The organism is Rufibacter sp. JT3400010, assembly GCF_054956755.1.
Window position 1 is genome coordinate 57,672 of the sequence record NZ_JBUDXA010000020.1, and the last position, 49,070, is coordinate 106,741.

The window sequence follows — 49,070 nt, forward strand, 5'->3', positions numbered from 1 at the left end:
TTATCTCATATTGCCCCTCAACGGTTACCCGGCCTTGCAGTTTGATGGTGGCGTTTCGGTTTATTTCATAGCCCTGTTCCACTAACAGCTCCAGGTTCTCTTCTGGGAAATAGCGGTGTTTAAGTAAATAACCCAATAAACAGCCATTGGCGCTTCCAGTAGCGGCATCTTCAATGACTTGCCCATTCTCTAAAGCCAACATGCGGGCGTTCAGTTGGTGGTCTGGCGAATAGGTTTCTGGGCAGAAGAAGTAAAGGGCTACGGAAAGACCATCGGGGCGTTGTTCTTTGTAGAGGCCGTGTTGCTGAAGAAAGGCCAGAAGCTTTTCGGGCTGCACTTGTAGGCGCTGCATATCGGCTAATTTCTGCAATGGAACTATCAGAAACGGCAATCCCGTAGAAACCTCCTGCACCGGAAACGAAGGATGAAGCGTGTCCAGGGCAACTCCTATTAGATCAGCCATGCTTTGTTTCGGAAGCGGATTGCCGAAGGAAGGGTTGATTTGCCGCATCATCAGAAAATGGGGCCGGTTGTGTAGGTAAGTAAACGACACGGGAATCTGCCCAACTTTCACCTGTAGGCTCAGTTCGGGTACCGGTTCCTGCAACAGGAATTGTTGGATCACAAAGGCGGTTCCCAAGGTGGGGTGTCCGGCGAAAGGCACCTCATATTCTACCGTGAAGATTCTGGTAGGAAAGGCCTGATCTTGCGGGGTATCTGCTAAAATAAACGAAGATTCGGCGAAGCCGATTTCCTGCGCTATCTGCTGCATTTGCTGTGTAGACAACTGCTGGGCCTGTAGAAATACCGCCAGTTGGTTTCCCTTGTAAGGAGCATCGGCGAACACATCTACAATGTAATAAGGGATTGTTTGCATGGCCGGAAGTTAGCAAGTATCTGGCAGAAGAAATACAAAAACGGCCACTGTCCACCAGAAACAATGTTTTAACAGCCTTTTACGGAAACAAGGTCAAAACCAACATTCGTGTTCTCAGACCATCTTCCTGGGTAAAAATCATTGGCTCTGGTTTGATGGATTTTTCCTCCCGAACTTTAATCTATGGAAATGTCGCTGTACTTGGCTTGCACGAACATGAAAATGCCGTAGCCAATTAACCCGACTGCCACCACCACTAATAGCAAATTCCCGAAGGGTGAAGTTTGTAAAAAGGAGAAGGCGCTTTTGGTGCCTCCGGCTTGCTGCGGTTGCTGCAACCAGGCCGCTCTGGCAAATAAAAAACCTATAATTCCGAAGACTATTCCCCTAGCAGAGTAACCTGCTTGTCCCGCTCTTTTTAAGAAATTAAACCGATCTCTAGGTAATCCTATTACGTGTTTCATAAACGAGGCCGTAATCCCTTTGTACAGTTGGTACACTCCGTTTCCAATGGTAATTAGCCCTATGATAATGGCTAAATACTTCCCAAATGGTTTGTCTAATAGATTAGCGACCAAGTCTTTTTCCCTGGAACCGTCACCTGAGTTATTCCCGCTACCGGCTAATATTTTAAATGCCAGAAACGCTAAGGAACCATACAATAACCCAATGAAAGCGTAGGCGATTCTTTTTCCTATTCCTTTGGCATTGGTTCCTTTGTGTTCTGTGTCATAAAAAGCCTGGGTAAGCCTCCAGACAGAATACCCCACTAAACCAACGCCCAGTACCGCTAACAAGAACCCGCCACCCGGAAAATGGCTTACCTGGGAGAGTGCATCTGAGTTTGATGCTTTTTTGCCTCCAATTCCCAAAGCAGCCATAGCTGTCAACGCACCTACCAATATATAGACCAACCCCTTTGCTACGTATCCTACCCTTGCAAATGATTCAATCCAGTTCTTTCTTCGTCTGTCCATTGATATGTAGATACTTAAGTTGTTTGATAATGTTTAGCGTTTTAGGTTGATCCTATTGAAAGCGAGGTGGTGCATATTTGTGTATGAATATGAGGTGCTGAAGGAGTTTGTGATTCTAATTTGCTGAGTTTTGTCAAGTGGTTGATTACTTATTTAAAATTTAATTTTGATTTAATGATTTAAAATTGTTTTACTACATATTATGATTGATAAAAATATTAGCAAGATTCTAGCTTTTGGCTCTCTCATAAGCATCAATGGTAATATATCTCTTTGTGATAGTATTCATGAGATTTAAAGTAATTTTGTCAACTGCGTTTGATATATTACTGATAGACATTATAATATAATGTATTACCTATAAGTTAAATTGATGTAGAAAGTCTGGTCCTGAAGTTTACTCTGAAGAGTGACAATATTGCCAAACAACCAAGTGGACTTAGAGGAGAACAAACTAGCTTGATTGTTTAAGAGACAAATTTAAACACTGAGTAATGCTTATACGGGAATGTATTATAGATGTTATATGCTGGTGATGAGTTTGTAATAGATTGGATTCATGAGGGAAGTTAAATATGTTGATAAGATTTTATAGTAAATGTATTTATTTATAATGTGACTGGATGGTTGACTTTTTGTGTTAGATAAATAAATGTGTTTAAAGTTTAATCACTTAATGTTAGTATTGTGAATTTTGCTGTTGTAATTTTTTTAAAGTTCTATACTTTATGCTTAAAAGTCGCTGTAAATGATGCTGCTTATGTATCTATATATAATAGTATTGGTTAAGCTATGTGTTAGGTATATATGCGAACATAATATGTAAGTTTTATATTGCTGTTTTTGTATTGATGAATAATTAAGTTATTTGCTATATTTAATTAAGTATGATATTGTTTTTTGTTTAAATATATAAATTTTATAAAAAATGATGTTGTAGATAATTGCTGTTTATAATTTGAAATGATATATAATTATATGATGTTGTGAAATGTAATTTTACTCTTATTGAGGCGCTTAATTAATTGCTGTCATAAAGTTTAGTGTTGGTTGTAAAAGTTGCTAGTGTAGAACGTGCTTTGGTGTGATGTATAAGCATTTTATACAATCATAAATGTGTGTTTATGTAAATGAATGTTATGGTAATAATTGTAAGCGTTGAGATATTTTTAGTTTGGTGTCAAGTTAAGTCAGTTGTGTAGAATGAGTCGAAATGATACTAGATATAGGATTGCAGTTTAAAGTAATTTCATGCTTATGAAAAGACCTATTCTTTTTCGCTAGAATAGATAAGTTTCTTTATTATCAAGCTTAGTAATATAATGCGATGCAGAAGTGAGAAGTGTAAAAAGAAAGGGAAGAGGTTTACGCCCTAAGTGGGTTGATACAGCATGAAACCCAGCTTCAGCATGAACATCTACTCAAAATCTTTTGTAAGGGGCTTGCAGGAAAAAAAAGGATACAATACATTTGTACCACCAAACGGGGAAATGCCTTGTTTGTGCTTTGCGCACGTGGTGAAATTGGTAGACACGCCATCTTGAGGGGGTGGTGCCCTACGGGTGTGGGAGTTCGAATCTCCCCGCGCGCACGTAACAAATGAATAGCCTTGTAACTTATTTAGTTACAAGGCTTTTTTGTTTTAGAGTGTGTAGAAGTATGCGTGAATCAAGAAAAGACTTCTCCTTCTTCCCCCTTCTTAGTTGTCCTATCCGGTGAACCAAAGCCAAGTCGTCAGTAGGTGAGGGAATACTTGATCTCATGATAGGATAGGACCTACGGTGTAGACGCATTGGGATAATGTCCCAATGCGTCATATTCCCACATTCCTCTTATCTAACCTCAGATGAAATAGCCCCTCTTATGATCTCGGACCATTTCTCCGCTAAGCGTAGCTCTCCCATTAGGGTCATACTGCCGTAGGTGGCATTGTAGAATTCAAGCGCAGCTTCTTTCTTGCTTTCATCCAAGTAAGTGAGCACCACCTCAACCTGGTCAGTCTTCTTGTAGTCACCCTCCTTACTGCTGATGGTTCTGCTCGTATCCACAACCCGGCTTTGCTGTACCTCAGCCAAGTTCATCTGTAGAGAGGTGTCGGTTCCGTTCATTTTCCCGATGAAGAAAAGCTGGTTGCTTTCGTCGTCTATTCCTATGAGGGAATTATCCCAGAGGTCGTGCCGGGTAATTCTGCAATAATTCTTTTCGGCCAAGCCGAAGAGTTTGCCGCGTAGTCCTTTCTCCCTTTTCTTATTATTGGCAACCATAAGGGCAAAGAGAATGATGCACAGGAGGACTACCGTCCCCCGATGAGTAATGTCGCTAAATCCATACTTGTGTTGATTTAAGATTTAAAGATTGTACTAAGGCAGCCAGGGTTGGTGGGAACCGCAGCTGCCGTATTCGTTACCCTGGCTTGGCCAGGTAGTATCAGTTTGATTTGGCCGTGGCGATGACCATGGGCAGTTTGTTTCTGTTGATGATGTCCACCACCTTTACCAGTTCATTTACCTGAATGGTCCGGTCTACTCGCAGCACCACCGAGGGCTTAACCTCAGTGGTGGAAAAACGGGCCAGGTAATTCTCCAAACCTGAAAAGGAAACCGGTTCTTTCTCAATGAAGTAGTGCAGCTCGGCATTCACCGAGACGTTGAGGATCCGTTTCGGGATGCTTTGGGTGTTCTTCGCCTGAGGAAGGAGCAGCTTGATGGCCGTAGGGCTCGCCAGTGTGGAGATGATCAGAAAGAACAGCATCAGGAAGAACAGAATATCTGAAAGGGACCCCGCCTCCACCACGGCCGACTGCCGCTTAGTTTTCCTGAAGTTCATAGCTTGGCACTTTAAAGAGCAGATCCATGAATTGGATGGAAACCACCTCCAGTTTATTTACCGTTTTCTCAATCTGAGCATGCAACAGTGTGTGGAACACGAAGGCCAGCATTCCTACCACCAACCCGGTGGCAGAGGTGATCATCTTCTCATAGATGCCCCCTGCAATAATCCCGATGCTGATATTATCTGCCAGTGAAATGTGGTAAAAGGCCTTGATCATGCCCGTCACGGTGCCCAGGAACCCCATCATGGGGGCGATGGCCGCAATGGCCGAGAGGTAACCCATGTTCCGCTCCAGGTTGTATACCTCCACGTGGGCGGCGTTCTCAATGGCACTCTCAATGTCCCGGGTGGGGGAACCTATCCGGCTCAGACCCTTCTCCAGGAGGCGCGCCACCGGTGACGGCGTGACCTTGCACAGGGAAGAGGCCTCTTTGATGGAACCTTGCTGAACTTTGTAGGCAATGGTCCGCAGGAAAACCGGATCATGTTTGCCAGCGGACCTGATGTAGAGCACCCGCTCCACGAAAAAGTAGAGGGAGGCCAGGGAAAGCAGCAGGATAGGAACCATCACTAAACCCCCTTTAAGTAATAAATCAAACAGAGAAAGCCCCGCAGAAACCGGCTCCGTGGCCGGAATTTGTAACAGTATTGTTTGGAATGACATGTCAGTTTACGTTGTGAGCGGCGCAGGCGCACGAGCGTGCCCACGCCACACTTAATTTAAAGTTGAATAAGGTGTTGCCCGTACGCAATGGGTTCTGCTCCTAAGCAGGAAAGAACTCGGAGGAAGAACTAAGTGAGAAATGGAAAGGCAGGGTTAAAGCGTTTCCTGCCTCTTTTTAGGAAAGTAGGCCCATAGAAGGCTGCCCTGGACTCAATAGACCAGAGAGGAAACACTAAAAAACCTCAGGACAGGGTACTATGGAGCGTTGGGGAGGATTCGGTAAAAGTCAAAAAGCTTAGGGGGTGCACAGGAATACGCAGCCTTTCTAAGTTGGAGGGAGTCGAAAAAGAAAAAAGCCAGAAAGGCGAATACCAACGGGAGCAAAGGAATATATGCCTCGTGCAAGACACCGTTGGAAGCACCAATAGGTTCACATGCCTGCCACAGGTACTCGGGTTTCTCGTGATTTTGCTTAAGGACAGTCGCCGGTTCGGTTTTGTGGGTGAGAACCGATTTAAGGGCAGGTGATAAAAACATGCAGCAAACGGCCACAGACAGCAAGGCCACTATTTTGAAGAGGGCCTTAACCGAGTAAAGGATGGCTGTGCTGCGATTCATCCCCACAAAAATAATGATAAACCGGTTGCAACCAACATGATGGGAAGTAAATAGCCTTATTTTACGGCAGAAGCGGGGGTATGGAGATATCACATTTCCCATAAATGATGGATGCAGTAGCCACAATGATTTGATAGAGTGGCGCTTGTAATATTCAAGCAAAGCACTATCTTTAGTAAATCAGAGAAAGTAAACGTATCAACGCCGGCAATTAGCTTGGGAGGTTGCTGGTTGTCTGTTTGTGTTTCCAGGGAGTGTGCCTTCACTAATTTATATCCGAGAATGGAATCAAAGATTACATTACGGGACATCTTCTCATACTTTTTGGTAGGCTTCTATTTCCTGGCGTGCCTGGCATCTACCCCTATGGGGGGTTCCGAGAATTTCCTTGGGTTTACCGATGTCTCCAAGTTCCTCTGTGGTGTGGCCGAAGCCTCTAAGGAGGTATCAACTGCCTTGTTGCTGCTTGTCCCTCTGGTTTACCTGACCGGGGTGATTGTGCACGGAGTGGACAACATGGTGCAGATTGCGGCCATGCTACCCTTCGGGCTATCAATAACCAATAAAGGCTTAAAGGAAGGTCCCAAGCCCAGTAATGTTGTGCAAATTGCATTGAGCCTGTTCCTGGGTAGTTGGGTTTCTTACCGAGCCGAACTCAAATCAAGTCAGGAAAAATCCGGCGGAGACGCTATGAATGAACAGGGGCTGGTCTACTGGATGATAGCCTTTCAGGCCAATGAGGGCCTTTACAGGGTTTCCTGGCTCTACGCACTTTATCACATGTGCTTCACCCAGGACTGGTTGAAAGTAGGTATCTTCCTCTTTCTGGTCCTGCTGTTCTGGCTGCGCGGCTTCATTATCATCACGGAAGACCTACGAAAGGTATTTGGCGGGGCTGAAAGGTAAACGGACTTGGTAAATGAAGTGTCAACTGCCGCAGGGGCATCCATATCAGGAAACACTTCATGGACTTGGATGCAATTGAACCTGTGTGACCAATGACGCCTTTATGCGCTATAGTTCCCATTCATCTTCTGAGAGCAGCCAGCCTAAGGCGCTTTCCTGGTCTGGAAAGACCTCGTGCCAAATGGTTCCCTTCGCCTTATAGCCCTCTTGACCTTTGGCGGTGAACTCGGTGTTGCCGATCAATGAAGGAAGAAAGTCTGGGGTTACCACTGCCAGTTTTTTGATGCTAGTTCTGGAGGCTTCTTCCTGGAACTCCGACAATATCCATTCCTTTTCCTCCGTGGAGATAATAGGAAGTTGCAGGTCATTCACTAGCCAATGTTTCAGTTGGTGACCTCTGGTCAGTTCCAGTGCTTTACCGAAGCCCAGTTTGCGTTCGCTAAGAGAGAGCAGCCTTTTCCATTCTAACAGCAACAGCGAATGGGGTAAATCAAGGGTAATTAATACAAAGTCTGTTTCGAAGACCGGAGTAGTTCGGCCACCTGTTGCATGTTGCTCGGTCATATCCTCTCTAGGTTGGAGTTCAGCACTGTACCCCGCACAATAAAAGAGTGGGTGGGGTACAGTGCTTTCAGTAATAGTTGAGCGCAGTGAGTACTAGTATAACGGATTGGAGGAACAGATAGTGATTGGTATGTAAAGCAAAGCTATCCTTTGGGTCTGTCCAGCACTACCGCTGTAGCGACTCCCAAGGTGTAGGCCACCAAGTCCCACCACTCAAACCCATAGCCGATGACTGTTTTGGCGAGCGTACTGCCAGAAAGCCCCAGTCTATCCACTAAATGAAAGTATTGCGCCACCTCTAACGAAAAGGAAAACAGCAGCACCCCGCAGGCAATTTTCCAGCGAGAGGTATTTGATAAAGTTTTTATACAGCAATAGAGAAGAATGACTACCAGATAGTCTCCGCCGTAGGGCCTAATGAAGCTGTCCCGCACATACAATGCGATCAATACCTCCACAATTAAAAGGATGCTGCTGTAGAAGAGATACCTCGGGTTTATGGTTAGCATGTATGAAACTTCATAAGATTGGAATATAACTTTTAACCTTTCTGCTTATTATCTCCTATATTCGTTTTTGTTCTGGTTACCAGTTGCTTTTAGAAATATACAAAAAGATGTCTTACAGAGTACAAAATGCTACCAACCAGAATTCTTAATTATTATGCGCTGTAGTTGGTCTAAATGCTTATGAGAAGATTGCTGCTGTTCCTGCTTTTGATGTTACTTGGTTTTGTCACCTATAGTCAAAATAGGAAGATGGTTCAAAGATCATGGATTAGGCATTCGGTTGAGAATTTATCCAGTAGACCTGTTGAACCTGATACACTTTATACGAGATATGATTTCGGGGAATCTGTCGTAAATATCAGCTTTTATCCAGCATGGAATAATCACCGGCAACCTTGGTCAATTAAGGAAGATAATATCACCATAGGCTTTGATACATATAAAATTGAAGAAGTAAGCGATACTTCCTTGATAATTGCTTTAGCAGGTTTCAGGAGAGTAAAATTCTTGTTGGAGGATTACCTTGGTAATCAAGAACATCATCTTGTACCATTGGGAGATTTCAATGGAAAGCCCCTGTTCAAAGCTACAAATATCATAACTCCACGCTATACAGGTGAAAATGACTTCCATGATTTAATTACCAAAAACGTTTCTGGATACAATATCAAAAAGGCCAATTACTTTCTTGCCACATTTGTTGTGACAGAAAGTGGCAAAGTAGAGAATGTGAAAGTTATAAAAGGCATAACCACAGGTTTTGATGGTGAAATAGTGAAGCAAATTGTCAAAACATCAAAAAAGTGGAGGCCGGCCTATTTTCAGGGGAAGCCTATAGCAACTGAGATGTCCTTTGATATAAAGTATCTTGACTCCTTAGTACCCTGATAACAATAAGTGTTAATAGAATATTGACTTTTCAAAAATAGCAGAATTTCAATAAGCAAAGCTATTGTGCATAAACGAAGCTTTGGCAACCGTTATCATCAATCAAAATACACAAAGGAAATGAGGAAGGAATACAAAATTCTTTCAGTCGGGTTTTTAGCGGTTGCCTTACAGGACACGGTAGGCTCCCTAACCTCAAAGCAGATGGATTACAATTACGGGTTGTTGTTTCCGTTGTCTATGCTACTGTATGGCACGGTAGCCTATTTAGTAGCAGAGAAAACGAAAGTTAGTAAGGGAATAATCTTTGCTGTATTGATGGGACTCTTTGATGCTACAATCGGTTTGTCGATATCAACCTATCTGGAAGCAAACACTGGTCTGGAGTATGAGATGACCCCAACTTATTGGATAACGATGGTACTTCTCAATTCTATATTCGCGGCATTGATTGGGTGGATAGGTGGTAGACTAGCCAAGTGGGCAAATAGGAAAAGAACGGCTGCCCAACCAAGCGCATAAGCCATCCTTGCCATTGCTCTGAGTTCCTCCTACACGGAGATTTAAAATTTATGTAAAAGAAAAATTTTACACGATAAACAGAAGCGCCTGTAGGTAAATCTACAGGCGCTTCTGTTTTCAGGCTGCTTTTACAAAAACAAGCTGTAAACCATTTGTCACATTAAAGGCAGCACGGTTAATTTTGCTTGAACGGGTTCTCTGGTTTCACCAGAAGTACTTTCTCCCGTTCCACTACCACAGATCCGGGAGTGGCGCCTTTCGGTTTTCTGACGTATTTTTTTGGGGTGTACAGAACAGGGCAGAGGCTGTCGTTTTTACGTTTGGAGTAGTAGGCAGCTAGCTGAGCGGCAGCTTCTATCACAGGCATGGGGAACGTCTTCCCAGATTGGTATTTAATGACCACATGGGAGCCTGGTACGTCTTTGGCGTGGAGCCAGAGATCATCTTTGTGCGTGTGTTTCAGGGTGAGCTTGTCGTTGGACTTCGCGTTTTTGCCTACCAGAATCTTAAACCCCATGGTTTCAAAGGTGTGGTAAGGCAAGTCTACTTGCACCGTTGCTTGAGCGGGAGCGTGCTGTTTCAGGAAGGTACGTAATTGCTGGGCCGTTTCTATGCTCTCTAACTCCTGCAGAAGACGGGTGAGCCGTTCAACCTCTTCCTCCTTGCGGGCGGCCCTTTCTTCTAGGAGACGCAACTCAATCTTCTGGTTTTTGGCTTTTCGGTAAAGACGTTCAGCGGTTTTCTGGGGAGTTTCAGTGGCGTGCAGTTTTATGAGGCGGGTAGTGTCTGCGTAAAAGTCGTATAACTCTATTTCTTTACTGCTCGCCGGAATGTTGGTGAGGTTGGCCATGATCACATCGGCGGTTTGGGCATAGGGAGTGCCGTGGTGCCATTGTTCCAACTGCTCCTGTATCTGCCACCATATTTTCTGCGCGCCGTCTAATTGCCGGCTTAATTGCTTATGCGTGGCGGCATAGTTCTTCTGGAAGTATTCCTGAGACCGATACTGAGGCACGAACGCATTCAGCGCTGCAATGGGATCAGTGAAGGTTTCCTGTATGTCGCCGAGGGGCAGGAGAGAGAGACGGAACAGCTTGTGAAGCGTGGTGAGGTAGTAACCGGAGGGGTTCTCCAGAAGATGAAGCATCTCCTGCACCAGGTTCCATTGGTCCTCGGGGCCGAGGTCTGCATAGTCTTTTTCCTGAAGGTAAAGCCAGGGAACATCGCCCAACGTGGGCAGCATTTTCTTGAGGTTCTGCGGTGCTTCCAGAAACTGCTCTTTTTCCAAATGCCAGTTCTGGTCCATTTGCCGGTAATCCAATTCCAGGTCTTTGGCCAGTTTCTTATGGAAAAGTTCCACGGCTTTGTCTTCTACGAACAGCACCACGTTAGAACGGTTTCCAAACAGCTTGAACAGCAACACGCAGTCATTCGTGAACTTGATGTAGAAGCTCCGTTCCTGCTGGTGTTCCCGTACTTCCAACACTTCCTGGCCCACTAAAGCCGGAAAAAGATCTACTGAATTTTGCCTGGCTCGGTTAAAAGAGGCCGGAAACTGAAGGCTGGAGAAAGTAGAGGTTTGGATGGCTTTGATGTAGAATTCCTGCTCGCCCTGAAAGAAAGCCAGCATTAACTCATCTTTCTCCTGGCTGAAAGCGGCTTGTAAGGTAAAGCCACGCAGATCAGTGTCTAGTTTCTGGGCTAGTTTCCGTAAAAAGAAGTAATTCTGGTGCACAGGTTATAAGGTAAGGACAAGTCCGTCATACGCCAGTTTCACGTAGGGGGGCAATTCTTTTTCCACCACTCGGTGCAAACCCAGCAAATGGCTGATGTGGGTGAGGTAGGCTTGCTCGGGGGCCACTTCCTCCAACACGGCCAATGCCTCTGAAAGGGAGAAATGCGAAATGTGCGGCTCTTTGCGCAGGGCATTCAGAACCACCACCTTAGAGCCCTTTATTTTTTCTTTCTCAGTATCTGAGATGAAGTTGGCATCTGTGATGTACGTGAAATCCCCTATTCTGAACCCGAACACCGGCAACTTGTGATGCAGCACGTTAATGGGCGTAATGGTGATGCCCTGTACCTCAAAAGGCGCATTCTGAATAGGATTCAGCTCCACGCGGGGTACCCCCGGATACGTGTGGTTGGTGAAGATATAGCTGAATTCCTGCTGTAACTGGTTCAGTACCCGTTGGTCGGCGTAGAGCGGCATGTCTATGTGCTGCATGAAGTTGAACGCCCTGATGTCATCTAAACCGGCGGTATGGTCTTTGTGCTCATGCGTGAAGAGCACGGCATCTACCCGTTTCACCCGTTCGCGCAGCATCTGCTGCCGGAAGTCTGGGCCTGCGTCAACAATCAAAGATTTTCCCTCTACTTCCACCAGAATGGAGACCCGCAACCGCTTGTCGCGGTAATCTAAGGAGCGGCAAACCTCGCATTCGCACCCAATGACGGGTACGCCCTGCGAAGTGCCGGTTCCTAAGAAAGTTATTTTCACGCAGCGGTTATGGTTTGGTGTTTGATGGCCAGGTACAGTTCCTGACTTTCGGGACGTAGGTTCTCCGGGCTCAGGTCTACGGCCCGGAGAATCTCTACAAGGCAATTGATTTTCCCTTCTAAAGGGAAGTACTTGTTTACTACGGCTACCTTGGTGTCTTTCAGAATACAGAAACCAGATTTGAAAGTACCTTTTTCATAACGCAGCATGTACTCAGACTCCGCAAAAATATCTTCTAACCGGTTTAGAAAGGGCCGGGTATACTTTAGCTGCATAGGTAATAGGAAAGTAGAGGTATACTAATGCACGTATTCTTTAACGGTTTGCACCAGCATATCAAAATCTAAGGGTTTAGGCAAGTACGCGTTGATACCTGCTTCTTTAAATTGTTCTAATGTGTAGTTGTTCGCATTACCCGTTACCGCGATAATTGGAATTTGCGAAATCTGTGGATCTTGGTTGGCCCGAATTTCCTTCGTGCATTCCATCCCGTTTTTCACAGGAATGTTCAAATCCATCAGAATAGCGTCTATTTTCTGGTCCTGTACCTTCTTTAGAACTTCTCCGCCGTTTTTGGCAGACACTACAGTGTAGTTTTGCAGTTCCAGGATTTTCTTGGTAAGGTTCAAAATAACAGAGCTATCCTCTGCAATCAAAATGGTTTTCGACTCGGCCATGGTTAGTTCGATAAGATTTTATTTCTGTAATTATCCCTAAAAATAGTAAAACTTGATTCTAAATCAGAAAATGTATTATTAATGTTTGTTAATTTACCATTAATAATATCATGTTCCATCTCTTTTGCCAACGTAGAGACCCCATCAAGGCCCAACGTTGACGCTGTACCCTTAATTTGATGCAGTGTACCTAAAATTTCTCTATAATGTTGTGCCACTACTTCTTTTTTGGCTTCCTCCAGCAGTTCTGAGGTTTCTTCCTCAAATTCAACATATAACTGCAGGGCAAATTCATCGCCCCCCAAGCTTTTAAGTTGGTCTACAATGCCCATATTCAAAGCCAGTTCCAGTTCGGTCTTGGGCTGTGTTTCAACGGGTACCGCCGGTTTCTCCTTTACTGTTGCTTCCGGTTTTACGCCGTGCCCGTACCATTTGAGAATACGGTCATTCAAGTCAGAAGCCTTTACTGGTTTAGAGATGTAGTCGTCCAGTCCTTCATTGATGAACTTTTCAGCATCATCTTTCATGGAGTAGGCCGTCATGGCAATAATAGGCGGACAATCAGAGCCCATCATCTTCTTAAGCTCATGGGTAGCCGTTACTCCGTCCATTTCAGGCATCTGGATGTCCATGAAAATAAGATCATAGCGTTTCTGGGCAGCTTTCTCAATGGCTTCATACCCGTTAGAGGCTACATCTGCGTGACAACCCATACGCTCTAAAAGCTTTAGGGCCACTTTCTGGTTAATCTGGTTGTCATCTACCAGCAACAGAATTGGCTCTGGGTCAAAAATGGAGATTTCCTCCATTTCTTTAGATAACTGAAGCTGTTCATGAATCTCCTTCACGTTTTCGGCTTCCTGGCAAAGAATGGTAAACCAGAAAGTACTTCCCTGTCCCGGCTCAGATTCAACGCCAATCTCGCCGCCCAGCAACTCCGTTAGTTGTTTGGAGATAGCAAGCCCAAGCCCGGTACCGCCAAACGTTTTGGAGGAAGAATTGTCTAATTGAGTGAAATTAGTGAAAAGTAATTGGATATCTTCCTCATTGATGCCAATTCCAGAATCTTTGATCCGGAACATGAGTCTATGCTCTTTTCCTTGGCCATTCACCCTGCTCACTTCTACCTTCACGGTGCCTTCATTGGTGAACTTGATGGCGTTTGAGGTCAAGTTTGATAAAACCTGCAATAAACGGGTTTCATCTGTGACAATGTACTTGGGAGTATCTTCTGAAATGGTATACGTGAACGTGAGGTCTTTTTGGGCAGCCCGGTTGGCGAACAAAGAATGTATTTTCTCCAGGGAGTAATACAGATCTATACCCGTCAAGTTCAGTTGCAGTTTACCAGCCTGTATTTTGGAAAGGTCCAGAATGTCATTCAAGATATCCAGCAAGGCATCTGAAGATTTCCGGAGGGTGTCTATATAATCCAACTGCTCGTCATCGGCGGCGGTGTGGTGCAACATATCAATCATGCCGATGATGCCATTCATAGGGGTTCTCAGTTCATGGCTCATGTTGGCCAGGAATTGGTTTTTCACCTGAAGGGAATTCTCCGCTACTTCTTTTGCCCTGATCAGTTCCCGCTGCGTGTCTTTCAGTTCCGTGATGTCTCGGCAGACGCCTTCAATGGCTACGGGCACCTGGTTTTCATCTAAGATCAGGCGTGAGTTGATGAGTACCTCAATTTCCTGTTTCTCATGGGTCAGGAGCGAGGTCTCAAAGTTGCGCACGTTCTTCTGCGCAAAGAGCATCCTGAGCAATTCTTCCCGGTCTTCTGGGCGGGCATAAAGCGCATTGGCTTTCATGCCCATGACTTCACCGGGCGTATAGCCCAGCACTTCCTGGATAGAAGGGCTGATCAACTGGAAGTCGCCTTCCATGTTGGTTTTGTAGTACAGGTCCTGGAAAGACTCAAAGATCTGCCGGAATTTCTCTTCGTTTACCGCCAGTGAGATCTGTGATAGTTTCTTTTCCGTAATGTCCAGCGCAATCGCCGACACATCTTCAAAACTGCCGTCTTCCAGGTAGATAGGGTTCAGTAATACTTCCCGCCACACGCTGGTGCCGTTGGGGTGGTGCATTTCTATCTCAAACTGCTGGGCCTCACCGGCAAAGGCAGATTCATACATTTCCTTGATCAACCGGAAATCTTCTCTGGACACAAAGGAGCCCACCATCTGGCTTAATTTCAAACCAATGGTGGCTAAACTTCCGGTCCAGGCATGGATTTCACTATAGAAGTTCTGGTTGAAAGAGGTAAGCTGGTACTGGCGGTTAATGGACCACATCAAATGGTTTCCGCTTTCAAAGATGGCTTTGAGGCGAGCATTCTGGATGTTGATCTGCTCTTCGTTTCTTTTCCGCTCAATGGCCAGGGCCACTTGGTTGGAGATAAAGTGCAGAATCTCGATATCGGTCTGTACGTACGCCTCGGGGTTTTTGTAGTCGCGCACGGCAATCACCCCAATAATGCGCTCGCCAATGGAAAGCGGAGAGGAGAGCATCACCTCAGGGATAATGCCGTTTACTTCTACTTTGCCGCTCTCCAGAAGTTCCATGAAATCTGCCTTGGTGGCATAGAGCGGCTTACCGGTTTTGATGATGTACTCGGTCATGCCCATGGAGAAAGGCCTGGGATCGGGCACGTTAGAATTCTGGTCTACGTAATACACGAAATTGATCAGGTCTTTCTCCTCATCAAACAGCGCAATGTAGAAGTTGTGCGTCTCTATGATCTTGCTGAGTTCCCGGTGAATGGCACTGTAGAGTGACGGTAAATCTTTGGAACTGATGGCCAGGTTGGCAATACTGTAATATACCTTTTGCAGACGCTCGGCCTTAATCCTATCCGTAATGTCGTGAAGAATGGCGCGGGTAGCAATGGGCTTTCCGTCCTGCCAGCTACAGTTAATACTGCCAATCAAGTGAATCGGCTTGCCGCTTTTGGTAAGGAACACCGTTTCAATCTTGTTCACGTCATCGCCTTTGTACAGGTTGCGTAGCTGGTAAATCAGCTTGGCTTTGTAGTACGGGTGCACAATGTCATTAAGGGTAAGGTTCTCAATGTCAAAGTCATTGTAGCCCAGTTTCTCTTTCCAGGCGCGGTTTACGAAAATGAATTTGTTGTCTGTAGAGATGTTCTGGATTAAGTCATGGGCGTTGTCAAACAAGTCCTGCAGACGGATTTTGTTGTCTTTGAGGGCTTCCATGGCAATCCGCTTGTCGGTCATGTCTTTGCCCACGGCGGTAATGCCCACTACGTTGCCTTCCACGTCCATCTCAAACATGATGTTCCAGCGCAGGATTTTCACTGACTGTGACTTGGTGACCAAATCCCACTCATAGTAGCTGCGGAGCGACTGGTTCTGCAACGCCTTCCTGACTTCCTGCACCCGGATGCTTCTTTCCTGCTCCGGGACAAAAAGGTTGTAGTAGTTCTGGCCCACCACCTCTTCGCGTTTATACCCTGTGTACTGTAGAAAATAGTCATTCACATACACCACCCGCAGGTCCAGGTCCATGCTCACGTACGCCAGGTTCACCTGGCTCAGGAAGGAGCGGAACTGGTGCATAGATTCCCGCAGCACTTCCTGGCGGCGCATAAGCGCCTGGGCTTCTTTGCGGGAAGTAATATCGCGCACAATGCATTGCACAAAGCTGACGCCTTCCAGCAAGATGGCACTGATACTGATTTCCGCGTCCAGAATGCTTCCGTCAGATTTCTCTAAGCGCCACTCCAGGTTACGCGGCTGGCCGTCCTGCAAGGTGCTTTCTATGATCTGCAGTGATTTCTCTATGGAAGAGGAATTGTCTGCCTGGAAAGAAGGAGAAAAATCTGCCAGTCGTTTGCCGATAATGTCCTGCTTGTCACAGTCCAGCAAGACCGTAGCCTGGAAGTTACAGTCTGCAATCTGGGTTTGGTTCAGCAGAAAAATAGAGTCATTGGAAGACTCAAACAACGTCTTGTATTTGCCCTCTGAGTAATGCAACTCCTGCCGAAGCTCAAATCTGGAGAGGTAGGAACTAACCTCAAAACCCAGGTGGTTGATGAACTCCGTAAGGCTTGGCGTCATGTTCAGGGCATCATCTATCAGCAGAATGATGGTTGCCAGGTACTGTTTGTCTGTACTGATGGGCATGGCCAACACCTCGCGTCTGTTGAAAAGATGCTGGAAGTTTTTGGAGATGCTGAGCAGCGACCGGTTCTTGCTTTTGTTTTCTAGCTGCGCCAGAAACTCTGGATTGAGCGCCAGCACGCTTTTATCTTTCAGGATGTAGGATTGCTCGCCCTTGTTGAACACCAACTGCACCAAACGGGTAGAAGGTTGGTACACAAATACGCCGCCGCCACAGATAGCCGGTAAAGTGGTTAACTCATTGAGCACCACAGAAAGGATATCATCTGCTGTTTTCAGGTTATGGAAAAGCGGCAGAAGCCGGGCCATGAACTCCTGTTCTTCCTGGCGCAGGCGGCTAGTTTCTGCTGGATCACGGGAATCTTGAAGGGGCTTGGCATTGCCTAGAATCACCTCTTGCCCAAAGTACTTCCCGCATCTGAACGAAAGCAGGAGCGGGAACAAGGTGCCGTCATTGCTCTCAAACCACCAGTCAAAGCGTTGGGTTTGGCCTTCGCAGGCCAACAGGATTTTCTTCTTGAATGCGATCCTTTCAGACGGATTTAAGTCAAACGCCTCAAAAACGCTTTTGCCAATCAGCTCCTGCTTCTCCAGCTGGATAATGGCTGCTGTCTCTTTGTTGATGTCAATGAAAATACCCTTCTTGTCCAGGATAAACAGAGGCTCATTGCTTTCTTCAAAAATAGAGCGGTAACTAGACTCAGATGCGAACATGTCACCGGCTGGCATTACCTCGGCCGTGGCCGCTCTTACCGCAATATACAAGAGCTCATGGCCATCTTGCTGCACCAGGCTGGACTTAAAGTAAAGCAGGTGGGTGTCCAGGATTTTTTCTTTAGGCTGCATGAAGCCGCTGATATTCTTGCGCGTACGGAGCAACCGTACGTTTCTGTCAAACTCCTGGCTTTGTTTCTTGTCCAGCAGTTCTTTTATGTTCATTCCTTCTGGAAAATCATTTCCTTTGAAGAACGTCTCTTTGGTTTGCTTGTTCACGCCCAGAAGAAAGCCCGTAGGAGTGCATACAAACATGTACTTTCGGCTACCGCTCACATGCTCCGCAAAATCAATTAAATGCGCGGCTGCTGCTTTCTGGGCTGTCCTGTTTACCGGTGGGTTATGTAGTGTCATTACCGTCTGTATGCTATTCTTTTGGGAACTCCGTTTCCTGTAAGCGGGGGTACTTAGGAAAAGACCTGTTTTAGCAAAAATAAACTAAAAATTGGATATTTACACTTTCTGCTTCGGCAACATTGTTTATGACTAAATATGGTTAAATCTATTGTCTTCACGGTTACAACAGATCTTACCCATGATCAGCGCATGTTGCGGATTGCCACTACGTTAGCTACGGCAGGTTATGCAGTTTGGTTGGTAGGGCGCTTACTGTCACAGTCTACCAGCTTACCCCAGGTACCGTTCCGTTACCACCGAATCCGGTGCCGTTTCCTGAAAGGACCGCTTTTCTACCTGGAGTATAACCTGCGCCTGGCAGTCTGGTTTCTTTTTCACCGCTTTGACCTGTACGGCGTGGTAGACGCAGATACTGCCCTGGCGGGAATCCTGACGACTGCCTGGCGCAGAAAGCCGCTGGTGTATGATGCCCATGAATTATTTCCGGAAATGCCCGAGGTAGTTTCTAGGCCTATGGTTAGAAAAATTTGGACATTTCTGGAGCGGAAAGCATTTGAGCGAGCCACTTTGGCCTATACCGTAAGCGCCTCTCTGGTGACCTACTTTCAGGCGAAGTACAAAAGAGAAGTGCACTTAGTAAGGAACATGCCTGTGCCGCAACCTGTTTTCGCCTTGCCCCAAACGCCGCCTTATTTCATCTACCAGGGTGCTTTAAATGTAGGCCGAGGGTTGGAGAATACCATCAAAGCCATGCAGCAAGTACCCGCTCAATTAATTATTTGCGGAGATGGCCCACTCAGGCAACAGCTTCAGGAACTTACCCGTCAGTTAGGTTTACAAGAAAAAGTCATTTTCAAAGGCAATGTAGCGCCTGCCGCGCTGGCCCAAATGACGGCCGCGGCCTGGGCTGGGATCATGTTGCTGGAAAACCAAGGACTCAGTTATTATTACTCACTAGCGAACAAGTTCTTTGATTACGTGCAGGCCGGTATTCCGCAGGTGTGCGTTCCTTTTCCTGAGTACGAACAACTGAATGCGCAGCATGAGGTGGCGCTACTGGCCAGTACAGAAGTAGAGGAAGTTCAGGCGGCGCTGTTAACTTTGCTGCACAACCAAGCGCTTTACCAGCGCTTGCAGCAAAACTGTCTGAAAGCCCGCCAAGAATGGAACTGGGAAACCGAAGGACAGAAACTCACCCAGCTTTACGCCAGATTTTCATGAAACAAGCCAAATACCTTCTTGTAGTGGTGGGCCCTACCGCCGTAGGCAAAACCGATTTCTGTGTTCAACTGGCCAAGCATTTCCATGCCCAGATTCTGTCCATGGATTCGCGGCAGTTCTTTCGGGAGTTGAGTATAGGAACGGCCAAACCCACCCAGGAAGAACAGGGAGGGGTGGTGCACCATTTCATAGATTCCCATTCTATTCTGGAGGAGTACAATGCCGGGACTTTTGAGGAAGATGCGCTGCGGGTCTTGCAAGGTTTGTTTCAGGAGCATGAGGTGGTCATCGCCACGGGCGGATCTGGGCTTTATGTGCGGGCGCTGTGTGAAGGGTTAGATGAAATGCCGGAGATTTTGCCGGGCATCAGAGAACAGTTAGCGCAGCGGCTTTCTACAGACGGACTCCCCGCGTTGGTGCAGCAGTTACGGGAGCTTGACCCAGATTATGCCCGTCAGGTAGATGTGCAGAATCCGCAGCGGGTTGTGCGGGCGTTGGAAGTGTGCCTGAGCAGCGGCCAGCCGTATTCCTCGTTCCGAAAGAAAAGCAAGGGCGCAGAGCGGGACTTCCACATCATCAAGATTGGCCTGAACCGCGACCGCCAGGAGCTGTATGACCGCATTAACCAACGCATGGATCTCATGCTGGAGCAGGGACTTCTGGAGGAGGTGAAACGCGTGTTGCCTTACCGCCAGCACCAAGCCTTGCAGACCGTAGGCTACACAGAATTGTTCGATTTTTTAGACGGCGCGTATCCGTTTGAGGAAGCCGTGCGGTTACTCAAGCGCAACAGCCGCCGGTACGCCAAACGCCAACTAACCTGGTTCACCCGTGACCCTGAAATCCGGTGGTTCCACCCCAGCCAATTGGCGCAAGTGCTGGAATACGTGCAAACTGTGATGGCCCAGACTGAACAGAACTGATTTATATTTTCAATTCACCTCAAAAGCCGAATCCGTTTAGAAGCTACTTTTCAGATAGTAGTTCCTAAACGGATTCGGACTTTCAGACAACTTATGACCTAAGATTATTTCGAATAGAAATGCGGAAGCGGATTCAGTTTGGTGTTCTGTCTCTGGTGCCAGTACGGGTAAATGGGAGGGGCCTCGCTGGCTTTGTCCAGCCTTTTCACCTGGTCCAGCGTTAAATTCCAGCCTACTGCTCCCAGGTTCTGTTTTAGCTGTTCTTCGTTTCTGGCCCCAATAATGATGCTGGAAACCGTGGGCCGTTGTAAGAGCCAGTTGAGTGCCACCTGTGCCACGGTTTTCTCGGTCTCCGCGGCAATTTCATCCATTACGTCAATGATAGAATAGAACTGCTCTTCGTTGACCACGGCTTCCGGAACGGGGCTGCCGCCCTGGGCGACGCGGCTGTCGGGGGGAAGGGGTTGGCCCCGGCGGTATTTCCCGCCTAATCTGCCCGCGGCCAGAGGTGACCAGATGATTCCGCCTACGTTTTGGTCTAACCCCAACGGCATCAGTTCCCATTCATACTCGCGGTTGGTGAGGGAGTAGTACACCTGGTGGGCTACGTAGCGGTTCCAGCCATATTTCTCAGAAACGGCCAAAGATTTCATCAGGTGCCAGCCAGAAAAGTTGGAGGCGGCAATGTAGCGCACTTTTCCGCTCTGGATCAGGTCATCTAACGTACGAAGGGTTTCCTCTACGGGCGTGTTCCCGTCAAAGCCGTGCATGTGGTAAATGTCAATATAGTCGGTGTTCAGGCGTTTGAGGCTGCCTTCTATCTGCCGCATGAGGTGGAAACGGTTAGAACCCTGGTTGTTCGGCCCTTCGCCGAACGGGAACGTCGCTTTGGTGGAAATCAGCACATCGTTCCGTCTGCCTTCCAGTGCTTTCCCCAGAATCTCTTCAGACATACCCTGCGAATAGGTATTGGCGGTGTCAAAGAAGTTCACCCCGGCTTCCAGGCAGAGGTCTACCATGCGGGTAGCCTCCTCTACCTGAGTGCTGCCCCAAGCTTTGAAAAATTCATTCCCCCCGCCAAACGTAGCGGTCCCGAAACTAAGCACCGGCACGTGTAATCCCGATGCACCAAGTAGTCTGTATTCCATTTTGTAGCCTTGTGTTTTGGAGTAAAAACGGTGTAGTAGTGTATTGGTTTTGTCTAGTTGAGGATTTGGTTCATCTCTTGGGGTCGCACCGCCGGATGAAAGTGTATTCATTTCTAAAAACCACTGTTGCAACCCAGTATCAATTACGACCTCTTGCATTTGGTGTGCAAGGCCGCCGAACATAACATGGCGTCTGCACACCGTTACCTGTCAGTTTTATTTATTTGCTTAACCCAACTTTCTTCAAATTTCTCATCTTGGGGCCTGCATCCAGATTCATTTGAAGTATACCTGAACCAAAATCTTTTATGCCTTTCTGTTGAGAATTCCTCAAACTCCCCGCTTTTTGTCTGGCTATACAGGACATATTCTTTTGCTAGGATCCCTTCAGCGCTTGGGCCATCAGTTTCAGTGGCCAAATAGTCGGGTCTTTCATCTGAGTTGAAGTCATAGAGCTCAAATTCAGAACCTGTCCTGAATCTGCCAAAGTAACTTTGTTTCTGTGACTTCAAGTCATAGATGATTTGATAACTTACACTGCAACTAGTTCCTGTGCAGGGTTCGAAGTCGAGGACGAAGCCAATCAATGATTCTTTTTCGTAGATCTTGACTTGCTGAAGGGAATTAGCGAAGTTCAAACTGTCCTTTCCAGATTTTTCGGCAGAATTGAACGTCACCTTATCACTCGTTGAGATCAAATGTCCGTCAATAGAAATCTCCACCCCACTGTTTAGCTCTTTCCAAACAATTTGGTGGTTTAAGAGCGTAAATGAATTCCGTCCATCATTATTATAAACCAAGGTAGGTGTAATGGCATAATCCCTGAGGTAGTCTTCAATCATTTTCTCATAGTAGACTTGTTTGGTAGCAACTCCAATTTTGTATGGAGTTGAAGTGCAACCCATGAGTATGACCAAACCTGAGAGCAATAAAGATTTAGATTTCATTGATTAAATGGCAGGTAACTACATGATTTAAAAAGAGAATGCGTTTTCAACCCGATTTTTAGAAATCAGGCTGAAAACGCATTAGGAAGGTTTCAGAGGTTGAAAGGCGCTTTACACGCTCAGCACTTCCACCAACTTCAGGAAGCTCTCGCTGATGGGTTTTTTCTTGGTGATGGTGTCATGGAAAGGGGTGTAGACCAGCTCGCCGTTCATGACGCCCACCATTTCGTTGGAGCGGCCGGCAATGAGGCCTTCTACGGCGGCCATTCCCATTTGGCTGCTCAACAGACGGTCGGCGGCGGTGGGGGTTCCCCCGCGTTGCACGTGACCAATGATGGTTACTTTGGCATCCATCTGCGGTAAGGCTTGCTTCACTTTGGCGGCAATCTCAGTGGCTCCGCCTTCTTCATCGCCTTCGGCCACAATGATAATGAACGAGGTTTTAGAGCGGCGCCAGCCCTGTTGCAAGGTTTCAATCACTTCGGCCATAGACGTAATGGTTTCTGGGATCATCACCATTTCGGCCCCGCCGCCAATGGCGCAAGGCAAGGCAATGTAGCCAGAATCACGGCCCATCACTTCCACAAAGAACACACGCTCATGGCTGTCGGCGGTGTCTCTGATTTTGTCAATGGCATCCAGAGCGGTGTTCACGGCGGTGTCATAGCCAATGGTGTAGTCGGTGCCGAAGAGGTCATTGTCAATAGTGCCCGGGCACCCGATGATGGGAATACCGTACTCTTCGTAGAAGGTTTTGGCACCGGTGAAGGTGCCGTTTCCGCCTATGGCGACAATTCCTTCAATCCCGAACTTAGAGATCTGGTCAAAGGCTTTTTTGCGGCCTTCGGGAGTGTGGAACTCCATGCAGCGGGCCGACTTGAGAATAGTGCCGCCTTTTTGAATAATATTGCTCACAGAATGGGAAAACAGCCGGTAGATCTCCCCCTGAATCATTCCATTAAAACCTCGGCCTATGCCGTATACTTCTAATTTATGGTAAACTGCTGTACGGACAACCGCCCGGATACAAGCATTCATGCCCGGGGCATCACCCCCTGACGTAAAAACAGCTATTTTCTTCATCTTAACATCTAAAACGAGGTGCAAAGTAAGGCATTACCACAGAAAACTCAAGCTTTTTCCGTTACCCATGTGTTAAGGCCGGGGAATCTACCCGCTTTGCTGACAAATAAATTTTCATGTTTTCGCTATGGAACAGGCTTTTAGAGACTTGTTCATAAAAATATGGATACTTTTCTGGCCAAGACACAGCAAATCTTTCAAATTTCCGTAAATTATACGGAGTAAATGGATTTGTGCAAATTTTGCACAAAAGCCGTTCCGCTCACCTAAAAAATCATTCACCCTTCTTACAAACACTCTATGTTTTCAATTTTTGAAAGTGAAGAAACAAAACGGCTTAAAAGCCATATTGTTAATCTGGGAGCATTGGCTAAAATTGATGGGCACATAGATTCAGCGGAGATGGAACACATCATTGCTATTGGAGAACGCAAAGGAATGCGGGCGCAGGATGTGCGCGCCTTGCTGGCCAATGCCACTAACGTGAAACCGGCCCTGCCCAACAATGACATGGACCGTTTTGACCAGGTCTACGACTTAGTGGAGATGATGTTAGCTGATGGCATTGTAGATGACAGTGAAATGGAGTTCTGTATTGACCTGGCCACCAAAATGGGTTTCCGGAAGGCCGTGGTAGGCGTGTTGGTCAAGAAAATAACCACCGGCGTGAAAGATGGGCTCACCCGCGAGGAAATCAAAGAAGAAGCCATCCATTTTCTGGAGCTCCAGTAAGCAACTACCTTTCAATCTCCTGATTCATATTTTCTGAATTTCCCATTCTCCCAAACGTACGTGGCCGTATTCTTCTCTGCCCCCACAGAAATACCGTCCTGCGGAAGATTCACCTCTTTACGGGTGGCCCCCTCATACACTTTCTCTGCTTTTCTAGCCAGTTTCAGGTAGCGGGTGCTTCCTTTTTTCTCCTCCACGTCTTCCAACGGGTGCCGTTCCAGCAGATGTTCCTGAAAATCATCTGGGCTGCTCTTCAGAAAAACGTAGATGAACGCTGAATCCCGCTCCATGAGCTGAATGGCGTAATCCATTTTCTTGTCGCCGTTGAAATCTGCCTGTATAAAGTAGGGGCCCTGCTCTTCTTTGGGTACACGCGCAGCGTCTTGCGTGGTGAGGGTGGGTAATTGCCAAAGACCGTGCGTGCGGTCCAGGTGTACTTCTAACTCGGCGGGAAGCTGTTGTTTTACATCCAGAGGAAAGGTAGTGGTGGCGGTTCCGTCAATGCGGGTATTGGAAACGGAGTCTACCACTTGTTCGTTTTTGGCAGCTACTTTGGCAACAGGTGCATCGGTTATGTTTTCCTGAGCTTTTTCTGGGGAACACCCCAGCAGCAGGACAAATGAAAAAAGAAGGGCTCGGTTCATACTAGAAAAGACGTTGTTTTCTCTGTACGAACGAAAGAAGGGGAAGTCTACTTTGAAGAAAGCGTTTTCGGCCTGATTTCTATAAACCAGGCCGAAAATACCTTATAATGGCCAGAAGATAGGAACCAATACCAGGATAATAGCCACCAGCAAGATGGTCAAACCTGAGCCAATTTTCAGGAAGTCTTTAAACGAGTACTTACCCGGACCATAGACCAGAATACACGACGGCTCAAAAGGCGTGACCAAGGATACCGAGGCAGACAGCATAATGGCAATAGCGAAAGACCTGGGGTTGGCGTCTAGCTGAACGGCCGTCTGCAAAGCTACAGGCAATACCACCAACGCCGCTGCTGCATTAGACATTGGTTGGGTTAAGAATACGGTTAAGACGGCAAAGCCTGCTAAGATGACGATAGTACCGAAGGGCTTCAATAAGCCCACAATGGCATCGGCCATGAATTTGTCGGCCCCGGTGTTTTCCATGGCTAGCCCGAAAGCAGTCATACCTCCAATCAAGATTAGTAAGCGCCAATCAATAACTTGGTAGGCCCTGTCTGTAGTAATGCACTTAAATAAGACGCTCAGCAAAGCTGCCCCCAGAAAACAGATAGACAGGGGCAGAATATTGAAACTACCTAAGATAATAGCGAGAATAAAGAAAGAGAGGGTGAGAATGCCTTTGCGTTTCTTGAACATGATAGGCTTAAACTCATCCAAAACGGCCAAATGTTGGTTTGATTTGATGTATTCTAAGCGTTCGGCAGGGCCTTGCACCAAAAGCATATCGCCTAGCTGCAGCTGTACATCGCCAATCTTGGTCCTGATGGTTTCCCCCTGCCTTGAAACGGCCAACACAATCAGACCAAATCTCCGTTGGAATTCTACTTGTTTGATGGTGTTTTTGAGGAGGTCAGATTTGCCCGTAATCAAAATCTCCGCCAGCCTGATATCTCCTCCTACTAAGTCCTCCTCTACAATCACATCGGCCAGAATCTGGATTCCCTTTGTCTCCTTTACCTTGATCAGGTCACCCATTTCCCCTTCCACCAAGAGCACGTCACTGGGCCTGATGCGGGTACGGTAATCTGGAAGAAAATTTTCCTTGTTCCGGATGATGTTCAGTATCCTGAAACCCATTTTGGAAAGGTCTGAGGTGAACGCCACCTGTCCAATCAAGGGGGAGTCTTCCTGCACAATGATTTCGCTCAGGTACGTTTTGATGTTGTATCTGGTAGTGAGGCCTTGCGTGGTGGTGTTCGGCAACATGCGCTTGCCAATGGTCATCATATACGCGATGCCCACCACAAAGATGATCATGCCAATGCCCGTGAATTCAAAAAAACCGAAGGGTTCATAGCCGGCCTTGCTCATGTAGCCGCTCACCGCCACGTTGGTAGAGGTGCCAATGAGGGTACAAGTGCCACCTAAAATGGAAGCGTAGGCCAGGGGCATCAGGAATTTAGAGCTGCTGGTGCGCATTTTCTTGGCTACCCCCACAATGGGCGTCACGAAGAGCGCGGTCACAGTGGTGTTGTTCATGAACGCCGAGACCAACCCGGGGAAGAACATGATAGAAAACAGAAGCGCATTGGGCCTATGCCCAGCATGGCGCATGAGCCAGTTCACCAGGAAATCCAGGATACCCGTGTCTTCCAGCGCCGTACCAATCACGAAAATAGAAGCCAGAATAATGATGAAATCACTGCTAAAGCCCGCGAAAGCCTCTTCTGGGGTAATGATTTTGAAGCTGGTTAAAATAATCAGCAGAATAATGGTGACTATATCTACGGAAAGCTTTTCTGAGGCGAAAAGAGCGACAGCAGCCAAAAGTAAAAACAGAACTAAGGCTATTTCCATGAGGGCAGCGCGAGGTTAAACGTAGGAGTCGTAAAATCTAAATAGAGGTATGGCAAAGCAGCGAATTAAGCAGGTTTGAATTCGTGTCTTGTACTGCAACAGGATATAAAAGGTTCAAGATTACAATATAGATATTTTGCGTTTCTTTTTAGGGAAACTGCTACGAACGTACTTCCTCAGCAATGGCCGCCAGAATGATGTCACAGGCCTCGTCAATCTCAGGGAACGTGATGGTAAGGGGAGGAGCAATGCGCATGGATTTGTCGCAGAACAGAAACCAGTCAGTGAGGGCTCCTTGCAGGATGGCATTGTCAATGATGGGCTTCAAAATGTCAAAAGAGTCAAATTCCACCGCCATCATCAAGCCCAGATTCCTGATTTCCTTGATGGCTGGGTGTACCAGTCTTTCTTTGAACCGGGCCGCTTTGGCGGTAACCTGGGTCAGCAAACCCTCTTCCTGAATCACCTGCAACGTGGCTAACGAGGCCGCGCAGGAGACCGGGTGTCCGCCAAAAGTGGTGATGTGGCCCAGCATGGGATCATTCTTGAGTGAGTGCATGATTTCCTGCCGGGAAATGAACGCCCCAATGGGCATACCGCCGCCCATGCCTTTGGCGCAGGTAAGAATGTCTGGTACCACGCCAAACTGCTCAAACGCCCAGAAGGTACCCGTACGGCCACACCCACTTTGAATTTCGTCCAGAATGAGCAGCGCGCCTACATCTCTGCAACGGTTCTGCAAAGCCTGTAGGTACTCTACGGATGGCACACGTACTCCCGCTTCGCCCTGTACCGTTTCCAGAATAACCGCCGCCGTACGGGACGTGATTTGCGCCAAATCTTCCAGTTGGTTGTGCCGAATATGGCGTACATCTGGTAAAAGGGGCCGGAAAGCCCGCTTGAAACTCTCAGAGCCGTTCAACGAAAGGGAACCCTGGGTAGAGCCGTGGTACGCGTTGTTAAAAGCGACCAACTCCGTACGGCCCGTGAACCGCTTGGCCAGTTTGCACGCTCCCTCTACCGCCTCACTTCCCGAGGAAACGAAATACACATTATCTAAACCGGCCGGAAGGGTTTGGGCCAGCGCATGCGCCAGTTGAGCCGGAGGGGCTTGTACAATTTCTCCGTACACCATCAGGTGCAGGTATTTGTCTAGCTGTTCCCGAATGGCCTGTAGTACCCGTGGGTGACGGTGCCCCACGTTGCTCACCCCAATCCCCGATATCAAGTCTAGATACCGTTCGCCCTGCGGACCGTACATGTACACGCCCTCGGCTCTTTCCACTTCTAAAAGCAAGGGGAAATCGGTGGTTTGGGCTTGGTGCTGCAAAAAAAGCTGACGGGGAGAGAGCATAGTGGTAGTAGTTTTTCTGCCGCAAAGATACGAAGAAGGATTTTAGCCCATCATTGTACTTGCCGCCTGCCAGTGATTGTTTTCTACCATTAGATGATGTTTCTCATTTGTTTTCGGGAAATCAGGCTTAAAGCCGAATCTTAATGTTATTTTGTGTATGCTGAGTCAGCAAGTGGATTTTGAGGCTTTCGCCTCACGGGAGTTGCAAACTTCCAGAAACCATGGTCCAAGTTGAAAACTTGAACCATGGTTTCTGCTTGAATTACGGTCTCTTGAGAACTCATTGCTCCTATGGCGCGGAAGTAACTTCCGCGCCATAGAGATATTCGCGACATAGGAGCAAGTCATAGGAGCAATAAGTAATGCGAAAATAATTCCCTGCCTTAGAGGGATAGGGGTGAGTTTACTTTCCAGAACAACGCATAACGAGCATCCCAGAAATGGCTAGTTTAGGAGCCTTTTCCCGGAAAACAGCCGACAAACAAAAAGGGAGACTCGCGCCTCCCTCTTTACACTAAAACCAATTCTTTAATTTTTGGCGGTTTGCAGCCGTTCCAGCAGCAGTTTGGTGAATTCCCGCTCGGCCCGGTAAAAGAGCGCCAGTTGGCGGGGGCTGATGATGCGCAGGTATTTTTCCATGTACTCTTTTTCAAGGTTGAGCTCCCGTTGCCGGATGTTGAGGCGGTTCTCCAGGCCCGCCTGAATCTGCTCATCGGTGAGGGTGCTTAACTTGTCTTCCCTGAATTGGCGGCTTTTCTGGCGCAGTTCATTCCGGCGGTTGTCGTGTTCCTGGTAAACGGGCCAGAAACGCTGCGCCTGCTCGCCGGTCAGATTCACTTTATCGGTAATGAACGCAATCTTTGCCGTTTCAATCTTTTCAATGCGGGCTTTGCGTTCTTCGGGTGTTTCTTTCTGGCCTTGGGCAAATGCAACGGAGCCCGTGAGCAGCAGAAACAGTACTAGTAACTTCGTAAACTTCATTCTTCTTGTATTAACGGTACTCAAACTCCTCTTCCAACAGCTCTTTGGTTTGCTCATCACTTAGGTCTGTGCCAATATCTGCCTTGCGCACGTCCAGGAACTCCAGCGAATGATGGGGCACCACGGCGGGAACTTCGGCCAAATCGGCGGTTTCCAGGTCTACATGGGTCACCAGGTACTGGTAAATATCCTTCTGAGACACCTGAGACATCAACGCATCTGAAGAGGAGGGGGTGTCACTGAAGTACTGGGTTGCCAGAAAAGACAGCGCAAACACCACCCCCAGCGAAGCACCGGCAACGGCCGTTCTAAACTGCCAGAACCAGGAAACCGGAGAGACCGAGCGCGGTTTGGCATACGCCGTACGCTGCATGATGCGCGTAGGCAAGGCCTCAAAATAATGCTCCGGAACTTTAAAGCCCGGGTCTTTGGGTAATTCTGCCATATCTAGCTCCTTTTTCCTTTCCATCTGATTCTTAGATACTATTTGCCTCCAGAGGTTTAATCTTTTTTCAAATATTCTTCAATTTTTTTTACCGCAATGTGGTAGGAGGCTTTTAGGGCCCCCACCGAAGTGCCCAGAATCTCAGAGATTTCTTCGTACTTCATGTCATCAAAGTATTTCATGTTGAAGACCAGCCGTTGCTTGTCAGGCAGACGCAGAAGCGCCTTCTGGAGTTTCAGTTGCACCTCGTCACCGGAGAGCGAGTCTGTAGAATCCAGCTTTTCAGAGAGCTCGGCGGCTACGTCATGGATGGGCAGGAAAAAGCGTTTCTTTTTGGCACTCAGGAAGTTGAGGCATTCGTTGGTGGCAATGCGGTAGATCCAGGTGTAGAGTTGAGAATCTTTCCGGAAATTTTCCAGATGCGTCCAGACTTTCACGAAAACCTCCTGGGTCAGGTCATCGGCGTCATCATGGTCAATGACCATTTTACGTACGTGCCAATAGACTTTCTGCTGATACTTGCGCACCAGTTGGTTAAAAGCCAGGTTACGGGAATCTGGGTTCTGAAACTTCTCTAAAATGTCTTTGTCTTCCAAGGGAAGGGCGTGGTTCGTTGTTAGGTACTAGTGGTGCGTGTAGAGGTCTATTCAGATTCTAGAAGAAATAATTTGTAAGATATGAAAAATGCTTCTGTTTGAGGGCCGTTTTCTGAAAAACAGCCCTCAAACAGAAGCAGATGGATACCTGATTTTACACAAACCTGCTGATGGTTCCCTGCAAGTCTGGAAACTCGCTTCATCCCAAGTCACGAGACTTCAGTCTCGCGCCAGTTGGTTTTTTAAACCTGTGAGGTCTCCAAGACCTCACAGGTTTAAAAAACCTTTTGGAAAAACAGACTTAAAACAGAAGTTCTAACAACGAACAACTAATCACTGACAACTAAAAACTGACAACTACTTACGGGCCAGTACACGCTGCACGGCGGCAACAATGCTTTGCTCATTCAGGCCGTACTTCTCCATTAATTGCTCAGGGGTACCGCTTTCGCCAAAAGAATCATCTACGCCAACTAATTCCTGCGGTAGCGGCATGTTCTGGGCCAGTAAGCGTGACACAGATTCGCCTAAGCCACCGTTGAACTGGTGTTCCTCTGCCGTAACCACGCAGCGGGTTTTGCTCACCGAGGTTAAAATCGCTTCCGTATCTAAGGGCTTAATGGTGTGAATATTGATAATCTCGGCGTCTATGCCTTGTTCTTCCAGCAGTTTGCCCGCCAGAATCGCTTTCCAAACCAAGTGGCCGGTGGCAATAATGGTCACGTCTTTGCCCTCATTCAGCATGACGGCCTTGCCGATTTCAAATTTCTGATCAGCGGGGGTGAAGTTAGGCACCACTGGGCGGCCGAAACGCAGGTACACCGGACCATCATAATCGGCAATGGCGATGGTGGCGGCTTTGGTCTGGTTGAAGTCACATGGGTTGATGACGGTCATGTTGGGCAGCATTTTCATCATGCCAATGTCTTCCAGAATCTGGTGCGTGGCCCCGTCTTCGCCCAATGTCAAACCGGCGTGCGAAGCACAAATCTTTACGTTTTTATGGGAATACGCCACACTCTGCCGTATCTGGTCATACACCCGGCCGGTAGAGAAGTTAGCGAAGGTGCCTGTAAACGGGATCTTACCGCCAATGGTCATTCCAGCCGCCAAACCAATCATGTTGGCCTCGGCAATACCTACCTGGAAAAAGCGCTCGGGAAATTCCTTAATGAAATCGCCCATTTTCAGTGAGCCAACCAAGTCAGCACAAAGGGCTACAACATTAGGATTGGTACGGCCTAGTTCCAGCAGGCCAGCCCCGAAACCAGAGCGGGTGTCTTTTGATTCTGAGTATGGAAAGTCCTTCATCTTAGCTTAGTTGAAAAGTTTTATCGTAGTCGTTAAATTAGATTGAATACTAAAGTTCTTTACGTCCGTGAACTGGCTTCCCTTGGCAGATTTCATTCTGAAAACCAAACGGTAACGCCCCGGCTGTAAAGGTAAACTTATTTTACTGCTGCCTTCGGGCAGGTTCCAGAGCCATTCCTGGCTTCCGTCGTTCCTGAGCAGGTACAGACTGCCGTAGCCTTGCAGGTCCTGTGTAATATTAAGGGCACCCGGCGGCGGAAACGTAACCTGGGTTGCCTGCCCTTGCCTGATAGTCACCATCTGCCTGATGCGCGGCAAGGTAAGTAGTTCCACCTCATAGGTGCCGGTCAGGTACTTTTGCTGGCTGGGAAAACGCTGCGTCTGCAACAGAGCCGGACTGCCTTTCTCCCGTACCAACGCCGTCATGGAGCCGTACCCGGTAGGGGCATCTTGCCGCAGATACAGATATCCTTGCGGCGCTTTCACCCGGAACACGTTGTGCCGTCCGGGTTTAATGTCCAGATTGTTTACTTCTACGGCTGGTATGGTGTTCACCACCAGGTTATACGAGAGCAGCGCGTCAATCTCCAGCATATCGGGCTTGCCCGAGGCATCTCGGTAATGCACGAAATTGTATTCCGGTTGACCGGTCACGTTATTGAGGAACGTCAGGTTCACGTTGGTTTCCACGGGCTTTCCGGCCTCATCCGTGAGTTCCACTGAAACGGTGGTTTTCTTGAGCGCAATGCTGATCACGTTCTCCATGACCTGCTGGAATGTCTTGATGTCTGAGGCGTTGTAGTATTGCCCCATGCACCCAAACTGCTGCGCGTACCCGGGGTCATCGCCTAAGCCAATGATGAACGGCTTCAGGAACACCCGCTTTTTCTGCAAGGCCAGAGACGTGGCGCAAGGGTCACCGCCGCAACTCTCCAGCCCATCGGTGATTATGATAATCACGTTGCGGGCGTTTGGGTCCTGCGGAAAATCATTCGCTGACTGCTCCAGCGAGTACGTGATGGGCGTATTGCCTTTGGGCGTAATGAGTTGCAGCCGTTTCTTAATGTTGGCCGCATTATGGGCCGCAAACGGAACCTCTAGCTTGGTGTCTTTGCAGTTCTTCTGCGTCACCGGAGATTGGTGGCCGTACACGCGCAGCGCTATTTCCAGGTTGGCGTAAGTGTCCAGGGAATCGGCCATGCGGGCCAGCATGTTTTTGGCCACGGCCCAACGCTGGCTGGTTTCCCATTTCGCCATCATGGAGCCCGAAGCATCCAGCAGAAACAACAACCGGGTTTTCTTGGGAGCGGGAGCCTTGTTTTGCGCTGCCGCAGGCAAAAGGGTCATGCCTCCCACCAGAAGAAGGCAGAGCAGCCACAAGCACACGGAACGCATTTGCTTCATCTCCAACAGAAAAGGGCAGGCACCACGGGCACCTGCCTATGATAGATTAATAATCGTTGAGGGTTTCTTTGAGTTGTACCAGCGCCTGTTCTAACTGGGCATCATTTGGTGCCACCCCATGCCATTTGTGTGAGCCCATCATGAAGTCTACGCCGTAGCCCATTTGGGTATTCATTAAAATACAGATAGGCTGTCCCTGACCAGTCAGCGATTTAGCCTCGTCCAGCACGGGAATAAGGTTGGCGAAGTTGTTGCCGTTGTCGCAGTGCAGCACTTTCCAGCCGAAGGCCTCAAACTTGGCCCGCAGGTTGCCCAGGCTCATTACCGCATCTACCGGACCGTCAATCTGCTGCCCGTTGTAATCTACGGTCCAGATGAAGTTGTCTACTTTGTGGTGGGCAGCGTACATGGCGGCTTCCCATACCTGGCCTTCCTCCAACTCTCCGTCGCCCGTTAACACGTACACCAGTTTATCATCGCCATTCAGTTTCTTTACCTGCGCGGCACCAATAGCTACCGACGGACCCTGGCCTAAAGAACCAGACGCAATGCGGATGCCCGGCAAATGTTCCTCCGTGGCGGGGTGCCCTTGCAGGCGGGAATTCAACTTCCGGAAGGTAGCCAGCTCTTTGGGGTCAAAGTAACCAGCGCGGGCCAGCGTGCTGTACCAAACCGGCGAAATGTGCCCGTTAGACAAGAAAAACAGGTCTTCGCCAATGCCGTTCATGTCAAACTCAGGTTTGTGCGTCATCTGCCGGAAATACAAGGCTACCAGAAATTCGGTACAGCCCAGGGAGCCGCCCGGGTGCCCTGAGTTAACGGCATGCACCATGCGCACGATATCGCGACGTACCTGATAGGCCACGTTCAGCAGTTGTTCCGCGTCGTAGTTGAATGGATTCATATGGTTGATGTGAAGATTTTATGTTTGAAAACGTGAAGATGCGTCTTGGACTATGTGGGTTTAACGTCTACTTTGGGTAAAACACGCCAGAAACAGGAAAGGGTTGCTACTTTTGTTTAGTACATGCAAAGGTCTATTGAAGCAAAGATTTTGTATGTACCCTTTCATAGGTGCTTATGATTTAACTTTTCAGGGTGTTAAAGTTTAATTGATAGTTCTAATTGCCCCCCTAACCCAAGTTCAATGATTTTTTTAAGTGTTGAAATACGCACCTCTTTAAGGTTATTTTCAATTTTGGAGATATAGGATTTTGTGGTCCCAACTTTTGCAGCAAGTTCTGCTTGCGTCAAGCCTTTTTCAAGTCGGGCTTCATGAATCAAGGCTCCAATTTTGAAGTTCTCGTATCCTTCCTCTAAGTCATCCCGCTTTTTAGTTCCTACTTTTCCGTAGTGTTTATCCTTGAATTGGTCAAGCGTCATGATATTATTTTCTTCGGCTTTCATATTCTTCTTTAATTTTTAGCGCCTTTTCAATTTCCTGTTTGGGTGTTTTCTGTGTTTTCTTTTGAAAGCCATTTGCCAAAACAACTAATTGGCCTTGGTCAAAGAAGCAAAAGATTCGATATATGTCGCTTCCTTGCTGAACCCGAATCTCAAAGAGCCCTTCCGTGTTCTCAATGTGCTTGAGATATGTTTCAGGAACTCTTGGAAGATTTTCTATCAAGTCAAAAGTCCAGATAATCTTATCTTTCACTTTGTCCCGCTGTTTCAAAAAGAACTCCTCAAAATAACCCTTATAGAAAATGATGTTACGGTACTTATTAGTCACGAAGCAAAGATAGGAATGGTTGCACTAAAGTGAAACTTGCTTGATGAATGTTCAATCAGAAACAGGTATTTATACAGTATTACTTTTTAGTAATTCATAACAACTTACTTTGGTATGTAACGCTCCCCAGATTACTTCAGCAATTGCGCCGTGTGGTTCTTGGTGTCTACTTTGGTGATGATGTCTTCAATCTTGCCTTCTTCATCTATCACGAAGGTGTAGCGCATGGTGCCCATGTATTTGCGACCGTACATGCTTTTCTCCTGCCACACGCCATATTTCTCCACAATCTCGTGCTCCGTATCGGCTAAAAGTGGAAACGGCAGGTCAAACTTTTGGATGAACTTCTGGTGCGATTTCTCATTGTCTACGCTCACGCCCAGCACCACATAGCCTTGGGCCAGCAGCGCGTCATAGTTGTCGCGGAGGTTACAAGCTTGCGCGGTACAGCCGGGCGTATCATCTTTGGGGTAGAAGTAGAGTACCACTTTTTTGCCTCTGAAATCACTCATCTTCACCGGCAAACCGTTCTGGTCTTTCACCTCAAAGTCTGGGGCTGCGTCTCCTATTTGTAGCATCGTTTTGATTGTTAGTTGTTGATGGCTCAGTTGTAAGAAAGCGTTTATAAGCTGGTTTTAGGAAAGTTGCCTGAAAGCGGTTTCTGCTTGCTAAAGAGACTTAAAAGCCTCATTTATTAAAACAACAATCTATAACCAACAATCAGCAATATTAAATCTTAGTAGTATACACGGCCTCGTTACCCATGGCATCTTTCACGCGCAGGATTACCTCTCCGCTTAAAGGTACTGTTTTATCCAGTTTTTCAGAGGTGAGAGTAGAGGTTTTATGCTCCCATTTCAGGAGCAGCCACTGCCCGTTCACTTCGCAATTCCAGGACGCAATGCCCGACAGGTTATCCCAGATTCTAAAACTGAGTTGATTGGCAGACTTACTCACCAACTTGATGGTAGGCACCACGGTGTCGCTCAAAACTTTAAACTTGCCTAAATCACGGGCACTGAAGGTGATGGCGTCTCCGTTCCAGGTACCACCTAAGAATCCGGCCCCTTTGCCCCAGCCAAGCGCGTACACGGCTGCTTTGGATTTATCCAGCGGTAACTTGGTAGGCCTGATGGTCACTTTAGCGGGTTGGAAAAGGGTAGTCAATGGATTGTTGATGCTGAAAACATCCTGCGCGTCGCGGGTGGTTTGCAGGATGAGCGTGTCATAGAGTGAATTCTCCCGGAAGGTGATGTCCATGAAACGATTGGAGTACAGGTACTCGGTACCGGGCGGAACCAGGTGGTTGAACGGGAACCGAACTCTGGTGCCGGGCACTTCCGCCGAATCTGGCAATCCGCCAATCAGGTTGTAGAGGTACACCGAACCTGCTTTGGTGGTGTACGACGGAATCACGGCGTATTTGTAGTTGCCAATATACAGGTCCAGGTTGCGGGCCTGCTGGGCGGTGTCGGCTACCGTAATCTTCAGGAAACTATCCATCACCTCGTGCCCGATTTTGGGTTTTACCACCTTCGGCGCAGCCGTGGCTTTGTAGGCGCTGCTTTCTCCTTTTATATAGAAGCGCAGTTGCGACACATTCTTGTAAGAATCTGAAAGATCGGCCACCACTTCATACACTTTGCCTTCCTCTATTCTAAAGCGGCCCCGGTGGTGGTCGGTTTCATAGATGGGCAGGGTATTGCCATCGGCTACGTACAGGCGCTGGAACGCCCGGTTGTTGAGCTTCAGAACGGGAAAGTTGATGTGGGCCGAAACCTGCCGCTGCAGGTCAAACGGAACGCCGTCAATGTTGTGGCGGTAAACGGGTTCGCCGTTGATGCGCAGTTCCATGGCTTGTACGCCGTTGGTATTGGCCGCGCCGTTGTACTGGTCAATGGCCTGAATCTCCAGCCCCAGCAAACCAGCGGCGGTGAGCGTGTCTGAGATAGTAAAGACGTTGCCCTGTTTGACGGGCGTAAACTCACGGCGCGTGAATTCGCCGTTTACCCGGGCATCAAGGCTTTGCGGATTCAGGGCGAAGTTGTATACGGTAGGCGGAATCTGGTCCACAATCTCTGAGAAACCATAGCGTAGCGGATTGAGCAGGCTGTTTTTACTGTCGCGCACCTCAAAGTGCAGGTGCGGACCGCCCGAGCCACCCGTGTTCCCCGAGAACGCGATCACATCGCCTTTTTTAACGGGAAACTGCGACTCATTGAATGTGGCTTCCACGTCGAACGCTTTTTTCTGGTACTGCAAGGCCAGCATGTAGTCTGCTAGTGCCGGGGTAAAGTGGTGCAAGTGGCCGTAGGTGGTGACCAATCCGTTAAGGTGCGTTATATACACCAGATAGCCGTAGCCGTAACTGGAAACCTTCACTCTAGAAATATAACCATCGCCGGCGGCGTACACGGGCAAGCCTATCTTACCTTCGGTCTTGATGTCAATGCCGCCGTGAAAGTGGTTGGGCCGTATTTCGCCCATGCTCCCGGAAAGAAAGTTCTGGGTGCCGGGTTTAATGGGGAACGTAAACGGATTAGCGGTAAAAGGGGGTTGGGGTGCTGGCTGCTCCTGTGCCACCGCCGTCCCGCCACTGCCCAAAAGAAAAGCTACTAAAAAAAAACGTACGCTATTTAACTTCAAAATTCAAAAGGTTTTTGTCTTCTATGAACGCCTCAAGTCTGTCTCCTATTTTAACCGGACCCACGCCAGCCGGGGTGCCTGTGAAAATAAGGTCCCCTTTTTTAAGGGTGATGAACCGGGACATATACGCCAGAATTGCGCCAAAGTCATGAATCATCATGCCAGAATTTCCCTGTTGCTTCCATTCGCCGTTCAGTTTCAGGCCGAAGTTGATGTTATCAAACGCCGGAAAATTTTCTACCGGTAAAAAGTCTGAGATAGGGGCCGAGCCGTTGAAGCCTTTCGCCAAGGTCCAGGGCAGGCCTTTGGTTTTGGCTTTGGTCTGTAGATCACGGGCGGTAAAATCTATGCCAATGCCAATGCCGTCAAAATACTTGGCCGCGAATTTAGGCTGAATGTTTTTGCCTTCTTTGCTGATTCTGAGCACCAGTTCCACCTCGTAATGGATGTCTGTGCTATAGTCTGGGAAGTAGAAGGGCTCATTATTGCGCAGAACGGCAGTGTCGGGTTTAAAGAAGATGACGGGCTCATCTGGAACCTCGTTCTTCAGTTCGGCAATATGTTCTGCGTAGTTACGACCTATGGCTAATATCTTCATGACTTTTTGTTTTCAAAGATAGGACATTCTCTTTGCCGCCTCAAGTCTGGCAAAAAGTCTTGAGAAAAATAAAATTGGCATGAATTTGTATAGTGCTTACAATAGATTTGCGCCCGTATTTCTCTACGGCCAACACTTTGTCTTCTATTCTCCGTATAGGTCAGCGTTCCTATACCGAAGTCAAAGCCGTATAGGAGTGGATTATTGTATTACCCTTACTAACCTATCTATGAAAATGAGCATGTTTAGAAACGCCCTCTTCTCCTTAGCAGTTCTGCTGATGGTGGGGTGTACCACAGTACCTATCACCGGACGGCGGCAAGTATCGCTGGTGAGTGACCAGGAAGTGATCCAGATGTCTTTCCAAGCCTATAGTGACTTGCTGAAACAAAGCAAATTGTCTTCCAATGCCTCGCAAACCGCCATGGTGAAGCGGGTAGGGCAGCGGATACAACAAGCCGTAGAACGTTTCATGACCCAACAAGGAGCCGCTGCGCAGTTAGAAGGCTACCAGTGGGAGTTCAACCTGATTGATGACCCTAACCAGCAGAACGCGTTTGCCATGGCAGGCGGAAAAACGGCCGTGTACACCGGCTTGCTACCTGTTACCCAGAACGAAGCTGGTCTGGCGGTTGTGATGGGCCATGAGATTGCCCACGCCATTGCCAAACACTCCAACGAGCGCATCAGCCAGCAACTTTTAGCTGAATACGGTGGTGCTACTTTAGGTTCTTTGGGCGGAGGAGCTTCTACCCAGGTTATCAACTCCGTTTACGGTATTGGCGCACAGGGTCTTCTCTTGAAATACGGCCGTACCCAGGAAACCGAAGCCGACCGCTTAGGCTTGATTTTCATGGCCATGGCCGGTTATAACCCGGAAACAGCTATTCCCTTCTGGGAAAGAATGGCCGCCAACAGCAACGGGCAAGCTCCCCCAGAAATCCTGAGCACGCACCCCTCAGATGCTACCCGTATCGCGAACATCCAGAAGAACCTGCCCGAAGCAAAGAAATACTACGCAGCCCGCTAAGCCATGAAAGCTAAAACCAAATGGTTTGTCTTCAGCGCCGTCTTATTGGCGCTGCTGCTGAAGTCAGACAAAGCAAGATAGTAGCACGTAGTGCGTATAAAGTAGCACGAGGAATGATTATGTAAAACAGAGAGGTCTCTTTCTCATAAGAAAGAGACCTCTCTGTTTTAGGGTTGTTTTGGTAAAAGAGGCTTGAAAGGGATAGCCTGTAGAGACCAAGCTCCGCTTTAGTTTTACGTTTGGTCATTGTAGGGGCAATCCTTTGTGGTTTCCCGTGCGTTTGCACCGCAGCATAGGTTGTTGTTGATTAGATCAGTGCCGTTAGGCGGAAAGGCATGGCGTATTTCCTCAGCACAGATACCTCCTCGTTACAGGGTAACGAGGCTACATTCCCTTATTCCGTAGCGACGTTACCCTGTAACGTTGTACACATTCCTGATAATATCAATAACAGCGAGGATTGATAGGATAAATCCGCGCCATAGCTAAATAAAACAGCAAGGCTTCTTTCAAAGTAAAGAGGCCTTGCTGTTTAGAGGCTGTTTTTAAGAAAACAGCCCAAAATCTATTATCTAATTCGTGCTACTTGAAACACGAAACTTGCTACAGATCAAAATTTCAAAGCTGTCTGCTGCAAAGCCCCACGAAGCTTAATACGAGTCAGAACTTTCTTCGTGTAGAGCGGGAAGTCGCCTTTCATCATCCAGTCATAATAGCTGGGTTCTTTCTTGAGCACGTCCATCACAGACACATTTTTATGCTTCCCGAAGTTAAAGACCTCTACGCCGTTGTTGTTGAACACAATGCGACCAGCTAAATCGGCGGTTTTCTGGAAGGTGAATTTGTGTAGGGCCTGCATGTCATTCTGCACTGGGAAAATACCTAGGTCCTCGGCACCGGGTAGGGGTACTTGCTCGTACATTTCTACCTGTGATTTCAGGATTTCGTAGGTGGCAATGGTGTCGGCTTCAGCGCTGTGGGCGTTCTCCAGCGGTTTGTGGCAGTAGAACTTGTAGGCCGCCGAGAGGGTGCGCTGCTCCATCTGGTGAAAAATGCGGCACACGTCTACAATGGCCCGGTTCTCAATGTCAAAGTCAATGTCTACGCGCAAAAACTCCTCGGCCAGCAACGGAATATCAAACTTGATGAGGTTGAATCCGCCCAGGTCACAGCCACGCAGAAACTCATCCAGGGACCGCGCCAACTTGGCGAAGGTGGGGCAATCGGCCACGTCATCGTCGTAAATCTTGTGGATCATACTGGACTCAATGGGAATAGGAACGGTGGGGTTGACGCGGGTGGTCTTGAGGATTTCCTCGCCGTTGGGCATCACCTTGAGCATGCTTATCTCCACGATGCGGTCGCGGCAGATGTCCACTCCCGTGGTTTCCAAGTCAAAAAAGACAATGGGTTTGCGCAAATGTAATTTCATGAACCTGGGGTTAGGAAGCGGTGATAGTATTGGCCAATTGCTGCAAATCCAGGTTTCCGAAGTTGCCGGACGTCATCATGAGCAGGTTTTTGTCTTTCCAGTTATTGTTGAGCAGATACTCTTGTAAGGCCTGATTATCGGTGTACACTTCTATGTTTTCATCGCCAAACGCTGCCTTCAAATCCTTGGGGTCCAGCGGAGGCATGCGTTTGTGTTCCAATGTCTTGGGGTTGAAGTACACAATCTTCACATCCGGCGATAAGAACGTGCCTTTGTATTGCGGCAGAAAATCTTTGTTCAAGCTGCTGAAGGTGTGCAGTTCCAGACAGGCAATAAGCTTTCTATCCGGGAACTGTTTTTTAAGGGCCTCTGAGGTTGCTTTTAATTTAGAAGGGGCGTGCGCGAAATCTTTGTAGACCAACGTGTGCTCGTTCTCACCAATTTTCTCCAGACGGCGGGCAGCTCCCTTGAAGGTAGCCAATGCCTCATAGAAGGCCTGTCCTTTGATGCCGATCTGCTTGCAGACTTCTTTAGCCGCGCTGATGTTGCGCAGGTTGTGCTCCCCAAAAAGCTGAATCTCTACATCGTCCTTTTTGGTTTTTAGCACTGTTTTGCCGCTTTTCTTGATTTTGTGCTCATGGATGGTGTACCCAATGTAGTTTACATCAGAGTTGTTGGGCACGCACACTTCCTGCACCTGCTCATCATCCTGGTTGTAAATGAGGGTACCAGCCTTGGGTGTCATGTCCACGAAAATGCGGAACTGCTCACGGTAGTTTTCTTCGGTTGGGAACACGTTGATGTGGTCCCAGCTGATGCCGCTGATCACCCCAATGTGGTGGTGGTATTTATGGATTTTAGGCACGCGCTGGATAGGCGAGGAAAGGTACTCATCGCCTTCAATCACGATGATAGGAGCCTCCTCTGTGAGTTTCACCATTAGGTCGAAACCTTCCAGCTGGGCACCTACCGCGTAGTCAAATTGGCGGTTGTGGTACTTGAGCACGTGCAGGATGATGGACGTGATAGACGTTTTGCCGTGGCTACCCGCAATTACTATACGCTGCTTGTTTTTAGACTGCTCGTAAATGAACTCGGGGAAAGAGAAAATCGGAATGTTGTGTTCCTGCGCGTAGAGCAGCTCGGGATTATCCGGGCGGGCGTGCATGCCCACAATCACGGCATCGGGGGTGGAATGAAGTTTTTCGGGGAACCAGCCTTCTGCTTCGGGGAGCAACCCTTCGGCGGCTAATCGGCCTTTGGCAGGTTCAAAAATCTCATCGTCTGAACCTGTAACATTCAGGCCTTTCCGGTGCAATGCCAGGGCGAGGTTATGCATAATGCTACCCCCAATGGCAATCATGTGAATGTGTTGATACGCCTCTGTACTCATGTAGTCTCAATCAAAGAGAGCAAATGTAGTGATTTTAGAATACGACCTTCTACGAGAGCAGCAACGGATTTGTGGATATCTCCTAAGAAATTTGTGGATTACTTAAAAGTCTACCCCTTTTTCACCCTCCTAAGAAGCCGGAAATGAAATGGATTCTGGTCTATTTTTGGTTAATATTTAGAAAATAAGCTACAAACAGAAGGAGCTTTTATGGCATTTAGAAAGTGGCCATCTTTCTAGAGTTAGCTAGAAATAAATGCAGCAGAAACGTTGCAATTAGTATATTGCTTCAATCCGAGGTGAATTTTTTTAAATCCATTTCATGCCTCTTCTTTCATTGACCTGAAGAAAATCAAGGATATACCTTTTAGGTGCCAAACCCTATTTAGGGGGTGTGGATATGTTTGTGGATTACCTGAGGCGGTAACATTCTTACATTTGCTTTTATGGAGGAGATGAAATTAAAAGCGACGCGAGGTAAGGCTGCCTGGAACCCCAAGCAGACCGTATCTCCGGGTATGGGAAAGCTTCCGCCGCAGGCGTTGGAGCTGGAAGAGGCGGTGTTGGGTGCGCTCATGTTGGAGAAAGACGCCCTTACGGCTGTAATTGACTTATTAAAACCCCAAAGTTTCTACAAAGACGCGCATCAGCGCATTTTCAAGGCCATTCTGGCCCTGTTTGACAAATCAGAGCCGATTGATATTCTTACCGTCACCCAGGAGCTGCGCGAGCAGGGCGAACTGGAGTTTGTGGGCGGTGCCTTTTACGTGACGCAGCTCACCACCCGCATCAACTCGGCGGCGAACATTGAGTTTCACGCTCGTATCATCACGGAAGCTGCCATTAAACGCGATCTCATCAGTATTTCCTCTGAGGTGCTGGGCCGCGCCTATGAAGACACCACCGACGTATTTGATCTACTGGACAGTACCGAAGCCAAGTTGTTTGAGGTTTCTGAAAGCAACATCCGGAAGAACTTTGATGACATGCAGTCTTTGATGCACAAAGCCATCAAAGAACTGGAAGCCAAGAAAAGCCAGAAAGAAGGATTGACTGGGGTGCCAAGTGGTTTTACGGCGCTGGACCGTGTTACTTCTGGTTGGCAACCTTCTGACTTAGTAATCCTAGCCGCTCGTCCGGCGATGGGAAAGACGGCGTTCGTGGTTTCAGCCATGCGGAACGCTGCCGTGGACTTCAACAAAGGCGTGGCGATCTTCTCCCTGGAGATGTCTTCCATTCAGTTGGTAAACCGCCTTATTTCGGCGGAGGCCGAATTGGAAGGGGAGAAGATCAAGAAAGGAAACTTAGCGGATTACGAGTGGGCGCAGTTGAACCACAAAATCTCCCGCTTAAGCCAGGCCCCTATTTTCATTGATGATACCCCGGGTCTTTCTATTCGGGAGCTTCGCACCAAATGCCGCCGTTTGAAAGCGCAACATGATATCCAAATGGTCATCATTGACTACTTGCAGCTCATGAGCGGTAACACCGAGGGAAAAGGCGGCGGTAACCGTGAACAGGAAATCGCGTCTATCTCGCGGGCCTTGAAGCAGCTGGCCAAGGAGTTGAACGTGCCTGTAATTGCGCTTTCGCAGTTGAGCCGGGCCGTGGAAACCCGCGGCGGCGACAAAAAACCGATGCTTTCCGACTTACGTGAATCTGGTTCCATTGAGCAGGATGCCGATATGGTGGTGTTCCTGTACCGTCCGGAATACTACGGTATTACTGAGGACGAGATGGGTAACCCAACTTTGGGGGTAGGTGAGGTAATCATTGCCAAACACCGGAACGGTGAGGTGGGCAGCGTGCACCTGAAATTCATTGGTAAGTACACCAAGTTCGGGAACCTGGAAGACGGCTTCGGCGGTGGTGGCGGTTTTGACGGTGGCGGCGGAGGTTTCCCCACTTCAGACTTTGAAGGCCCATCCGCTGGCGGAGGTCCCAACACCATTAGATTAGGCAGCAAGATGAACGATGGCGGCGGATTCCCGGCCTCCTCGTTTGATGATGCGCCTCCGTTTTAAAGATATTTTAGAGAAATCAGCACAAAAGCCACCTCAGAAGAAGTGGCTTTTGTGTTTTAGAACCACTGCTAAATCTCACTCCAATCCCATCTCTTTTCACACGCATTCCGTCGCCCTTTGAAGGGGGACAATCAGATAATCTGCCTTAGACTTGGAAGAAGTGATGTAAAGGAAGAGAGGAAAGTCATTTGCGCAGGAATTTATGGAAGCAACCCTGATGGGCTGAATTGGTAAAAGGGAAAAAGCGCCAACTAAGTTTTCAGGTCTTAAAATATGATGGTTAACTTGGGCGCTCATGGAGCATATTTGGTAGGGTAATGGCTAAAAGGCAGACGCATTCTTTTCTTTATAATTCCTGGCGATTTGCCCTTATCTGGCTACAAAAACGCTTAAACAGACACCAATTGCTGTTGGTGTTCAGTGTGTTGGTTGGGTTTTCGGCGGGAATTGCGGCGGCTGTGCTTAAAACATTGGTGCACTACATCAGGCAGGAACTGGTGACCAACCGTTCTATTTCCTTCCAGAATCAGATTTACCTGATCTTCCCGTTGGTGGGTATTCTGCTCACAGTGTTGGTGGTGAAGCTATTCCTGAAGGGGAGACTGGAACGGGGAGTGGCCAGTGTGCTGGTCGCCATTTCCAGACGTTCCAGCAGATTAAGACGGACCCAGATGTTCTCTAATATTATCACCAGCGGCATTACCGTGGGGTTTGGCGGCTCGGCGGGGTTAGAGTCGCCCATTGTGGTGACGGGTGCCGCCATTGGGTCTAATTACGGAAAGGCTTCTTTTTTTACCTATAAAGACCGCACCGTGCTGCTGGCCTGCGGGGCCTCGGCGGGCATAGCGGCGGTGTTCAATGCGCCCGTGGCGGGGTTGCTGTTTTCCCTGGAAGTTCTGCTCACCGAAGTAAGTATTTCCTCCTTCATTCCCTTGATTTTGGCTTCGGTAGCGGGTGTGCTTTGTTCCAAGGTGATCATGCGCGAAGAAGTGCTCTTCGACTTTCGGGCGTTGCAGCCTTTTGACTATCACAACATTTTATTCTACCTGTTGTTGGGGCTGCTATGCGGAGTGGTGTCCATCTACTATGCCCAGGTGACGCTAAAAATAGAGCGCTTTTTCCATAAAATCGGGGAAAACAATAAACTGGTGAAAGCGCTGCTGGGAGGTTTGGTGCTGGGCTTGCTGGTGTTTGTTTTTCCGCCACTTTTTGGGGAAGGCTATGAAAGCATCAAGAACCTGTCGCAGGGCAACGTGGGGGCGCTCTTTCAGCAGAGTCTGTATGAACAGGTGCAGCATAACGAGTGGTTTGTACTGCTTTTTATTGGCGCTATTGGCCTGGTGAAAGTGGTGGCGACCTCGGTGACGTTAAGCAGCGGAGGCAACGGCGGCAACTTTGCGCCTTCTCTCTTTGTAGGCGGTTACGTGGGTTTCTGCTTCAGTAGGTTGATAAACATGATCTCAGATTTTCGGCTGGCCGAAGATAATTTTACGGTGGTGGGCATGGCCGGTATTCTGGCGGGTGTCATGTACGCGCCGCTCACGGGCGTTTTCCTCATTGCCGAAATCACCCACGGGTACGACTTGATTATTCCGCTCATGATTGTGGCCGCGGCCAGTTATACCCTGGTGCGGCGCTACAATCTGTACTCCATGGACATCCGGGATTTGGCCCGCAAAGGCCAGATTCATACCCATGACCGCGACCTCAATATTCTACGTTCTTTAGCAGTGGAGGAGTTGGTGGAAAAGAACTTTCAGATACTGCACCCTGCTACACCGCTGCGCCAGATAGTAGAAACCATAGCCGCCTCCAAACGAAATCTCTTCCCGGTGGTAGCCGAAACCAATCAATTACTGGGCATTATTGTGCTGGATGATCTGAAAGAGGTCATGTTCAAAAGTGAGCTATACGATACGCTTTCGGCGGAAATGCTGATGAAAGCCCCTCCTGCGCAGGTTGAACTAACCGAGGAAATGCCCGAAGTGATGCGCAAATTTGATGTCACGGGCGCTTGGAACTTACCCGTGGTAGACAAAGGAAATTACCTGGGCTTTATCTCAAAATCCAGCGTTTTCATGGCGTACAGAAGCTTTTTAAAGGTACTTTCAGAAAAATAGCGCTTAAACAGAAAATTGAGCAGGGCATTCTGAAAAATTGACCCCCGTTTCACGGGTATTTTCAGGTAAATGCCTCAGAATCAGTTGTAAGTGCTTACCTTGGCTTGTACCTCTCAAAAATAAGGGAATGACAAATGTTTACTTAAAATGGGCGTTATGTGTACTGGTAACGTTGGTGACGCTGGCCATTTGTTACTACGTAGGTCAGCGGTTTAGCGTATCTTCCTTTGTTTTTAGTTGGGTCCTCAATTTCCTGCTGATGAGTTGGTACACACTGGTGGCAGCTATCCTGGTGCCGTCATTTGCTTCTGGTTATTTCCGTTTAAAACCTTTTGAGAAAGGAGGGAAGGTGTACACGTACCTGGGGGTTCATCTTTACCGGAAACTGCTGGTCTTGGTGGGCTGGGAGAAACTGAATAAACACAAGAACCCAGTTAAAAAGAACCTCTCAGCTATACGTGCGTGTGAACAGGGCTCCCGGAACTCAGAAGCAGGTCATGCTATTATTGCTGTGATGGTGTTTGCCACGGCTGCCCTTTTTACCCATTCTTTGAGTGAGGCAAAATGGCTGCTTCTACTGAATGTCGTCTTCAATATTTACCCGGTACTCCTGCAGCGCTACAACAGACCCCGGTACAGTAGGGTACTTTCTGCTTTGCAAAAAGAGAAAGCACCCCAATCTTCCAAAGAGAAATTCGTCTAGGTTTCTAAGTACTAGTTCTTCAAGTCCTGTTTTTCTATTTTAGAGCAGTTTTCTGTAAATCTGGTATAAAACAAGTGGGCAGCAAAGCGGTTCCTGGTAAAACTCCGTATAGAAACCGGCTACAGAAAGTGACATTTCCTATTGTGCTCTTGGAGTGGTAAGTTCGTGGTAGAGTTGGCTTAGTTTGGATAAATGAATACGTTTCAATTAAAAAGAGGCATCCTTCGCCTGGAGGGGGACCGAATCTTCATCAGTGGAAACCAGGCGGGGTATGTGAAAGTGCTGCACCTGATTGCGGCGTGCTGCTGGGCGGTTTTTTTCTCCTTACAGGCGCAAAAACACTACAAAACCTATCTGCTCACCCGCGAGTTGTACCAATTGCTGTTTACGGTGCTCACGGCGGGCATTGTCCTGTTCTGGCTGTACGTGGGCTACACCCGCGGCTTGAAAGATCCGGCGCAAGATGAGATTGACGTGCGGCAGATTGTGAAGGCCCAAAAGGAATCCAGAACGTCTGCAGAAAGGCCCATGATCACCCTCTTTCTGGACAACAACCGCAAAAGAACCCTGGAATTCCATGATTTAGATGATCTGCATTTCGCCAGATCTTTGGCCGGGCGGGGGGTATTGGTAGTGGAATAGCAAAATAAGCGCAGACCAACCATCGTTTCCTTTTTAGGCTGTTTCTAAGAAAGTAGGCCTAAAACAGAACGGCAAGCAGGTAAGGAGTGGCCTGAATTCTCTCCTTTCTTGCATAACCCAAACGCTGCGGAGTGCCTTTTGCGTAAGGATAAAGCAGCGCCAATCAACCTCACGCGCACTTTCGGGCGTTGTACCCGTCCGTAAATGAAGATTTCCCCTATGAGACCAAGCTACCCCAAGCCAACTTTTTCGCCAAAAACTTTCGGTTTTCTGTTAAGCTACCGGGTTCAGCTTCTGCTCATTGCCATCTGTCTTTTAAGCGCGAGAAACGGACTGGCCCAGACTGATTTTGATTCTGAAAAGCAGCTGTATTTTTTCAGAATCTGGGGGCATCTCAAGTACTATCATCCGGCCTCGGCCATGGGTCACCTCAACGCCGATTCTTTGTTTTTGCACCACCTGGGCAAAGTAGATTCGGCGAAAACCCAGAAACAGGTCAATGCGGTGTTCAAAGAGTTGCTGAAGAGCGTAGCCGTTCCAAACAGCGAGAAAGTAGGTCCGCAGCAGGATTCACCACAAGGTGCGATCCTGCTCAAAAACCTGGACGATGCGTGGCGCACCAAAGCCAAATTCCTGACTTCGGCTAACCGCAAGGTCCTGAACCAGATATTTGAACGGCGTTTCACCGGCGATAAGCACCATTACACCTACGTGCGTAACAACCCGTACGGCGGCACCATGCCCCATGAGCCCACGTACGCGGCAGAGCCGAAGGAGAACCTGCCGTATCCGCTCCGGATGCTGGCTTTAGCCAAGTTCAAGGCGTTTGTAGACTACCTGTACCCTTACAAGTACCTCATGGACCAGAACTGGGACGAGGTCATTCTTCAGCACATTCCGCTGTTTGCCAAGTGCGCCAGCCGGGCCGAATATGAGCGTCTGCTGCTAGTGGTGAATGGTCACTTAGATGACACCCAGGCGTATTCCTTTTTTCGGCAACTGCATCACCGCGAGGAACTGTTCAAAAACCGCTACTATCCGCCGTTTGACTACCAGTTAGTTGAGAAGAAGCTAGTGGTCACCGCCATTATTGACGAGGCGCTCTGCAAACGCTCCAACATTCGCCGGGGCGATGTGATTGAGGGCTTAGACAGTGTGGCGGTAGGCGAGTGGGTGAAAGCCCTGGATGCCTTGCTGTCGGTTTCTAACGAGAACGGCCTCTGGACTCACGTAGGCGAGTGGGGCGACAACCTGTTGTTCCGGTCAGAGGACCCGAGCATGCAGGTGCAGCTAACGCGGGGCAAAGAGCAGTTGACCACCACGCTCCGGCTCATGGACCCTACCCAGACGGCCAAAGCGAAGCTCATAGATGCCTATTTCAAAAAGAAGCAGGCCGTGCCCGCCAAAAAGAACAAAGGACTGGAATACGCCGCCAAAGGCATTGTGCATTTCAAGATAAACGATACTTTCAGAATGATCAAAGATGAGTCTTCAGACGAGGATTACCGCCTCATGGACTCGCTCCTGAACCGGGCCATCAAAGCTCGAGGCATCATCTTTGACATGCGCGGCGAGCCCGACAACAGTGATTTCGTGTTCCATTACGTGTACAAGAAGTTCGGGAAGCAGAACCACTACTTCGCGAATTATTTTCAGTTGAACCCTTACCAATTGGGCACGTACCGCCTGCTTACCCAGCCCGAGGTCTATTATCCCACGGAGTTTACCCCTCAGGAAGCCACCTACGAAGGCAAAGTGGTCATTCTGGTAAACGGCACTACCCAAAGCATAGGTGAGTGGCACACCATGAGCCTACAGCGTCTTTTCCCCGGCAGTATAACCATAGGCGAGCAAACCGCCGGTGCCGATGGCGATGTGAAACGCATGGTGCTTCCGGGCAACTACGTGGTGACCCTCTCGGGCAACGGCATCTACTACCCCAACAATTCCGTGACCCAACGCCTGGGCGTGCGCCTGGACGAAGAAGTACACCCCACCCTCCAAGGCATCCTCGCCAACCGTGACGAACAACTGGAAAAAGCCCTGGAACTAATTGGGGTAGAAGAGGAGAAAGTTGCGCCCAAGAAAGCAGCCCCCAAGAAGAAAGTAGCCAAGAAAGTGCAAGCGAAGAAGTAACCTCTTCTTCCTGTTAATGCAGGGAGAAGATTCCCCACACGTTGCTCCTTTCTTTGTATTTACTATTGTTTATATTAGGTGTAGCTCCTATGTTGTATATAGTGCAGATAAGCGTAGGGGGTACGTATAGGTGGTAGTTGTGGTGCATTATAATTATA

The 49,070-nt window shown here is 48.1% G+C and carries 43 protein-coding genes and 1 tRNA gene (1 of these 44 only partly in view); 13 read left to right on the forward strand and 31 right to left on the reverse strand.

The features are described 5' to 3' along the window. Positions 1–877 carry the 5' portion of a PhzF family phenazine biosynthesis protein gene (locus ACY0JR_RS16410; RefSeq protein ID WP_462635218.1) on the reverse strand. Its footprint begins 56 nt before the window's first position, so the window shows 877 of its 933 coding nt (coding positions 1–877); its start codon is at positions 875–877; the stop codon falls past the left edge of the window. 176 nt (positions 878–1,053) lie between these two features. Continuing rightward, positions 1,054–1,854 (reverse strand): DUF1206 domain-containing protein, encoded by an 801-nt coding sequence (locus ACY0JR_RS16415; protein WP_462635219.1) that lies wholly within the window; start codon positions 1,852–1,854, stop codon positions 1,054–1,056. Between the two features lie 1,508 nt (positions 1,855–3,362). Between ACY0JR_RS16415 and ACY0JR_RS16420 the strand changes: the two genes are divergently transcribed. After that, a tRNA-Leu gene (locus ACY0JR_RS16420) sits at positions 3,363–3,445 on the forward strand. Positions 3,446–3,686: 241 nt separating this feature from the next. Here ACY0JR_RS16420 and ACY0JR_RS16425 read toward each other — a convergent pair. The 3 genes from ACY0JR_RS16425 to ACY0JR_RS16435 all read right to left on the reverse strand — a co-directional run bounded on the left by ACY0JR_RS16425 (position 3,687) and on the right by ACY0JR_RS16435 (position 5,350). Further along, positions 3,687–4,118, reverse strand: a complete 432-nt coding sequence (locus ACY0JR_RS16425) for a hypothetical protein (RefSeq protein WP_462635220.1) — start codon at positions 4,116–4,118, stop codon at positions 3,687–3,689. A 163-nt stretch (positions 4,119–4,281) separates the two neighbouring features. Beyond that, positions 4,282–4,680, reverse strand: coding sequence for an ExbD/TolR family protein (locus ACY0JR_RS16430; protein WP_462635221.1), 399 nt, complete (start codon positions 4,678–4,680; stop codon positions 4,282–4,284). After that, complete coding sequence (locus ACY0JR_RS16435) at positions 4,661–5,350, reverse strand: MotA/TolQ/ExbB proton channel family protein (RefSeq protein WP_462635222.1); 690 nt, start codon at positions 5,348–5,350, stop codon at positions 4,661–4,663. Before ACY0JR_RS16435 ends, ACY0JR_RS16430 begins: the two co-directional genes overlap by 20 nt. Before the next feature lie 900 nt (positions 5,351–6,250). Between ACY0JR_RS16435 and ACY0JR_RS16440 the strand changes: the two genes are divergently transcribed. Then, positions 6,251–6,874, forward strand: a complete 624-nt coding sequence (locus ACY0JR_RS16440) for a hypothetical protein (RefSeq protein ID WP_462635223.1) — start codon at positions 6,251–6,253, stop codon at positions 6,872–6,874. 108 nt (positions 6,875–6,982) lie between these two features. Here the strand turns inward: ACY0JR_RS16440 and ACY0JR_RS16445 are convergent, their stop codons facing one another. Further along, entirely contained in the window at positions 6,983–7,438 is a 456-nt protein-coding gene (locus ACY0JR_RS16445; protein ID WP_462635224.1) for a hypothetical protein, read from the reverse strand. 143 nt (positions 7,439–7,581) lie between these two features. Then, positions 7,582–7,947 carry a ribosomal maturation YjgA family protein gene (locus tag ACY0JR_RS16450; protein WP_462635225.1) on the reverse strand — a complete coding sequence of 122 codons (366 nt, stop codon included), beginning with the start codon at positions 7,945–7,947 and terminating at the stop codon, positions 7,582–7,584. A gap of 180 nt (positions 7,948–8,127) precedes the next feature. On the opposite strand from ACY0JR_RS16450, the gene ACY0JR_RS16455 reads away from it, so the two are divergent. Together ACY0JR_RS16455 and ACY0JR_RS16460 are read left to right on the forward strand one after the other, a co-directional pair. After that, entirely contained in the window at positions 8,128–8,835 is a 708-nt protein-coding gene (locus ACY0JR_RS16455) for an energy transducer TonB (protein WP_462635226.1), read from the forward strand. Between the two features lie 66 nt (positions 8,836–8,901). Continuing rightward, complete coding sequence (locus tag ACY0JR_RS16460; RefSeq protein WP_462635227.1) at positions 8,902–9,357, forward strand: hypothetical protein; 456 nt, start codon at positions 8,902–8,904, stop codon at positions 9,355–9,357. 175 nt (positions 9,358–9,532) lie between these two features. On the opposite strand, the gene ACY0JR_RS16465 is transcribed toward ACY0JR_RS16460, so the two are convergent. From ACY0JR_RS16465 to ACY0JR_RS16485, 5 genes are read right to left on the reverse strand one after another with little or no spacing between them, the layout of a single operon-like run. Further along, positions 9,533–11,092, reverse strand: coding sequence for an NFACT RNA binding domain-containing protein (locus ACY0JR_RS16465; RefSeq protein WP_462635228.1), 1,560 nt, complete (start codon positions 11,090–11,092; stop codon positions 9,533–9,535). A gap of 3 nt (positions 11,093–11,095) precedes the next feature. Continuing rightward, entirely contained in the window at positions 11,096–11,857 is a 762-nt protein-coding gene (locus ACY0JR_RS16470; protein WP_462635229.1) for an MBL fold metallo-hydrolase, read from the reverse strand. After that, a complete protein-coding gene (locus ACY0JR_RS16475; protein ID WP_462635230.1) occupies positions 11,854–12,132 on the reverse strand; it encodes a hypothetical protein in 279 nt (92 codons plus the stop codon). Before ACY0JR_RS16475 ends, ACY0JR_RS16470 begins: the two co-directional genes overlap by 4 nt. A gap of 24 nt (positions 12,133–12,156) precedes the next feature. Further along, on the reverse strand, positions 12,157–12,534 hold the full coding sequence (locus ACY0JR_RS16480) for a response regulator (RefSeq protein ID WP_462635231.1): 378 nt from the start codon (positions 12,532–12,534) through the stop codon (positions 12,157–12,159). Positions 12,535–12,536: 2 nt separating this feature from the next. Continuing rightward, on the reverse strand, positions 12,537–17,804 hold the full coding sequence (locus tag ACY0JR_RS16485) for a PAS domain S-box protein (RefSeq protein ID WP_462635232.1): 5,268 nt from the start codon (positions 17,802–17,804) through the stop codon (positions 12,537–12,539). Positions 17,805–17,942: 138 nt separating this feature from the next. Between ACY0JR_RS16485 and ACY0JR_RS16490 the strand changes: the two genes are divergently transcribed. Further along, complete coding sequence (locus ACY0JR_RS16490) at positions 17,943–19,028, forward strand: glycosyltransferase (protein WP_462635233.1); 1,086 nt, start codon at positions 17,943–17,945, stop codon at positions 19,026–19,028. Further along, positions 19,025–19,951, forward strand: coding sequence for a tRNA (adenosine(37)-N6)-dimethylallyltransferase MiaA (gene miaA, locus ACY0JR_RS16495; protein ID WP_462635234.1), 927 nt, complete (start codon positions 19,025–19,027; stop codon positions 19,949–19,951). Before ACY0JR_RS16490 ends, miaA begins: the two co-directional genes overlap by 4 nt. A 104-nt stretch (positions 19,952–20,055) precedes the next feature. Here miaA and ACY0JR_RS16500 read toward each other — a convergent pair whose 3' ends face one another. The 3 genes from ACY0JR_RS16500 to pfkA all read right to left on the reverse strand — a co-directional run bounded on the left by ACY0JR_RS16500 (position 20,056) and on the right by pfkA (position 23,129). Then, entirely contained in the window at positions 20,056–21,099 is a 1,044-nt protein-coding gene (locus ACY0JR_RS16500) for an aldo/keto reductase (RefSeq protein ID WP_462635262.1), read from the reverse strand. 203 nt (positions 21,100–21,302) lie between these two features. After that, a complete protein-coding gene (locus ACY0JR_RS16505; protein ID WP_462635235.1) occupies positions 21,303–22,046 on the reverse strand; it encodes a hypothetical protein in 744 nt (247 codons plus the stop codon). Between the two features lie 111 nt (positions 22,047–22,157). Further along, positions 22,158–23,129, reverse strand: coding sequence for a 6-phosphofructokinase (gene pfkA, locus ACY0JR_RS16510; RefSeq protein ID WP_462635236.1), 972 nt, complete (start codon positions 23,127–23,129; stop codon positions 22,158–22,160). A gap of 402 nt (positions 23,130–23,531) precedes the next feature. Between pfkA and ACY0JR_RS16515 the strand changes: the two genes are divergently transcribed. After that, a complete protein-coding gene (locus ACY0JR_RS16515; RefSeq protein ID WP_462635238.1) occupies positions 23,532–23,861 on the forward strand; it encodes a TerB family tellurite resistance protein in 330 nt (109 codons plus the stop codon). A gap of 11 nt (positions 23,862–23,872) precedes the next feature. Here the strand turns inward: ACY0JR_RS16515 and ACY0JR_RS16520 are convergent, their stop codons facing one another. The 14 genes from ACY0JR_RS16520 to ACY0JR_RS16585 all read right to left on the reverse strand — a co-directional run bounded on the left by ACY0JR_RS16520 (position 23,873) and on the right by ACY0JR_RS16585 (position 37,432). Next, positions 23,873–24,505 (reverse strand): hypothetical protein, encoded by a 633-nt coding sequence (locus ACY0JR_RS16520; RefSeq protein WP_462635239.1) that lies wholly within the window; start codon positions 24,503–24,505, stop codon positions 23,873–23,875. Between the two features lie 102 nt (positions 24,506–24,607). Beyond that, entirely contained in the window at positions 24,608–26,365 is a 1,758-nt protein-coding gene (locus tag ACY0JR_RS16525; RefSeq protein ID WP_462635240.1) for an SLC13 family permease, read from the reverse strand. A 160-nt stretch (positions 26,366–26,525) separates the two neighbouring features. Further along, positions 26,526–27,719, reverse strand: a complete 1,194-nt coding sequence (locus ACY0JR_RS16530) for an aspartate aminotransferase family protein (protein ID WP_462635241.1) — start codon at positions 27,717–27,719, stop codon at positions 26,526–26,528. A 528-nt stretch (positions 27,720–28,247) separates the two neighbouring features. Further along, positions 28,248–28,700 (reverse strand): Spy/CpxP family protein refolding chaperone, encoded by a 453-nt coding sequence (locus tag ACY0JR_RS16535; protein WP_462635242.1) that lies wholly within the window; start codon positions 28,698–28,700, stop codon positions 28,248–28,250. A gap of 10 nt (positions 28,701–28,710) precedes the next feature. Next, complete coding sequence (locus tag ACY0JR_RS16540; RefSeq protein WP_462635243.1) at positions 28,711–29,145, reverse strand: hypothetical protein; 435 nt, start codon at positions 29,143–29,145, stop codon at positions 28,711–28,713. Between the two features lie 56 nt (positions 29,146–29,201). Further along, positions 29,202–29,741: an RNA polymerase sigma factor gene (locus ACY0JR_RS16545; protein ID WP_462635244.1), complete on the reverse strand. Its 540-nt coding sequence runs from the start codon at positions 29,739–29,741 to the stop codon at positions 29,202–29,204. Between the two features lie 357 nt (positions 29,742–30,098). Beyond that, positions 30,099–31,052, reverse strand: coding sequence for a transketolase family protein (locus ACY0JR_RS16550; RefSeq protein WP_462635245.1), 954 nt, complete (start codon positions 31,050–31,052; stop codon positions 30,099–30,101). A 6-nt stretch (positions 31,053–31,058) separates the two neighbouring features. After that, the gene (locus tag ACY0JR_RS16555) at positions 31,059–32,447 is read right to left on the reverse strand and encodes a vWA domain-containing protein (protein WP_462635246.1); all 1,389 of its coding nucleotides are present in this window, start codon (positions 32,445–32,447) and stop codon (positions 31,059–31,061) included. Between the two features lie 55 nt (positions 32,448–32,502). Then, on the reverse strand, positions 32,503–33,360 hold the full coding sequence (locus tag ACY0JR_RS16560; RefSeq protein ID WP_462635247.1) for a transketolase: 858 nt from the start codon (positions 33,358–33,360) through the stop codon (positions 32,503–32,505). A gap of 197 nt (positions 33,361–33,557) precedes the next feature. Beyond that, on the reverse strand, positions 33,558–33,863 hold the full coding sequence (locus ACY0JR_RS16565) for a helix-turn-helix domain-containing protein (protein WP_462635248.1): 306 nt from the start codon (positions 33,861–33,863) through the stop codon (positions 33,558–33,560). Then, positions 33,844–34,188, reverse strand: coding sequence for a type II toxin-antitoxin system RelE/ParE family toxin (locus ACY0JR_RS16570; RefSeq protein ID WP_462635249.1), 345 nt, complete (start codon positions 34,186–34,188; stop codon positions 33,844–33,846). The genes ACY0JR_RS16565 and ACY0JR_RS16570 overlap by 20 nt, the downstream gene beginning before the upstream one ends. Before the next feature lie 131 nt (positions 34,189–34,319). Further along, on the reverse strand, positions 34,320–34,766 hold the full coding sequence (bcp, locus tag ACY0JR_RS16575; RefSeq protein ID WP_462635250.1) for a thioredoxin-dependent thiol peroxidase: 447 nt from the start codon (positions 34,764–34,766) through the stop codon (positions 34,320–34,322). 151 nt (positions 34,767–34,917) lie between these two features. Continuing rightward, a complete protein-coding gene (locus ACY0JR_RS16580) occupies positions 34,918–36,834 on the reverse strand; it encodes a M23 family metallopeptidase (RefSeq protein WP_462635251.1) in 1,917 nt (638 codons plus the stop codon). Further along, on the reverse strand, positions 36,821–37,432 hold the full coding sequence (locus ACY0JR_RS16585) for a fumarylacetoacetate hydrolase family protein (RefSeq protein ID WP_462635252.1): 612 nt from the start codon (positions 37,430–37,432) through the stop codon (positions 36,821–36,823). The genes ACY0JR_RS16580 and ACY0JR_RS16585 overlap by 14 nt, the downstream gene beginning before the upstream one ends. Before the next feature lie 241 nt (positions 37,433–37,673). Here ACY0JR_RS16585 and ACY0JR_RS16590 point away from each other — a divergent pair, with 241 nt between their 5' ends. Beyond that, entirely contained in the window at positions 37,674–38,462 is a 789-nt protein-coding gene (locus ACY0JR_RS16590; protein ID WP_462635253.1) for a M48 family metallopeptidase, read from the forward strand. Positions 38,463–39,072: 610 nt separating this feature from the next. Here ACY0JR_RS16590 and ACY0JR_RS16595 read toward each other — a convergent pair. Both ACY0JR_RS16595 and ACY0JR_RS16600 read right to left on the reverse strand, forming a co-directional pair. Continuing rightward, positions 39,073–39,894, reverse strand: a complete 822-nt coding sequence (locus tag ACY0JR_RS16595) for an exonuclease domain-containing protein (RefSeq protein WP_462635254.1) — start codon at positions 39,892–39,894, stop codon at positions 39,073–39,075. Positions 39,895–39,904: 10 nt separating this feature from the next. Next, positions 39,905–41,287, reverse strand: coding sequence for a UDP-N-acetylmuramate--L-alanine ligase (locus ACY0JR_RS16600; RefSeq protein ID WP_462635255.1), 1,383 nt, complete (start codon positions 41,285–41,287; stop codon positions 39,905–39,907). Positions 41,288–41,742: 455 nt separating this feature from the next. Between ACY0JR_RS16600 and dnaB the strand changes: the two genes are divergently transcribed. The 5 genes from dnaB (at position 41,743) to ACY0JR_RS16625 (ending at position 48,912) form a co-directional block, all read left to right on the forward strand. Further along, complete coding sequence (dnaB, locus tag ACY0JR_RS16605) at positions 41,743–43,311, forward strand: replicative DNA helicase (RefSeq protein WP_462635256.1); 1,569 nt, start codon at positions 41,743–41,745, stop codon at positions 43,309–43,311. A gap of 317 nt (positions 43,312–43,628) precedes the next feature. Continuing rightward, positions 43,629–45,431, forward strand: a complete 1,803-nt coding sequence (locus ACY0JR_RS16610; protein ID WP_462635257.1) for a chloride channel protein — start codon at positions 43,629–43,631, stop codon at positions 45,429–45,431. 127 nt (positions 45,432–45,558) lie between these two features. Beyond that, positions 45,559–46,134 (forward strand): glycosyl-4,4'-diaponeurosporenoate acyltransferase CrtO family protein, encoded by a 576-nt coding sequence (locus ACY0JR_RS16615; protein WP_462635258.1) that lies wholly within the window; start codon positions 45,559–45,561, stop codon positions 46,132–46,134. Positions 46,135–46,326: 192 nt separating this feature from the next. After that, positions 46,327–46,776 carry a hypothetical protein gene (locus tag ACY0JR_RS16620; RefSeq protein WP_462635259.1) on the forward strand — a complete coding sequence of 150 codons (450 nt, stop codon included), beginning with the start codon at positions 46,327–46,329 and terminating at the stop codon, positions 46,774–46,776. Positions 46,777–46,995: 219 nt separating this feature from the next. Beyond that, positions 46,996–48,912, forward strand: coding sequence for a S41 family peptidase (locus ACY0JR_RS16625; RefSeq protein ID WP_462635260.1), 1,917 nt, complete (start codon positions 46,996–46,998; stop codon positions 48,910–48,912). Positions 48,913–49,070 lie beyond the last annotated feature (158 nt).

Bases quoted from the DNA above. Each gene is read 5' to 3' on its own strand.
- dnaB (WP_462635256.1), top strand. From the start codon at position 41,743: ATGAAATTAAAAGCGACGCGAGGTAAGGCTGCCTGGAACCCCAAGCAG.
- ACY0JR_RS16550 (WP_462635245.1), bottom strand. From the start codon at position 31,052: ATGAAGGACTTTCCATACTCAGAATCAAAAGACACCCGCTCTGGTTTC.
- ACY0JR_RS16450 (WP_462635225.1), bottom strand. From the start codon at position 7,947: ATGCTAACCATAAACCCGAGGTATCTCTTCTACAGCAGCATCCTTTTA.
- ACY0JR_RS16475 (WP_462635230.1), bottom strand. From the start codon at position 12,132: ATGCAGCTAAAGTATACCCGGCCCTTTCTAAACCGGTTAGAAGATATT.
- ACY0JR_RS16590 (WP_462635253.1), top strand. From the start codon at position 37,674: ATGTTTAGAAACGCCCTCTTCTCCTTAGCAGTTCTGCTGATGGTGGGG.
- miaA (WP_462635234.1), top strand. From the start codon at position 19,025: ATGAAACAAGCCAAATACCTTCTTGTAGTGGTGGGCCCTACCGCCGTA.
- ACY0JR_RS16485 (WP_462635232.1), bottom strand. From the start codon at position 17,804: ATGACACTACATAACCCACCGGTAAACAGGACAGCCCAGAAAGCAGCA.
- ACY0JR_RS16540 (WP_462635243.1), bottom strand. From the start codon at position 29,145: ATGGCAGAATTACCCAAAGACCCGGGCTTTAAAGTTCCGGAGCATTAT.
- ACY0JR_RS16490 (WP_462635233.1), top strand. From the start codon at position 17,943: ATGGTTAAATCTATTGTCTTCACGGTTACAACAGATCTTACCCATGAT.
- ACY0JR_RS16425 (WP_462635220.1), bottom strand. From the start codon at position 4,118: ATGGTTGCCAATAATAAGAAAAGGGAGAAAGGACTACGCGGCAAACTC.
- bcp (WP_462635250.1), bottom strand. From the start codon at position 34,766: ATGCTACAAATAGGAGACGCAGCCCCAGACTTTGAGGTGAAAGACCAG.
- ACY0JR_RS16615 (WP_462635258.1), top strand. From the start codon at position 45,559: ATGACAAATGTTTACTTAAAATGGGCGTTATGTGTACTGGTAACGTTG.
- ACY0JR_RS16480 (WP_462635231.1), bottom strand. From the start codon at position 12,534: ATGGCCGAGTCGAAAACCATTTTGATTGCAGAGGATAGCTCTGTTATT.
- ACY0JR_RS16440 (WP_462635223.1), top strand. From the start codon at position 6,251: ATGGAATCAAAGATTACATTACGGGACATCTTCTCATACTTTTTGGTA.
- ACY0JR_RS16565 (WP_462635248.1), bottom strand. From the start codon at position 33,863: ATGAAAGCCGAAGAAAATAATATCATGACGCTTGACCAATTCAAGGAT.
- ACY0JR_RS16515 (WP_462635238.1), top strand. From the start codon at position 23,532: ATGGAACACATCATTGCTATTGGAGAACGCAAAGGAATGCGGGCGCAG.
- ACY0JR_RS16600 (WP_462635255.1), bottom strand. From the start codon at position 41,287: ATGAGTACAGAGGCGTATCAACACATTCACATGATTGCCATTGGGGGT.
- ACY0JR_RS16455 (WP_462635226.1), top strand. From the start codon at position 8,128: ATGAGAAGATTGCTGCTGTTCCTGCTTTTGATGTTACTTGGTTTTGTC.
- ACY0JR_RS16620 (WP_462635259.1), top strand. From the start codon at position 46,327: ATGAATACGTTTCAATTAAAAAGAGGCATCCTTCGCCTGGAGGGGGAC.
- ACY0JR_RS16525 (WP_462635240.1), bottom strand. From the start codon at position 26,365: ATGGAAATAGCCTTAGTTCTGTTTTTACTTTTGGCTGCTGTCGCTCTT.
- ACY0JR_RS16555 (WP_462635246.1), bottom strand. From the start codon at position 32,447: ATGCGTTCCGTGTGCTTGTGGCTGCTCTGCCTTCTTCTGGTGGGAGGC.
- ACY0JR_RS16585 (WP_462635252.1), bottom strand. From the start codon at position 37,432: ATGAAGATATTAGCCATAGGTCGTAACTACGCAGAACATATTGCCGAA.
- ACY0JR_RS16445 (WP_462635224.1), bottom strand. From the start codon at position 7,438: ATGACCGAGCAACATGCAACAGGTGGCCGAACTACTCCGGTCTTCGAA.
- ACY0JR_RS16505 (WP_462635235.1), bottom strand. From the start codon at position 22,046: ATGAAATCTAAATCTTTATTGCTCTCAGGTTTGGTCATACTCATGGGT.
- ACY0JR_RS16520 (WP_462635239.1), bottom strand. From the start codon at position 24,505: ATGAACCGAGCCCTTCTTTTTTCATTTGTCCTGCTGCTGGGGTGTTCC.
- ACY0JR_RS16430 (WP_462635221.1), bottom strand. From the start codon at position 4,680: ATGAACTTCAGGAAAACTAAGCGGCAGTCGGCCGTGGTGGAGGCGGGG.
- ACY0JR_RS16435 (WP_462635222.1), bottom strand. From the start codon at position 5,350: ATGTCATTCCAAACAATACTGTTACAAATTCCGGCCACGGAGCCGGTT.
- ACY0JR_RS16625 (WP_462635260.1), top strand. From the start codon at position 46,996: ATGAGACCAAGCTACCCCAAGCCAACTTTTTCGCCAAAAACTTTCGGT.
- ACY0JR_RS16535 (WP_462635242.1), bottom strand. From the start codon at position 28,700: ATGAAGTTTACGAAGTTACTAGTACTGTTTCTGCTGCTCACGGGCTCC.
- ACY0JR_RS16610 (WP_462635257.1), top strand. From the start codon at position 43,629: ATGGCTAAAAGGCAGACGCATTCTTTTCTTTATAATTCCTGGCGATTT.
- ACY0JR_RS16560 (WP_462635247.1), bottom strand. From the start codon at position 33,360: ATGAATCCATTCAACTACGACGCGGAACAACTGCTGAACGTGGCCTAT.
- ACY0JR_RS16500 (WP_462635262.1), bottom strand. From the start codon at position 21,099: ATGGAATACAGACTACTTGGTGCATCGGGATTACACGTGCCGGTGCTT.
- ACY0JR_RS16415 (WP_462635219.1), bottom strand. From the start codon at position 1,854: ATGGACAGACGAAGAAAGAACTGGATTGAATCATTTGCAAGGGTAGGA.
- pfkA (WP_462635236.1), bottom strand. From the start codon at position 23,129: ATGAAGAAAATAGCTGTTTTTACGTCAGGGGGTGATGCCCCGGGCATG.
- ACY0JR_RS16595 (WP_462635254.1), bottom strand. From the start codon at position 39,894: ATGAAATTACATTTGCGCAAACCCATTGTCTTTTTTGACTTGGAAACC.
- ACY0JR_RS16530 (WP_462635241.1), bottom strand. From the start codon at position 27,719: ATGCTCTCTCCCCGTCAGCTTTTTTTGCAGCACCAAGCCCAAACCACC.